Source organism: Gemmatimonadota bacterium (genome assembly GCA_009838645.1).
In the GTDB taxonomy this organism is placed as follows: domain Bacteria; phylum JAAXHH01; class JAAXHH01; order JAAXHH01; family JAAXHH01; genus JAAXHH01.
In genome coordinates this window covers 57,672-115,342 of sequence record VXRC01000038.1, presented here as the reverse complement: position 1 = coordinate 115,342, position 57,671 = coordinate 57,672, and the positions used below count along the sequence as shown (strand labels likewise).

Sequence of the window (57,671 nt, the reverse complement as noted above, 5' to 3'; positions counted from 1 at the left end):
CCGGGAAGGCACGAGATGCACTCGTCTCACTGTATTCAGCAGAACAAAGTAACGAATGGTTGCGGGTTTCAGTGGTTCACGAACAGAGCATTCGGTTCATAAGGTAGATCACGACAATCACGAAAAGCCACCACCAGAATGTGCGCCAGACGTTCCAAAGAACACTCACCAGTCGTACAAAGTTGTTTTCGTATTGTTCGGCCATGGAAATCACCACTGTTCTTCGTCCCGATCACAATCCCGTAACCGTCTCCTCGGCGAGCTGGTCGACGACGGCTTTCAGATCACCGGTTTCATCATAGGTTCTGAGTTGCCGGTCCGCACTGCTGCCCCGTTCGAGCATGACCCGGATGTACTCGATCTCTTCACGGACACCGAGTGGATCCACAACGTCGTCCACGATATCCAGCAGTTCCTCGATGAGGAATCTCAGGGGCACCTCCTCTTCCTTGCCGAAGTCGACCAGGCTTCCGTCCAGCCCGTCCTTGATCGCACGCCACTTGTTCTCGGCCACCAGGTCGCGCCGGTAGTACCGCCATGACTGGTTCTCGCGGCGCAGCCGGATCAACTTGGTCGCCACCGCCCTGACCAGGGCCACGATGGCCACCACTTCGTCGATTTCGGTGATGCAGTCGCAGATCCGGATCTCCAGGGTGGGGAAACGGGGATGGGGACGTACGTCCCACCAGATTTTCGTGGGCTCGTCCATGCAGCCGGTCTTGATCATCGTCTGGATGAAATGGTCGTATTCGTCGGCCGAATTGAACCGTTCGGGGATGCCGGTCCGGGGCAACTCGGAGAACACGATGCTCCGGTAGGATTTGAGCCCCGTGTTGTCTCCCATCCAGAAGGGGGATGAAGAAGAAAGGGCCAGGACGTGGGGCATGAAATAGCTGATCTGGTTCATGGTGTCGATGCGCAGTTCCCGGTCGGGTATGCCGACGTGGATGTGCATGCCGAAGATGAGCAGGCGGCGGGCGACGTACTGCAGGTCGGCAACCAGGCTGCGGTACCGGTCTTTCTCGGTGATCTCCTGCTCCTGCCATCGGGAAAAGGGATGGGTGCCGGCCGCCACGATCCGGTGGCCGCTCTTTTCCGCGATTTCGGACACCATGCTCCGAAGCCGGGCGATCTCCCTTCGGATTTCCTTGATGTCCCTGCAGACCTCGGTACCCATTTCCACCTGGGACTGAAGAAATTCCGGCTTGACCTGGTCGCGGAAGACCCGCTTTCCCTTTTCGAGGAACTCGGAGATGTAGGAGGTCAGTTCCCGCGAATCGGGGTCGATGATCTGGTATTCTTCTTCGACGCCGAGGGTCATTTCCTCGAGGTTCATGGTGTAAACTGCTCCAGGTAACCGGGTCCGGACGATAGACCGCCGATTGTCCTGTTAACTGCAACAGGTAGACTGCTACGGGTCGACTGCTACGCTTTTTCTGACACGCTTTTGCAGTTACGCGCGCGACTTCCGCGATCCGAACCAGACGCCCGCGGCCCCAATCAGCGGGTTGAGCCAGTTGAACCATGCCGGATGGATGGCACCCGCGGTCGCCTCCATCATCGACAGGTCGTCGGGACGCGGTCCTGCCGGCATCTCCACCGGCGTCAGGGCCCTCACCACCCCGAGCACGATGACGAGGCCGATCAGGATTATCGCAGCCCTGGCATCGTGCCCCACCCTGACGCAGACCAGGCCGGCGATGTACGCGCCCACGAAACCGAGCACGAGCGAGCCGAGCGACCAGCCGGTGGGTACTTCCCACGAACCCGGCTGGAAGGCACCTGAGGGGCCTACCGCCACCCACAGCAGCGAGAAGAGTACGAAGAGCACGGCGGCCATGACAACGTAGCCGACGACGGCTGCGAGGATGTTCCTGAGCATCATGTTCCTCCCTGTAAATGCGCATTATGCCCGTTGACCCGGATGGTCGACGGAGCTATGCGATCGTCACGCCTGATCCTTCTCCTCCATAATCTGAATCAAGTTGCCGCATGTATCGTCGAAGGCGGCGATTATAACGGTCCCGGCATCCGTTGGCGGCTGTACGAATCGCACACCCTTTGCCTCGAGGCGCTCGTGTTCGGCTGCGACGTCGTCGACCGCGAAGGCTGTCCAGGGGATTCCGTCGTCCACAAGGGCCTTCTTGAACGGACGCACCGCGGGATGGACATCAGGCTCGAGCGCCAGTTCCGTCCCATCCGGATCTTCCCCGGATACCACGGTGATCCAGGCGTGTTCTCCCAGGGGTATGTTGTGCTTCACCTGGAAGCCAAGTATCTCCGTGTAGAAGCGAAGCGCCTTCTGCTGGTCATCTACCGCGACACTGGTCAGTGTGATTCTCATTGCTCAATGCCCTCCTCAAGTGCGTGTGAAGTGTGCGCCCGGGGACTAGCCGGGATTCGAAACCACGGGCTGTCCCGCCTCGATGGACGCGTGCACGGCGTCGATGACCCGCATGTTGCCCAGGCTGTTCTCCGGTGGAATCCGGTGCGGCCGGCCGGATTCGAGGCAGTCGCACAGGTGCCGCAGCTGTTCGGTGAATTGGTAAACAGGCGCGAACCGGATGGTTCTTTCTTCCCCGCCGCTCTTCCTGATTTCCAGCGCAACCGGGCGATCTTCATTGTTCCACGCCATGTCCATCCGCATATAGCCCCGGGTACCGTATACTTCGAACTCCTGGGATCCGTGGCACCGGAACGAAAAGACGCACTGCGCGCTGATCTCTCCCGGGAATTCGAGCTGCGCGGTGACGTCCTCTGGCACCTGCGATCGCTGTCCGAAATGGCCGCGGGCATGGACGACGTACGGTTCGCTGCCCGTGATGAACCGGGCGTGGTGTATGCAGTAGCAGCCCAGGTCGTAAGTGGCGCCTCCGCGCTTGGCCTTGTTGAAACGCCAGTTGTAGTCCGGCCTCAGGTTACCGGGATCGACCGCCGCGGTAAAGGTGCTGCGGATCAATTTGACCTGACCGATCTCACCGGCTTCGATCAGCTCATTTGCCCTGAGATGGCACGGGTGGTGGCGGAACTTGAAGGCCTCGGCGAGCAGGACGCCGTGATCCCGCGCGGTATCGATCATGGCTTCGCACTCGGCCGCCGTCGAACTGATGGGTTTTTCGCAGAGAATCGCCCTGACGCGGCCGGTCCGAGCCGCCCGGATAGTGAGATCCGCGTGCGAATCACCCCAGGTACAGACGGAGAGGATGTCGATTTCCTCTTCCTGCAACATGCCTTCCAGATCCGTATAACGCCGGGAGACCCCGAAGGTCTCGCCGAAACGGTCCACCGCCTCCTCCGAGACATCGCAGATCGCGGCGAGTTCCGTTTCGGGCGCTTCCCGGGCCGCCCTGCCGTGACAATGCGCGATGCCACCCACGCCGACGATGCCTACCCTGAGGGCCATGGGGATCTCCCTTTCATTCAGGCCGAACGTCTCAAATCCAATACCTTCGCCGCCGGTCCCACCAGGAACAGCGCGTACAGCGGCGCGTTCACGATTTCGTAAAGCCGCAGTACCATTTCCGCCAGCGCCACCAGAAAAGCCACCCCGATGCGGCCGTTGCGCGAGGAGACTGACGTGGCGGGGTCCGTGACCATGAAGAAGGCCATGAGCTGGTACATGGGCCCGGTGATGGGCGCGACTTCGGACAGGAACGGGGTTCCGGTGATCATGGACCGCACGTAAGCGAGCGCGACGAAGGACACGGCGTAGGTGAAGGTAACGTGAAACCGCTTCGCCCGCCAGAGGATGACGGAACCCAGCACCCAGATAACGGCCATGGCCCAGAGATCGTTGCCCCACTGCTCGCTCAGGGCCGCCACGGTCCCGGGCGCCGCGAAGAGCACCACGCAGATGCCCAGGTTGGAAGGATTCCACAGGTGCCGGCCCTTGAAGCGGAGGACGTATTTCGACAGGATGGAAAGCAGGCTGGCAATGGCGTACGGCCAGAGGGAAAGCGATCTCAGCAGAATCCCGCAGCTGATCCCGGTGATGTACGCGCTGGCGGGGTTGAGCCACTTCCCCGTCAGCAGGCGGCCCAGGATCAACTCCGCCGCCAGGGCCGCGGCGATCGCCGTGAACAGTTGCGACAGGTCGTGGAGGAATCCCACGTAAAGCTGGCCGAAGACAAGGATCAGGGTGATCAGGCCGGAGGAAAGGTACCGTGGGTCGATCTGCCATCCCACCCCCTCCGGCGGTCCCAGCGGCGGTCCATCCGGCGATCCCGTCGGCGGTCCCGCGGTGGATCCGGACTCCGCGGCGTCGGTTGCGCGCATCATCCCTCCGGTTCGGTCACGGTGTGCAGCCGGTTTATTTCGGGATGTTCCAGCGTCTGTACCGTCCCGCTCGGCCAGCGTATCTCGACGCGTTTGATCTCCGTGGCGGCACCCAGGCCGAAGTGCCGTCTCCGCTGGCTCTGGGCGGCGAAACTCGCGCCCGCTGTCACGACCTGGAGCTGTTGCCGGCCGTCCCGGAATACACGGACCTCCGCGCCGATGGCGCTCGCGTTGCCGCGGGTGCCCTTCAGCTCGAAGGAAATCCACGCGTTTTCACCGTCGACCTCGTTCCGGTACAGGACCAGGGGGCCGTCCTGGTTGGCCACCACCACGTCGAGCACGCCCCGGTTGAAGAGGTCGGCAAGGGCGACTCCCCTGCCGTCGTACCGGTCGTTTACGCCGACGGATTCCGCTACGTCGTAGAAGCGCCCGGTGCCGTCGTTCAGGTACAGCCTGGACCGCTCGTATCCCGAAAGGCTCTGATCGCCCATGGGCGCCCAGTTCCGCACATCCTGGAAGATGTTGTTGTTTCCCATGGCGACCCGCGACATCTCATACCAGTAGTCCTCCTCCGGATCGGCCGAGACGAAGCCGTTGGTGACGAACAAGTCCACGAATCCGTCGTTGTTCAGGTCCCCGAACTGCGCGCCCCAGGCCCAGCCCGCGTCGGCGATCTCACCCTCCGCGATGTTGAGCATCCGGCCGTTTTCCGCCATCAGGTTGCGGCGGAGATTGTTCCCCTGGAACAGGTAGCCGCGCTTCGAGATATTCGTCACGTAGACGTCCGCGCGGCCGTCATTGTACAGGTCGCCGAAGGCCACGTTCATGCCGCTCTTGGAGGTCTCCTCCAGCGTGGTCCCGGCGGGCTGCTCGAAACGCTTCCCTTCGATATTGAGGAAGAGCACCTCGGGACCGTAATCGTTGGCCAGGTACAGATCGGGCCAGCCGTCGCCGTTCAGGTCCGCCGCGCCGACGGACATGGTCCACCGCGTGCAGTCCGCCCCGTAGGCTTCCGTCACGTCCTCGAAGCGTCCGTTTCCCCGGTTCAGGAAGAGATAGTTGTGGCCTCCGTTGTTCGCGTATTCGAAACTCTCCTGCATGATGCGCGTGGTCGTAACCTGCCATAGGTCATATACTTCCGAGAAATACCCGCCCACGTAGAGATCGATCTGGCCGTCCCGGTCAACGTCCGTCCACACCGCGCTGTTGGCATTCATCCACCGGTCGAGCCCGGCCGCGCCGGTCGCGTCCTCGAAGGTACCATCGCCCAGGTTCCGGTACAGGCACTGGCGGCCCCACATGTAGATGAAGACGTCCTCGTACCCGTCGTTGTCGTAATCCCCCCACACCGACCCCATGGATACGCCGCCGTCCCCGTTCACATCGGCCAGGCCGGCCTCTCCGGCAACTTCCGCGAAGCTGCCGTCGCCCTGGTTCCGGTACAGGGCGTTCGGCGTACCCTTCCTGCTGCTGGTCGCGTAAAGATCCTGCCACCCGTCATTGTCGAAATCCACGACCGAGACGGATGCCCCGAGAGCCGAGATATGGGGCATGATCGGGTCGAGCTGCGGATCGAGCTGCGGTTTTGCATGGAAGAAGTCGATGCCGGCCGCCGCCGTCGCGTCGGTCAACAGGAACCCGTAACGTCCCGGATTTGCCGCGTCTGTCTCGCGCCCGTCTGCCATGCGTACGTCTGTCTCGCGCGACAGCCATCGGTCGAGGAAGAAGGGAGCTAAGATCAATATGATGAAAAGCGCAGTAGCCGATGTCCGTATCGTACTGGAGGAGGCTGGTGACATGGCCTGAGGGACAAGATATTCAGCGGGTGGACAGATGGAAATGTCACGGGTTTTTCTGATTGTGTCGAATGCGATTTCAAGGTAGAAGCCCGGCGCGGGGCTGTCAAGATGCATTGACACGCGTGTCGGGAAGCGGTATAAACTCACCGACGGTCGCATCCGCAGGTCGTTTGAAGTTCCGCCAGCGAATCATACCCTACTGGAGTGATCAATGAAGACTTTCCATATGCGCGCTATCCTGGCGCTTTTTCTGACAGTCTGCCTGGGCGCCGTTCCGGCGCATATACACGGCCAGACCTCCCTGTTGGACAGGATCCAGGAACGGGGAGAGATCCGGGTCGGGACGACCGGCGACTACAAGCCATTCACCTATCTGAATCCGGAGACCGGTACCTACGAGGGCATGGACATCGACGCGGCGCATCTGCTCGGCGAAGCGCTGGGCGTCGGCGTCCGGTTCGTGCCCACGACCTGGAGCAACCTCTCCTACGACACCCTGAACGACCGGTTCGACCTGGCCATGGGCGGCATTACCCGGACGCTGAAGCGGCAGAAAGACCTGGCCCTCACCGATCCGTATGTAACCATCGGCAAGTCGCCGCTAATCCGGAAGGCCGACCGCGAGCGTTACAGGAGCCTTCAGGACATCGACCGGGCCGGCGTCCGGATCGGCGCCAACTACGGCGGGACCAACGAAGCCTACGTCCGTGCCAACATCGTGCAGGCCACGATCGTCATGTTCGAGAACAATCTGGACGTACAGCCGGCCGTGGCGGCGGGCGACGTGGACGTCATGTTCACGGACAACGTGGAAGCGGTGATCTACGCCAGGCAGAATTCCCTGCTATACGCCCTCGACCCGGACAGGCCACTGACCCGTGAGGACCTCGGCTACATGACCGTCCGCGGCGACCAGCCCTTCATCAACTTCCTGAACCTCTGGCTGTACCAGATGCGGCAGAAGGGTACGCTGGATGCGCTGAGGAGCAAGTGGATCGGGGACTATTGATATAGGATTTTTAATATAATTGTATTGCGATTTCGTCTTTCCCGCCCTATCTTAGATGCGGCCTTAATCACATCCTAAATCCTGAACAAGGAGCGAGTCTTTGGCCGGTGCCCCGGACTATAGCGACGATGTGTTTTTTGATGAAGTCGACCTGGACGCCCACAGCGCCAAGACCGTAGAATCCGAGGCCATCGAATTCTTCCCCACCGATTACCGCATCGGCCGGACCAAGTACATCTTCGTCACCGGCGGCGTCATGTCCGGCGTGGGCAAGGGCGTCTTCAGCGCTTCCCTCGGACACCTGCTCAAGCATTACGGATTCACGGTCTCCCAGATTAAGATCGACGGCTACCTGAACCAGGACGCCGGCACCATCAACCCCTACCGCCACGGTGAAGTGTTCGTGCTCGAGGACGGCACCGAATGCGACATGGACCTGGGTACCTACGAGCGCTTCCTCGACGATAACCTGAACCGGAACAACTACATCACGTCGGGCCGGGTATACCGCATCATCCTCGACAAGGAACGGAGGGGCGAGTATCTCGGCCGTGACGTGCAGGTCGTTCCCCACGTGACCGGCGAGATCAAGAACCTGATCCGGACAAAGGCCCACGAGGGCCCCTACGACATCCTGGTCGTCGAGATCGGCGGCACGGTCGGGGATATCGAGAACATCCATTTCATCGAAGCCGCCCGCGAGATGCTCTACGACGAGGGTCGGGACAACGTCATGTCGGTCCACGTCACGCAGGTGCCCTACAACGCGTCCGCCGGGGAATTGAAGACCAAGCCCACGCAGCACAGTGTCAAGGCGCTGCTTCAACTGGGCATCCAGCCCGATATCGTGGTGTGCCGCTCGGCCATACCCCTGAACAAGAGCGTCCGCCAGAAGATCAGCCTCTTCTGCAACATCGCCGAGGACCGCGTGGTCAGCAGTCCGGACACGGATTCCATCTACCGGGTGCCGGCCCTGCTCGACCGCCAGGAGACGGTGCAGATCGTCGCCGACAAGCTCAACGTCAACCTCCCGCAGCGTACCGACCAGCGTCCCGAGATGTTCGACATCTACCTGAAGTACCTGTCCGGCAGCCATCCCGAAGTACGCATCGCCATCACCGGCAAGTACACGGCGCTCCACGATTCCTACGTGAGCATTCTCAACGCCCTGGACCACAGCAAGGTCGCCGTGGGCGCGGAGATCGCCACCGAGTGGATAGACACGACGGATTTCTCGAGTGATCAGCCGCTGGACGAGGGCATGCTGGACGGTATTTCAGGGATCATCGTGCCCGGCGGCTTCGGCGAGCGGGGCGCCGAGGGCAAGATCCGGTTCATACAGTACGCCAGGGAGAACGGGTTGCCGTTCCTGGGCCTGTGCTACGGCTTCCAGCTGGCCGTGGTGGAGTTCGCGCGCAACGAGTGCGGCATGCTGGAAGCCGCCCACGCGGAATTCGACGCGGAAACGGAAACGCCGGTCATCTACCTGTTGCCCGACCAGCGGAAGCTCACCGGCATGGGGGCCACGATGCGGCTCGGAGGACACGAAGTGAAAGTGAAAGCCGGCACGGAAGCACACCGCTGCTACGGATCGGAAGCGGCCGTCGAACGGTTTCGCCACCGGTATGAGTTCAACAACCAGTACAGGGAACTCATCGAGCACAAGGGCATGGTGTTCTCCGGCATGACGCCCGACGAGGAGATCATGCAGATACTGGAAATCCCCACGCACCCCTTCTTCGTAGGCACCCAGTTCCACCCCGAGTTGACAAGCCGTCCTTACAGACCCCACCCCTTGTTCAGAGGCCTGGTCCAGGCAGCATTGACGTACGCGGAATCAGCGGAAGACCGGCAGGTGGCCATGGAGGCCGGTCAAGCGGAATAGCAGGAAGGTGGACGTGCGTCCGGTCTGGTGTGGCAGGTACCCGGAATCAGGCTCAGTTGGCCTGTTTCGTCAGCCTGGATTTGATGCGGGCGGCGGTCCGCCGGTGCATCACGCCGCGCTTGACGGCTTTGTCCAGCTTGGAATAGGCCTGTCCAAGGAGTCCTGGCGCCGCTTCGGCGTCAGCATTCTCGCGCAGGCGCTTGATGGCGGTTCGGAGGGCGGACTTGACCGTGGCGTTACGCCGTTGACGGACGCTTTCCTGGCGCAAACGCTTCTTGGATGAAACGAGGGTCGGCAACTGTTACTCCCTTTAAAATGCTGAATCGTCAAAACACCGCACGGCGTTTCGGCCGATGCGGCCTGTCGTGAAGCGACCTGTCTTCAGGCTCGCAGGGTCCGGTATGGAACCAGCATCAATTTACCTGGCGAGCCGCCGGAAGTCAAGGTTAAATTGACTTATGGCGTGGGCGTTGCCCGGCCCGCATGCGACGGGTGGCCCGCAGGCGGCCAGGCATGCCTGTGACACCCCGAATCCACGTAATGGATCACCCTTCTCATGGCTGTCGAACCGACGGAAATCGAAAAGAAGCTCAAGTCCCTCCCCGGCAAACCGGGCGTGTACCTGATGAAAGACGCCCGGTCGCGCATCATCTACGTGGGCAAGACCCGCGCGCTGCGGCAGCGGATCCGCTCGTATTTCCAGAAGACCCGTCTCACGGCGCCCAAGTCCGTCGCTCTGGCCAGCCGGATTCGTGACTTCGACTACGTAGCCACCGAATCGGAGGTCGACGCGCTGCTCCTGGAAGACCATCTCATCAAGGAGCACAAGCCGAAGTACAACGTGATGCTTCGCGACGACAAGTCCTTTCCCTTCATCATGGTGACCAACGAGGCTTTTCCTCGGGTCGTCGTTACGCGCAACGTCCGGCAGGACGGGGCCCGGTACTTCGGCCCCTACACCAACGTGAAGGCCATGCGAAGGACGATCGACCTGGTCCGGAAAGTCTTCCCGTTGCGCACCTGTCCCAGCGCGAAGGCGTGGCCATCCATGGACCGGCCCTGCCTCGACTACTACATCGACCGCTGTCCCGGACCGTGCAAGGGGCACATCGGCGAGGAGGGCTACGGCGAAATCATCGAGCAGGTGTGCCAGTTTCTCTCGGGCAGGACGAAGGACCTGCTGAATCGCCTGAAGGAACGCATGGCGAGGGCGTCGGAGCAACTGCAGTTCGAACTGGCGGGACGCATTCGCGACCAGATCGTCGCCATCGAGAAGACGACGATCCGTCAGCGGGCTTTTTCGAACAGGGAAGTGGACCGGGACATCATCGGGCTCGCAAGGAACGGAACCGACGTGTGCGGAGCGGTCCTGCAGGTCCGGGAGGGCAAGCTGCTGGGCAAGGAGCACTTCTTCCTGACGGCGCCGGAGGAGTCGACGGAACCGGAGACGCTGGGCGCCTTCCTGACCCAGTACTACCTCGCCGCGCAACTCTGGCCCGACGAGATCCTGCTGACCGGCGAACCGGACGGCATGGAGACGTTCCGGGAATGGATGGCCCGGCAGCGTGGATCCAAAGTCGAAGTCGTCGTGCCCCGCCGGGGCGACAAGGCCGCCATGGTCCGGCTTGCCACGCAGAACGCCGAACTGCAGTTGAACACCCACGCACTGAAACGGGCCGAAACCAGGGTCCGCCGCAGCATGCCCGCCTCGGTGGGATCCCTGCAGGAAGTCCTCGGTCTCGAGGCGCCGCCGAGACGCGTCGAGACCTTCGACATCTCCAATATCCAGGGTTCGGACCCGGTAGCCTCCTTGGTCTGCTTCGTGGACGGCCGTCCCCGCAAGTCGGACTACCGGAAGTTCAAGGTAAGGGACGTGATCGGTCCCAATGATTTCGCCATGATGCAGGAAGTAGTCGGCCGGCGGTACCGGCGGCTGATCGACGAGAACAAGCCCCTGCCGGACCTCGTGCTCATCGACGGCGGAAAGGGACAGCTATCCAGCGTACGGCAAGTCCTGAACGAACTGGGCCTGGTCGACCTGCCCGTCATCGGCCTGGCTAAGCGCCTGGAGGAGGTCTTCCGTCCGGGCCAGTCCGAACCGATCCTCGTACCCCGGTCCTCCCCGGCCCTGAAAATGCTCATGCAGGCCCGGGACGAAGCCCATCGTTTCGCCGTGACCTTTCACCGGCAGCAGCGGGGAAGGCGCATGATCCGGTCGGAACTGGACAACATACCCGGGGTGGGACCGAAACGGAAACAGCAGTTGATCCTGGCGCTCGGTTCCGTGGAGAACATCCGGAAGTGCTCCGAGGAGGAACTGAGGACGGTCCAGGGCGTGGGCAAAGACGCGGCGCGCAAGGTGTACCGGTATTTCCATCCCGAAGCATCCTGAACGGTCCGCGCCGGGCAGGTGGGAGCGGCCCGAGGCGGCGCGGAATCAGATTGCGCGGGTGCGCCGAATCAGATTGCGCCGGAGGAGGAAGCGCCTTAGTATGTCTGTAACCGTTCCCGGGTTTAAGTTTGAATAATCCCGGCGCGATTTTGAATACTTCAATGGGTTCGGATGGGCGGGATGGCAGCCGGATCGCAGCCCGTTCGCATTGATACAACGTCAGATTCCTTACGTCTTCGCATCGGGTTCCGGAGGATACATACGTGGGCAAGGTTCTCAGGTCATACGAGTTGCTGGAAGAACGGATGAAGGACATCTACTTCGATTTCTACCGGGAGACCTACCGGGAAGGCACGGCGCTCGACAACAAGACCAAGGAACTGATCGCCATAGCCGCGTCGCTGAGCGCCGGATGCCAGAACTGCCTGGAAGGACATCTCAAGAAGGCCATGAAGTACGGCGCCGAAGGTGCGGAGATCCGGGAAGCCGTGGCCATCGCCGTGGGCGTAGCGGCCGCCACGATCGTGGACCGCAGCGACCTGGCGAATTTCGAAATGAATTTCAACGAACTGCTCAAGAAAGCGGCCGGGGCCGAGAAGGCAGACAGCAAGGCCTGATATTCGAATTCCCGGAACCGGGTCGGATTCGACGATCAGGTTGCTCGGTCTACGGCCAGCCGGGAGTTCAAGATAACCAGGCACGGTCGGAGAGATAAAAATCAGCTGAAGGGGAGGTAAGTGTGAAAAGAATATATACAACGTTTTTATGTGCAATGTTTGCCGGGGCCTTCGTCCTGTCCAACGTACAGGCGCAGACCGCGGACCAGGGCGAGCAACCCCTGACCGACGACGAGCAGAAGATCGTTGTCTATATCATGAAGCAGGTCTCCGAATCCAAGGCCGGCAAGCCGAATTTCGGTCCGGAAACGGCCATGGCCGTATACAATGAGCTCGGGATCCAGGTCACCCCGAACATGGTTCCCCGCGTCCGGGCGGCCGTCGTGGCCGAGTTGAAGGCCATCGAGGCCCGGCTCATGCTGAAGGAAGGCAGCGCCGCGCCCGATTTCAACCTGCCGGTCCTGGGCGGCGGCGAGGCCAGTCTATCCGCCTTGAAAGGAAAGGTGGTCGTGGTGAACTTCTGGGCCACCTGGTGTCCGCCCTGCCTCGTGGAGATGCCGGTCCTGAACGGACTCTACGAAACATACGGGAAACAGGGTGTCGAGGTACTCGGACTTTCCCTCGACGAAGAGGGGCTTCCCATCACGAAACCTTTCGTCGAAAAGCTGAACGTATCCTATCCCATCGTGGAAGCGGACCGGAAGACCTACCAGGCGTACGGCAACGTGCTTACCATACCCCACACCTTCGTGATCGATCGCGAAGGCACCGTGTCGAAGCGTTTCGTCAACAACCAGACGAAAGACGCATTCGAGGCCGCGATCAAGGCCGCGCTGGCGAAGAAGTAAGCGATCCAGTGTCCGGGGGCCGACGGGCCAGCGTCCCCGGGCCGCCAGGCCAGGCGCCGGGGCTGACTACGGGACCGCCTACCGATCTCGGTCCGCCCTGTAGGTTTCAATCGCATCCATGTTCAGCGAGACGCCCAGCCCGGGCCGGTCGGTTACACGAATCCGACCGCCTTCGATCCTCTCCGGCGGTTCGATAAGCTCGTGTCTCCACGGCACCTCTCCCCAGGCGTATTCCAGGACCCGAAACCTCGGATGGGCGGCCATGGCCTGCACGCCCGCCGCGATGGTCAACGGCCCGAAGGGACCGTGCGGCGCGGTGGGAATCCCCCGGCCCTCCGCCATGGCGGCGACCTTCTTCAGTTCCCAAAGCCCACCCACGATCGTTACGTCCGGCATGATGACGTCCATCAGCCCCTGGTCCAGTACGGGCCAGAACCCCTCCCGGTACATCAGGCTCTCGCCTCCGGCCAGCGGCACGTCAATGTGATCTTTGATGGTCCGGTATCCCTCGTGGTCCTCGTCGGGCACGGGTTCCTCGTACCAGTACAGGTCCAGGTCCTTGAGCGCGTCGAAGACCTCGCATCCTCCCCGGGCGGTGAAGTGGCTGTGGCAGTCGATCAGCAGGGACACGTCCGGACCGATCGCGGCGCGCACCGCTTCCATGCAGGCGATGCCTGCCCGGGCATCCGAAGCCCGGTCGATACCGGCAGGCATCCCGTCGAAGGGCGCGAGCTTCACGGCGTCGAATCCGTCCGCGACCGCGGCGGCCGCGTTCCGGGCGAATCCCGCGGGCGTCCGGTCGGTGGTAGCCCGGTTGATGTTGGCGTAGAGGGGGATCTCATTGCGGCAGCGGCCTCCGATGAGGTCGGCCACCGGCACGCCCAGGACCTTCCCCTTGATGTCCCACAGGGCCTGGTCGAGGGCGCTCATCGCCATCACTTTCGACCGGTCGACGGGCGAAGGGAGGAGTTCGGCCAGGATGCGTTCGATGTCGCCGGGATCGCGTCCGGCCAGCACGGGTTCGGCCTGCCGCAGGAAGTCCACGCTCCCGGATCTTGCGCCGCCGGGATTCACCTCGCCGTAACCGGTGATCTCCTCGTCGGTGTGCACCGCCAGGAACGTCCAGTCTCCCCGGTGATTCACGTGAACGGCGTGGGTCTTCAGGGCGGTAATTTTCATGATCTAACGCTACATTCCGTCATTGATTGCGGCAACGCATTTGTTTATATATCGCCTTGGTCGGGGCGTTTGGCAATGCCTTGGCCGGGGCGGTGGCACCTGGTAGCCCGTGGCTCCGGCAGCGTATCTACGAAACACGAGAACATTTCCGGACAAGGGTCCGGCAACGGTCAAGGGATCGAATCGACGAAGGGAGTGGCATGAGTGCGCAACGTGTAGCAGTCATTACGGGAGCGGGTCGCGGCATGGGTGCGGCCATCGCGAGGAACCTGGCCGGCCAGGGGTGGGCCGTCTCGCTGCTGTCCCCTTCCGGTGCGGCGGAATCGCTCGCCGGTGAACTGGGCGGGATCGGCGTGACCGGTTCCGTCACGGACGAAGCCGACCTTCGGAAACTGGTCGATCTGACCATGGACGCCCACAGCCGCATCGACGGTGTCGTCAACAGCACGGGGCATCCGCCCAAGGGCGATCTCCTGGACATTCCGGACGAAGACTGGCACGAGGGACTGGACATCGTGTTCCTCAACGTGGTGCGCATGGCGCGCCTCGTCACCCCGATCATGGTGGGCCAGGGCGGTGGTTCCATCGTGAACATCTCGACCTACGCCGCTTTCGAACCGGAGCATTACTTCCCCGTGTCGACCGCTTTTCGGGCGGCCCTGGCGAGTTATACGAAGATCTACGCCGACAACCACGCCGGGGACAATATCCGAATGAACAACATCCTGCCGGGGTTCATCAACAGCCTCCCGGAATCGGAGGCCTTCCGGTCGCGCATACCCATGGGACGCTACGGCACCGTGGAAGAGATCGCGGAAACGGCCGCTTTCCTGCTGTCGCCCGGCTCCGGCTATATCACCGGGCAAAACCTGCGCGTCGACGGCGGCATCACCCGGTCGGTCTGAGGGGAGACTATGGAACAGGCCGACCTGGCGTTCTTTCGTCAGAACGGATTCATCAACCTCGGCAAGGTCCTCGTGGACGATGAGGTGGATCGTTTTCTGAATCTCTTCGACGAGGACCGCCGCAAGTACCCCTATTTCTGGCATCCCTACGGCCACCATCAGGAGGCGAATTACGACGCCCTTATCACCACGCCGGCCTTCGACGGACTGATCCGCCATCCCGCCATCTACGGCACCATCGAGGAACTGATGGGCGGTCCGCTGTGTTTCGGAGAAATCGGGCTGCGATCCATGGGACCGTACAAGGGCGAGTTCCACCAGCGCTGGCACCGCGACAAGGTCCACTGGCTCGACCATCCCCTTCGCATGGACTACATCCAGCTCATGGTCTATTTCACCGACGTGGATGAGGATTCCCACTGCTTCTCCATCTCGCCCGAAGGGGTCGATCAGCCTGTTTTGAAGGAGAGCAGCACGCAACTGGAACGGGGCGTCTACGACCTTCACGGACCCGCGGGCACCTGCGCCCTGTTCAACGTATCGGTGCTCCACACAGCCACGACGCGTCCCACGCGGGCCGTGCGGAAGACCGCGCAGATCTACTACGGCCACCGAGACCGGGACCCGCTGGCCAATGATTCGGGGATTCCCGCCACCCTCTGGCGGGACAGCGACGACCCGGAAACCCGGGCCTTCTACGGCGTCCTGAACGAACGCACAAAACTCTACTTGGCGGCTTTTGGGGGGTAGGCGGGAACGCGCCCTGGTTTCTTACCTGAATCGAGTCGCGTTTCTTACCGTTTTGGACTGTATTCCGAAAAAGTAGGATATGTTCGGAGGTTGCTCCAAAATGGTTAAGTTTTCCGGTCTTTCCTAAATTCAGGGTGATTCGTTCTACGCTTACTTCAGAACCACAAAAACCGATGCTACGCCGGTCCCTTCAGACGTACTCCAGTTTCCCTGACGACTTTATGCGCCGATAGTAGCAACCGGTCCGGTACTGTCCGTCGCTGTCCTTCGTGTGACAGGCTCCGCCGCCGCGGGGTGTCACGAGATAGACCACGGAATTCTGTTCGCAATTCACGCGGATTTCATCGATACCGAGGGCGTTTCCCGACGTGGCGCCCTTCACCCACAGTTCGTTCCGCGAAGTGCTCCAGAACGTGGCGATCCCGGTCTTCATGGATTCGTCCAGGGCCAGGCGGTTGATGTAGGCCAGAATCAACACTTCCTTCGTAGACGAATCCTGCACGACCACCGGTAAGACATCCTCTTTGATGCCTGCGATTCGCCCGAGCTTCGAGAAATCCAGAGATTCCTTCGAACCCTCTTCCAGGTGGTCGGATCCTGATAAACTCGCCATGATTTCTCCAAGTGTCTACAATGTATCTAAAATAGTGCGATCGTTAGAAGGCGGTGCAGGGATTGGTGGCCAGATCAAATGCGCCAGTGATCTTCTACAGCAGATGGTCGTCCGCCGCGTGGCGCGCGCCTACGCCCTTCTGCATGCGCAATAGCTGCTTCTGGCGGGGCGAAAGCCCTTCGAACCACTCGTCCCGGAAACCGTCGTGGGGATCGAGCTGGAAGAGGAGCATGGACTTGCGGTAGTGCCCGAAGAGCGCGTGCCGGTTGCGGTCGGTGGTGTTCGCGCCGCCTCCGTGCCAGCACTGTCCGTTGAAGATCAGCACGCTGCCCGCGGAAGCCACGGGCTGGTAGACGTGCCGCACCTCCATGCCCTTGGGTGGACCCACCCATCCGCTCTTGTGTGAACCGGGGACGATCCGCGTGCCGCCGATCGCCGCGTCGAAATCGTCCAGCATCCAGATGGTGTTCATCATCACGGGGGAAACCGGGTTCAGCATGTGCTGCGGGATGTCGCTGTGAAAGTCCTGGTAGCCGTCGCCCGGCCGCACGATGCGGGAACTCAGGCTGCCCAGTACCACGGTCTTGTCCAGCACACTTTCCAGGATCGGAAGGACGACGGGGTGGTCGATGACCTGGAGAAACACCGGATCCAGGGTGGGCAGGTTCCGCACCAGCAGCGATGTGCCCCCTCGGTTCTCGTAATCGGCCTCGCCGTGCGCCGCGGCTACGTGGGTCAACGCCTCGCGAAGCGTGCGCACCTGGGACACCGACAGCACATCGGGCAACAGGGTGAAGCCGAAGGTGTCGATTTCGGCGAGGGCCTGCTCGAAAGCATCCATCAATCGCTTCCGATGGTTCGCTTGAGATAGGACTTCAGCCGCTCCCAGGCGTCCAGCGCGGGTTCCTCGTTCTTCGGATCGCGCTCCACGTATAGCCAGAACCCGTGGTTGACGTCGTCGTAGATGTGCACGTCGTTCTCCACGCCGGCCTGGCGGAGCGCGGCGACGAAGCTTTCCACCTGTTCGGGCGAGGGGCCGCGGTCGAGTCCGGCGAAGGTGCCGTAGATCTCGTGGTGTATGGCGCTGAGCCGTTCGGGATCATCAAGCAGGCGCCCGTAGAAGATAGCGGTGGCGTCATGGTTCTCGCCGCCCAGGGCGTAACTCAGCGCGACCCCGCCGCCGTAGCACCAGCCCATGGCGCCGATCTTGCCGTTCACGTCCGGCCGCGATCTCAGGTAGGCCGCCGCCGCGTCCAGGTTGCGGATGATCTTGTCCATGTCGTCCAGCGTTTCCCGCACAAGCGCCATGTTCTCGTCGCGGTTGCTCCCCGTTCGGCCCGAATACAGATCGGCCGCCAGGGCGACGTAGCCCTCCGCGGCCAGCGCGTCGGCCACCTGCCTGACGCGGTCCACCAGGCCGTTCCATTCGTGGATCAGGATGACGGCGCCCCGGGGACCCGGCCCTTCCGGTTCGGCGAGATAGCCCCTGGTCGCCTGGTCTTCATCGAAATAGGCCAGGTCGCCGCCGCGGGGCGCGCCGGCCTCGCCGAGAATGGCGTCGGGGATCTCGCCTTCGGACGTCGGCGCATACGGTATCTGCTGTCCGTGGATCGCCAGTGCCGCAAAGGCAAGGATGACGAGCGCAGTGTACGCAACGGGCATTGAAAATCGCCTACTGGATGTTATACCTGCCATGATGTTTACCCCTATTTCAAACCGGGAGGCCCTGCTCCGAAGATACGGATCGAGAGCCCCGTGGGCATTTACTGTTTTCCATGAGCGACGGGTTTCAATATACTTATCAAAACGTAGCGAATCAATCGTGAAATCCTTTGTGATGTACTTCGTGAAGACCACCTTTCTTATCGCATGATGGCCCGCGGGAGAACCCATGAAAAACAAGCTGAAGGAGAAACTGCGCAACGGCGAAGTGACCTACGGCGTATCCGTCGGCACCCCCAGTAACGACATCGTGGAACTGGTGTCGAACCTGGCCTTCGACTGGATCTGGTTCGATGGCGAACACGGCCCGTTGAATGCCGAGATCCTTCATCCCATGATCCAGGCGACCCGGGGCCGGGACGTCACCCCGCTCGTCCGCGTGCCGTGGAACGACATGGTGCATATCAAGAAGGCGCTGGACATCGGGGCGGAAGGCCTGATTATTCCCTGGGTCAACAACCGCGAGCAGGCGGAGTACGCCGTCCGCGCAGCCAAGTATCCGCCCATGGGCATCCGCGGCATGGGCGCCCGCTTCCTGAATACCGCAGGCCTGGATCTGGCCGAATATCTCCGCACCGCCAACGAAGAAACCTTCATCATGGTCCAAATCGAGACCGTCGAAGCCGTGGAGCACCTTGACGACATACTCACCACGCCCGGCGTCGACGCTTTCCTGGTCGGGCCGAACGACCTCGCGGCGTCCCATGGCTACGTGGGTCAGCCGACGCACCCGGAGATGGAGAAGGTCGTCAAGGGGATCATGGACCGCGGGAAGGAACTCGGCGTGCCCGGCGGATACGCGTTCATCTCGATGGAGGCCAACCGGAAGCGGATTGCGGAGGGCTTCCAGTGGATCACCCTCGGAAGCGATATGGGGTTCCTGGCCCAGGCGGCCCGCGCGTCACTCGCCGAGGTCGGCAGGTAGCCCTTCGGATCGGACCGACGGCGAGGATCGGTCCGCCGGCGTGTCGGATCAGCCCCCGTTCCGGTCTTTCGAAAGCCGCCGTCGCAGGGCCATGGCGTGGGCTGACAGGCCTTCGGCCTCCGCAAGCCGGATCGCGGCCGGTCCCAACCGTTTCTCGGCCCGTTCGTTAACCGCGAACAGGCTGGTGATCTTCAGGAAATCGCGGACGCTCAAGGGAGAATGGAACCGGGCGCTGCCCCCGGTGGGCATGACGTGGCTGGGACCGGTGACATAGTCGCCCAGGGCTTCGGAGGAATGTTCGCCTACGAAGATCCCCCCTGCGTGCCGAACCCGGTCCACCAGCGGCCAGGGGTCCGCCACCAGCAGGCACAGGTGCTCCGGTGCGTAGGCATTGGCCAGTTCGACCGCCGCTGCAAGGCCCGATACAAGCACGATCCCTCCGTTCCGTGCCAAGGAGGAACGGATGGTGTCCGCCCTGTCCAGCTCGGCCAGTTGCTCCTCCACGGCCTGTTGCACCGCCAGGGCCAGCGTGGACGACGGCGTAATCAATATGGCGCTCGCCATCGCATCGTGCTCGGCCTGCGCCAGCAGGTCGGCCGCCGCGAGGTCCGGACGGGCCGTCTCGTCGGCGATGAGCAGGGTCTCAGTGGGGCCGGCGAGCTGGTCGATATCCACGATCCCGTATACCTGGCGCTTGGCCAGGGTCACGAAGACGTTCCCCGGACCCACGATCTTGTCGACGCGTGGAACCGTCCCGGTGCCATGGGCCATCGCCGCGATCGCCTGGGCGCCGCCGATGCGGTAGACCGTGTCCGCGCCCGCCACGGAAGCGGCGGCCAGCACAGCGGACGTTACCGCGCCGTCCCTCCCGGGCGGCGTGGCTACGACGACCTCCCGGACGCCGGCGACCCGTGCAGGGATCACGGCCATCAGCAACGAGGAAGGATAGACGGCCCCTCCGCCGGGTGCGTAGACGCCCACCCGGTCCAGCGGCCGGACGATCTGGCCGGTTCCGCCCTCTTCGTCCCAGTGCGTCCAGGACCCGGCCGGTTGCCGCGCGTGAAAAGTCCGTATGCGGCCGGCCGCGGTCTCCAGGGCATCGCGCAACCCGGAAGGCAGCGATGCCGCCGCGTCGTCGATCTCGCATTGCGGGACCTCAAAGAATTCCGGTACGCTTCCGTCCAGCAGCCGGGCGTATCTCCTGATCGCATCATCCCCGTTATCTCTGACGTCGTCGATGATGCGGGCTACGGCCTGTTCCGCCGTCAGGGGCTCGCCGAAAAGTTCGCTGTTCCGCGCTTCGATTTCCGGCGCGTGCATAGCCTCGTTCAGCGGACGACGCCGCAGGATGCTCGACCCGGCCTCTTCGGCGGACAATATCCGGATGTTCATCTTCCCCTCACTGGTCTGGTCATCGGGTGTTCCCCGTCGCGGGCCTCAGTGGCGCCAGAGCATCGAGTATGGGACCGCAACCGAATTTCACGCAGTCCGTCGCCGGGAGCCCGGTCTCCTCTTCGACCCTGTCCACTTCACGCCGGGCATCGTCCAGGGACATGCCGAAGCAGTTGAGCGATACGGCCACGACCCGGCAGGGGAACAGCGGCCGGGCGATATTCTCATGGGCGGTAATCATCTCCGCGTAGGACGGCACGGCCACGGGGAGGTTGCGCATCATGTCCCTCCCAGGCTGGTGGCACAGTACCAGGGCCTGCGGCGCCGCGCCGTGAAGCAGACCGAGCGATACGCCTGAATAGGAAGGATGCAGAATCGTGCCCTGCCCTTCGATGACCAGCAGTTCCCGGTGCTTGCGTTCCAGCACGAGTCTTTCCGCCGCGCCCGATATGTAGTCCGCCGCCACGGTATCCACTGCGATGCCCGATCCGGCGATCATGATGCCGGTCTGCCCGGTGGCCACGAACTCGGCGTCCCAGCCTGCCTCGCGGGCCGCGCGGTCGATTTCGATCGCGGCGATCTTCTTGCCGATGCTGGAGTCGGCGCCGACGGTCAATACACGTAGGTTGGGGAGGCCGTGGACCTGGTGCCGCCCCACGTCCAGATCGCCGGGCGGCTGCCGCACGTCCCACAGCCGCACGCCTTGCTGTTCAGCATGCCGGGCGAACCCCTCGTCTTCGTTGAGAAAAGTATGCAGCCCGTTTACCACCTCGAGCCCGTGCTCGATGGCCTCGTGGATGACTTCCCGCCAGGCATCGGGCAGAACACCCCCGGGCGTCGCGATGCCGATGACCAGCGAGGTCGGTTCGAAGGCCATCGCCTCTCTCAGCGTCGCCACGATCGGGATGCCCGTTCCCACCTCGAGCACGTCTTCGAGTTTCCTCCCGGCGTGCACGCTGTCGAGCACCGCCACGGTCTCGTCGGACTTGTAGCGGACCAGCGACGCGGCCGTCTTAGAGGAGAACGTGCCCAGTTGGCCCTCGGTGAGAATGACCATTCGTCTGGATTGCATAGTACTCGCCTGGATTGCGAATTACTCGCCTGGATTGCGAATTCTCGCCGAACCCCGGTTCATCGATACGACGCGGCCGGATTTCATGGATTCCGTTGCGGCGTCCAGCACCTTCATCAGGTCCAGCATTTCGCGGGGCTGGACGGCCAGTTCGGCGCCTTCGGCCAGCACGGCCGCGATATTCCGGTAGTAGTCGACCCAGCTGCCTTTCACCGGATCCAGAATCTTCTCCTCTACCGTCCCGTCCCGCTCCGCGGCCACCAGGACGCGGTCTTCGGGCGCCTCCACCGCGTCCTCGATCCTGCCCTTCTTCATCCAGTCCTCCTGGGGATCGAGTCCCGTCTTCACGAGGGATCCCCGAGTACCCAGCACGTACCAGTGGGGCTTGGATATATGCGACAGATTGCTGATTTCCATCCGGTATTCAGTACCCGTTCCGAAATACAGCGTGCAGGTGACATGATCTTCAATGTCCCCTTCCCACAGGCGTTTGTGGCCTTTGCAGTGGACTGCCTCGGGACGGCCGGCCATCAGCTGCAGCCCCTGGTCGACCAAGTGGGCGCCCCAGTCGTAAAGCAGCCCGCCGCTGTCCGCCCGGCTCGTTCGCCAACCCCTGGATGCCCGGAACCGGTGCACCGCCCTTTCGACCAGGAAGGGTTCGCCAAGCAGGCCATCCTCTATTGCCTTGCGCACGGTCAAATAGCCCCAGTCCCAGCGGCGGTTGTGGAAGACGCTCAGCATGACCCCGCGCCGCCGGCTGACCGCGATCATTTCCCCGGCTTCGGCGGCCGACATGCACATGACCTTGTCGACGACCACGTGTCTCCCGGCCTCCATGGCTTCGATGGCCAGGGAAGCGTGGGTATGGTGAGGCGTGGCCAGGATGATCAGCTGAATGCCGTCGTCCGCCAGAAGATCGGTCAGGGTCCTGTAAGTATCCACGGACCCGTCCCGACGCGCCTGCGCACGGCGTGCAGGGTCCCGGCTGGCCACGGCGGCGAGTTCCAACCCCTCGGTCCGCGAAACCAGGTAGGCGTGGAAAAGCCGTCCCGCCAGTCCGTAGCCCACGATGCCCGTTCGTATCATGACGATTCCCCACACGCTCGCCCCGCGTCCTCCGCCCCACCGGCTATGCGGGGGACAATATACGGGTTGGGCCGGATGCATGGCAAACGCGAATTGGGTGGGTTATAATGTCCGTGACATTCCACCGGCGGCGCACTAATTTGCCGTTTCAACCGTCTTAAACCCGCACCTTCCGATCTCATGCCGGGTAACCACCCGATCCCGAGGTCCATCATGGCAACATCGCGACCGAACGTGCTCTGCATCCTTACCGACGACCAGGGCGTCTGGGCGGCGGGCTGTTACGGCAACGGGGAAATCCGCACGCCGCACATCGACCGGATCGCGGAGACCGGGGTTCGCTTCGAACGGTTCTTCGTGGCCACGCCCGTCTGCTCCCCCAGCCGCGCGACGCTGCTGACCGGCCGGATCCCCTCCCAGCATGGCGTGCACGACTGGATCAGGGGAGGCAATGTCGGCGAGGACGCGGCTTCCTACCTCGAGGGAGAAACGGCGTATACCGATGTGCTCGCGGCCCACGGATGGCGATGCGGCCTCAGCGGCAAATGGCACCTGGGCAACAGCACCCTGCCCCAGCACGGGTTTTCCCACTGGTTCACCCACCAGTTCGGCGGCGGTCCCTACAATGATGCGCCTATGGTCCGGAACGGCGTCCCGGTCACCGAACCGGGGTATGTCACGAACGTCATTACCGACGATGCGCTGGCCTTCATAGACCGCCACGCCAACCAGGATGATCCGTTCTACCTGAGCGTCCACTACACCGCGCCGCACAGTCCGTGGACGGGGCATCCGCAGGATATTGTCGATTCCTACGATGACTGCCCTTTCGACTCCTGTCCCCAGGAACCCGTCCACCCGTGGGCAGGCGGCCTGACCCGCGAATGCATGGGTGACCGGGAAAGCCTGAAGGGCTACTTTGCGGCCGTCACGGCCATGGACCTCGACGTCGGCCGGTTGCTGGGCCGGCTCGAGCATCACGGCATACGCGAGGACACCCTGGTGGTCTTCCTGAGCGACAACGGTTTCAGCCTGGGACACCACGGGTTCTGGGGCAAGGGCAACGGAACCAGCCCGTTGAACATGTACGAGAACTCCATCCTGGTGCCCGCGCTCGTAAGTCAACCCGGGCGCCTGCCCGAAGGCGCCGTGCAGCCGGCGATGATCAGCGCCTATGATTTCATGCCCTCGCTGCTGTCCTACCTGGATTTGCCCGTGCCCTGGGACCGCAACCTGCCGGGGCGAAACGCCCTGGACGCCTGGATGTGCGGGGCGGCTTCGTCCGACGCCGGCCGGGACCACGTCGTGGTATTCGACGAATACGGCGGCACACGCATGATACGCACCGAAACGTGGAAGTACGTGCACCGGTATCCCGACGGACCCAACGAACTGTACGACCTGGAGAACGATCCCGACGAACGGTCGAATCTCGCGGACGATGCCGGTTACGCCGCCAGGCGCCGGTCGCTGCGCGGCGAGTTGGAGGGCTGGTTCGAACGCTATGCCGACCCGGATCGGGACGGCTGGTCCAGGCCGGTCTCCGGCGCCGGCCAGCTGCGACCCGTCGGCGGCGACTGGGATGCCGACTCGCCTGCTTTCGAACAACTGACATCGTGAAGGAGACCCCGATGGCTGCAAGCAAAATCGCCGTTACGCTCTATACGTTGCGCGACTTCGTGCAGACGCCGGCCGACATTGCGGACACCCTGAAGAAAGTCAAGTCCATCGGCTATGAACATATTCAGCTTTCGGCCCTCGGTCCCGTCGACCCCGCGGAGCTCGGCACCATGATCCGGGACGCCGGCCTGCGCGTCTGCGCCACGCACGTGCCCTTCGAACGGCTGCAGGACGAACCGAACAAAGTGATCGAGGAGCACCGCCTCTGGGGTTGCGAGCATATCGCCGTCGGGTCCATGCCGCGGTCCTACTGGGACGATCCGGACGGGTTCTCCCGGTTCGCGGCGGACGTGTCCGCCGTGGCGGTCAGGCTGAAGAAAGCCGGCATGTCCTTCAGCTACCACAATCACCATACGGAACTCGTGCGCGTGGGCGGCCGGACCGGGCTGGCCATTCTCATCGAGGACAGCGACCCCGCCCTGTGCTTCGAGATCGACACCTACTGGATCCAGTACGGCGGGGGCGATCCGATCCACTGGATCGAACGGGTAAGCAACCGGTGCCCGGTCATCCATTTCAAGGACCTGGGCGTATCGGGCAGGGAACAGGTGATGGCCGAGATCGGCGAGGGGAACATGAACTGGCCCGGTATCGTCGCCGCCTGCGAGACCGCCGGGGCCCAGTGGTACGTCGTCGAACAGGATACCTGTGCAGGCGATCCCTTCGACAGTATCGCCATCAGCTTCCGCAACATGACCGCCATGGGCCTCTAGACCTATCGGGCGTACAGGACGCGCGGTCCGTGAAACCGCACACCGCGCTTGAAAAGAGGAATACATGATCGATCTTTCAGGCAAGACAGCGTTGATCAGCGGTTCCTCCCGCGGAATCGGCAAAGGCATCGCACTGGAAATGGCGCGCGCCGGGGCGGACGTCGCCGTCAACTACTTCCGCCACCGGGACGACGGCGAGGCCGTCGCGGGCGAGATCCGGACCATGGGGCGGCGGGCCGTCGTCATCTGCGCGGACGCGTCGGACCGGTCCGCGGTGGACGAGATGGTGGAACAGACATCCGAGGAACTCGGCGGACCCGATATCGTCGTGGCCAATGCCTACTATTCCACGCGGGAGCCTTTTCTCGAGATGGACGTGGATGAACTGCGGAAAACCTACGATGTCAGCCTCTTCGGCGCCTTCCACGTGGCCCAGGCCGGCGCGCGGAAGATGGTGGCCGGAGGGAAGGGCGGCAGCATCCTCTTCATTAGTTCGGTCATGTCCTTACTGCCTTTCCCCACATCGCTCGCCTACTCTTCGGCCAAGGCCGGCATGAACCACATGGCGGCCATCATCGCCCTGGAGCTGCTGGAGCACCGCATCCGCGTAAACGTTATCGAACCCGGGTGGACCGACACGCCCGGCGAGCGGCAGTACTCCACCGAGCAGGAACTCGAGGAGGGCGGCAGGCGGCTACCCTGGGGCCGGCTGGGTACGATCGAGGACCTGGGCAAGGCCGCCACCTTCCTGTGTTCCGACGCGGCGGACTACATCACCGGGGAGGTCCTGCGCGTCGACGGGGGGTTCTGGCTCAAGCGCGGGACGGCCTCCATCCAGGAGTGACTTCCGGCGCGAGCAGGCGGGATCACTCGGGCCAAGCTCGCATAGGGCAGGGACAGCCCATGCCAGGCCGGGACAGCCCAGGCTCGGCCGGGCTTGACCAGGCATGACCAAGCTGACAACGAAACCCATATCCCTTAAAACAGCCGGCCTGGGTCTGGCCTTCGCCTGTTTCGTCGCCTTCTGGGGACAGCACGCCTCCGCGCAGCTGAACTACAACTATCTGACCTTCCCCCAGATGCCGCTGTGCCTGGTCGTTCCCTTCGTCTTCCTGGTCCTTCTTCCGAACGTACTGATTCGCGCCATAAACCGGGACGCCGCGCTCACGAGGCCGGAACTCCTGATCATCTTCGCCATGGGACTGATCGCGGCCATGGTGCCCGACTGGGGGATGGTCCGCTATCTCATCAGCGTCATCACCGCGCCGCACTACTTCGCCAGCCCGGAGAACCAGTGGGAGGCGCATTTCTTCGCCTACCTGCCGGAATGGACGGTCATTCCCAACGACAAGGGGCAGGTGTCCGATTTCTTCGCGGGACGGCCGTCCGGGATGCCGATTCCGTGGCGGGACTGGGTCATCCCGCTCTTCTGGTGGATGTCGGCCCTGGGCGCGCTGCTCTTCATCGGCGCCTGCCTGGTCGTGATGTTCCGGAAACAGTGGGTGGAACACGAGCGGCTTCAGTTTCCCATGGGCGAGGTGGTGCTCCGCCTTCTCGAGACCGATCAAGGCGCGTCCGGAAGGTGGCCGGCCCTCTTCGGCAACCGGCTGTTCCAGGTCGGCTTCGCGGCCAGCTTGGCCGTCATGACCTGGAACATCATCGGCTTCTGGGGCGTGCTACCCCACATCCCCCTTCCCGGTCCGGTATTCAACGTGGTCATCGACCCGGCCTACCCGCCCATCGCCATCCGGCTCGTGCCCTACGTGCTGTGTTTCGCCTTCTTCGTCAACGTCGAGATCCTCTTCAGCGTCTGGTTCTTCCAGGTGCTGGGCATCCTGGAAACCGGTCTGCTCAACCGTTTCGGCGTGGTTTCGCCGGCCGAGACGATCGTGCCCCGCGGCCTGGTGGCCATCCAGTTCTGCGGCGGACTGATCATGTTCGCCCTGATCAGCGTCTGGATGGCCCGGAAACACATCCGAAACGTCCTTCGAAAGTCCCTCGGCAGGGAAAGTGACCTGCGCGACGAGAACGAAATGTTCTCCTACCGCACGGCGGTCTTCGGCCTGGTACTGGGCGTGCTCTTCATGACCGCCTGGCTGCACGCCATCGGATTCTCCGTCCCCGTCGCCCTGCTTTTCCTGTTCCTCCTGCTGGTATTCTATTTCGGCATCGCGCGCATCCTCGCCGAAGCGGGCCTGATCAACCTCGATCTGCCGATCAACGCCCACGCCTTCACGGTGGGGATGGTGGGCTCGGCCAACCTGTCGGGGTCTACGCTGACCGGCCTCGGACTGACCAACACCTTCGCGCGGAACTGGCGGACCTTTACGATGGTGGGGCTTTCGCACGTCGCCTTCTGGCGGAACTATCTCGGGGAGAACCGCGGGCGGCTGTTCCTGCTCGTGATGCTCGCGTTCGTCAGCGGGACGGCGATCTCGATGGGATACGTCGTCTACTCAGGTTACGCGGAGGGGGCGGACAACCTGCATATCAATCTGAGGAACACGGGGAACCTGTTTTTCGACCTGGTGGTGAAGTGGATGAAGAACGCCACGCAGGTCACCGCCCTCGAAATCCTGTTTCTCACGGTCGGCATGGCCGTAAGCAGCCTGCTTGCCCTGGGCAGGTACCTCTTCTACTGGTGGCCGCTCAATCCCATCGGGTTCGCCATCGGGGCCTCGGCGCCCATACGGGGGCTTACCTTCACCCTCTTCGTCGCGTGGCTCGTCCAGGTCATCCTGCTCCGCATCGGCGGCGTCCGGCTGTACCGGAAAGCGCAACCGCTTTTCCTGGGTATCCTCGTCGGTTACGTGGCCGGGGTCCTGGCCGCCTATATCGTCGATACGATTTACTTTCCGGACACGCCGCACATCACCGAGATCTTCTAGCCCGCCCGGGACGGCCACTCCGGCAGGCCTACCAGTTGTGCACGTTGTGTCCCTGGCCCGGAAACCAGATGACATCGACGACCAGGGAGAGAGTCACGCCCGCCGCGTAACCCAGCAGCACGCCGATCACGGCCGGCTGCATCCTCCGGTACATTTCGAAGCCGCCCAGGCGCAGCAACAGCACCTTGATCAGCCAGATCGTGAAGATCGACGTGATTTCGAAGTTGATGATGTCCGCGTAGGCTACGACGTAGCCGATGGGATGGAAGGGCCAGCCCGGGAATCGGTACTGCATGAACAGGAGACCCGTGGTGATCCCGGCGCCCAGGAACAGGAAATAGATCTCCTCGTAGGACAGGGTGTAGGGATTGTTGAACCACGTGGCCAGCTGGTCGTAGAACCCTTCGGCCCGGAGCGGCGCGAAATCATGGGCGCCCGTCCCGGATGCCCCGGCGTAGATCGTATAGCCGTTCGTGACGATGAAGGTCAGTACCAGCACCGCGCCCACCGCGGCGAACAGGCCCTTCCTGGACCGCGTAAACCCTTCGGAGACCTTCAGGCTGTGTATCAGGGAAGAAAGTCCGATGCCCCGGTGGTTGTGGGAGATGGCGTGGGTGAGTCCCAGGGCCGTAAGATTCGAGGGCGAGAGGTTGGTCGAGCCGATGACGCCCACCGTCATTTCGTTCGAATTGACCGGAAGGTCGAGAAAGACCAGCCCGGTCTCGGCGACGATGCGGGTGACGCCGATATACAGTGCCAGGGTGATCGCGAGGAAGAGCACCGCTACGTCGACCGACATGCCCATGCGGTTCAACCAGAACAGCAGGTAGCACAAGCCGCCCGCCAGTCCAAGCAATGCCGTGCGGTAGGACAGCAATTCCATGGAATCGTCGAGTTCCGGCGCACGGCCCAGGGCTTTGCGCCAGACCGCCTTCAGGTGATGTCTCCCGATCCACAGGCCCCAGAGTACGAATACCCAGAATCCGCCGAAATGCTGGGTCTTTACGATGAACCCGGAGCCGCCCGCCATGCCGGACGCCGATACGCCCAACTGGTTGAGCAGGCTGATTTCCAGCAACGCGAGGAGGTGGAAGAACCATATGCTGAAGAGCACCTTGAGGTCGGCGAAGTAGGCGAAACACATCATGAAGATATTGAACTGCACCTGGGTCTCGGGAACGGACTGCGCCAGTTGGATCTGTGTTCGGAAGGGCGCGCCGACGGGTATGGCCGGCACGTAACCGAAATAAGCCAGACAGTTCCAGGCCAGCAGGGCGAAGGTGAGCCCGAATCCCACCTGAAAGTACCGGTTCGCCATAAACGCCGGCACCAGTCCTCCCCGGGTCGTCCCCGCGATCAGCATCGAGGGAATCTGGACCGCGGGGAAGGACAGCCGCTCGTGCTCGACCCACTGCCGGCGGAAGATCACCGAAATGCAGGCCATGACCAGGAACAGCGCCGCCAGCATGCACATCCACCAGAAGAGGGGAACGATCCAGTCGACCCACAGCAGGACACTCTGGCTGGCGCCTTCGTAGAACCCCGTCGCGGCCCCGAGGTCGTCCTGGACGACCAGCCAGCCCGGCAGATGGGGGAAGAAGGTGTCCGCCCAACGGTTCTCCGGCGTGGCGTAGTAGAACGGCGACGCCAGGATGCCGACGAAGTAGTCCACGAAGGCCTTGCCGGGTATCGTGGACGAGACCAGGCAGAAGACGAAGAGCACGGCCAGTTCACCCGCCGTGAACGCCCGTTCGGGCCGCCACCTGCGCAGGGGGATCTGAACGCAGAAGATCACGACGAGAAAGGAAACCAGCGCCGCGATCGAGAGATGGCTCAGGGTGAGCCTTGGGCCGTGCATGACGTAATTGGTATGGGGCGTCCAGATCGCGATGAACACGGCGAGCACGCTGCCCAGGATGAGCACCCTGGGGGTCAGGCCGTTCGCGGATTGGATGGAGGGTGAAACCTGGTTTGAATCGGTCGGCATCTGGGGACGTTGATTCCAAATCTGCGGGGTGAATCGGTACTCATGGCGTGCTGGCGCGGCTTCGCGAATACGGGTTTTAAATATATCCACGCACCGCCGGTTTCGGCTATTGTTTTATGCGGGCTTTCAAACGGGAATCTGCCGTCGAAAACTACCGGGATGGGTCTCGCGGCCATGGCATGCAGACCCGTTTTTTTCTATTGCCTTACGGCCGCTCATCATCTAATTTGCGCTAATGTGTTTTGTCTGTGAAATCCGGCCGATTCACGATCTGGTTTCAAGAGGATAACCTATGTCGACAACCGGTGTTACGCTGAAGACCAGCGGTTTCGGCCAGACGCGCCGCAGAGACGCCTGGTGGGCGCAGCAGTTGGTGACATTGGGCGTATTCTCCGCCTTCGTCGTCTACTCCACGTGGGCGGCCTTTCAGGGCGAGTTCTACGCCTGGGGGCCCTATCTTTCGCCCTTCTATTCGCCCGAAATCTTCGGCAGTTCGTCCCATGCCCTCTTCGGTCCCAGGCCCGATTGGTGGCCAGCCATGCTCCCGTTCTCACCGGCCTTCCTGATCCTCTGGGCGCCGGCCGGATTCCGCATCACCTGCTACTACTACCGGGGAGCGTACTACAAGGCCTTCTGGGCCGACCCGCCTTCCTGCAGTGTTTCCGAACCGAGAAAGAAATACCGGGGCGAACAGTCCTTTCCGCTCATACTCCAGAACATTCACCGGTACTTTCTCTACGCGGTGTTCATCATCTGGATCTTCCTGGCTCACGACGCCTGGAAGGCCCTGTGGTTCACGGACGCGGCGACCGGCGAGACTTCCTTCGGCATCGGGATCGGCACCCTGGTGTTGACCCTGAACGTTATCCTCCTGGGCGGCTACCAGTTCGGCTGCCACTCCCTGCGGCACCTGATCGGCGGCAACCTGGACCTGCTTTCGAAAGCGCCCGTGCGGCATGCGGGTTACCAGTGCGTTTCTTGCCTGAACAGAGGTCACATGAACTGGGCCTGGCTCAGTCTGGTCTGGGTCGCTTTCGCGGATGTGTACGTACGCCTGGTGGCCATGGGCGTGTGGACGGATTGGAGAATCCTTTAATGGCGGAATACCAGCGCCACGAACATGACGTGCTCGTGATCGGCGCCGGCGGCGCCGGCCTCCGGGCGGCCATCGAGGCCTCGGCCGCCGGAGTATCGGTGGGATTAGTGTGCAAGTCCCTGCTGGGCAAGGCCCATACGGTCATGGCCGAAGGCGGCGTGGCCGCTGCCCTGGCCAACGTGGACGACCGGGACGGCTGGAGCGTCCACTTCGCCGACACGATGCGGGGCGGCCAGTACCTGAGCAACTGGCGCATGGCCGAGCTGCACGCCCGCGAAGCGCCGGACCGCGTCCGGGAGTTGGAAGCCTGGGGCGCCCTGTTCGACCGGACGGCCGACGGCCGTATCCTGCAGCGCAACTTCGGCGGCCACAAGTACCCCCGCCTCGCCCACGTGGGCGACCGCACCGGCCTGGAAATGATCCGCACCCTCCAGGACTACGGGATCCACCAGGGCATGGAAGTGTACATGGAACACGCCATCGTGGCCCTGTTGAAGGACGGCGACCGGGTGGTGGGCGCTTTCGGCTACGACCGGGAGCGGGGACGTTTCCGGGTATTCCGCGCGAAAGCGGTTATCCTGGCCACGGGCGGCATCGGCCGGGCGTTCAAGATCACGAGCAACAGCTGGGAATATACCGGAGACGGCCACGGCCTGGCCTACGACGCCGGGGCCGCGCTGCTGGACATGGAGTTCGTGCAGTTCCACCCGACGGGCATGGTATGGCCGCCGAGCGTAAGAGGCATCCTGGTCACGGAGGGCGTCCGCGGCGAGGGCGGCGTCCTGACGAACAGCGAAGGCAACCGGTTCATGTTCGACGACATTCCCGATCTCTACAAGAACTCCACCGCGGATAACCCCGAAGAGGGCTGGATCTATACGCAGGGGGACAAGGAAGCCCGCCGGCCGCCCGAACTGCTGACGCGAGACCACGTGGCCCGGTGTATCGTGCGGGAAATCCGGGAAGGCCGAGGATCGCCCCACGACGGGGTCTACCTCGACATTTCGTGGATCAGGGAGAAGCTTTCCAACGCCGAAGAACATATCAAGCGCAAGCTGCCCAGCATGTACCACCAGTTCAAGCAGCTTGCCGACATCGACATCACGAAAGAGGCCATGGAAGTGGGCCCCACGACCCACTACGTGATGGGCGGCGTGCTCGTGGACGCCGACACGCAGATGTCGACCGTGCCCGGTCTATTCGCCGCAGGAGAATGCGCGGCGGGCCTGCACGGGGCCAACCGGCTGGGCGGCAATTCCCTTTCCGACCTGCTCGTATTCGGCCAGCGCGCCGGCAAGTACGCCGCGGAGTACGCACGGGAGAACGGCAACGGCGCGATCGATGACGGCCAGGTCGAAGCAGCCATTGGCGAGACCCTGGCGCCCTTCGACCGCGAGCAAAGCGGCGAGAACCCCTTCGAGATTCAATACGAACTGCAGGAACGGATGCAGGAACTTGTCGGCATCGTGCGCAACGAGGGCGACATGCAACGGGCGCTCGAGGTCGTCGACGATCTGCGTCAAAGGACCGGTAAAGTCTCCGTAGTCGGCAACCGCGAATACAACCCGGGCTGGCACACCGCGCTGGATCTGAAGTTCCTGCTGATCGTCTCGGAGGCGGTGGCCAGGGCCGCGCTGGAAAGGAAGGAGAGCCGCGGCGCGCACTTCCGGGAAGACTTCGAGGAAAAGGACGAAGCTTTCGGCAGCCTCAACATCACCCAACATAAAGGCGCCGGCGGCGAGATGGTGATCAACAGCGTTCCGGTCACACCGCTCCGGGAGGACCTGGCAGCGGTCATCGAGGAGAACAGATAATGGCGACGGCCAACTTCCGAATCTGGCGGGGCGATGGCGAGAGTGGCGGGTTCGAAGACTATTCCACCGAGATCGACGAGGGCATGGTCGTACTGGACGCGGTGCACCAGATCCAGGCGGAGTCGGCCCCCGACCTGGCGGTCCGGTGGAACTGCAAGGCCGGCAAGTGCGGGTCCTGTTCCGCCGAAGTCAACGGACATCCCAAGCTGATGTGCATGACGCGCATGAGCGACCTGCCCGATGACGAAACCATCACGATCGAGCCGATGAAGGCCTTCCCGACCATCCGCGACCTGGTGACGGATGTATCCTGGAACTTCGAGGCCAAGATGAAGATCAAGCCCTTCAGGCCCCGGAAGCCCGACGCCGAGGACGGCACCTGGCGCATGGATCAGGACGACATCGAGCGGGTGCAGGAGTTCCGCAAATGCATCGAGTGCTTTCTCTGCCAGGACGTCTGCCACGTGTTGCGGGAACACGACCTGCACGAGGAGTTCATCGGGCCGCGCCTCATGGTGCACAACGCCGCCCTGGAGATGCATCCCCTCGACACCGAGGACCGGCTCGGCGACCTCAAGGAGGACCAGGGCATCGGCTACTGCAACATCACCAAGTGCTGCACCCACGTCTGCCCCGAAGAAATCACCATCACGGACAACGCCATCATCCCCTTGAAGGAACGGGTCGTCGGCGAATTCTATGATCCGCTCAACCGGCTGCTGCGCATCTTCAAGTCGAAGGACAGCAACGAGCCGGCCTAGTATTACGCCTCGAAGAAACAAATGTGCAATTTCTCTGGTCTACTGGTCTACTCCGGATCGATCCTTTCCGCAAGTCGCAAGACCAGACATTCCAGGATTCCCTCCAGTCTTGCCATTCGTTCTCTAAGGTCAGCTTGCCCCTTTTCCAAGGCGACAAGACGGAGATTGATGTCTCGCTTCGACGCCAGGATTAGCCCGGCGAGGGCAACGCTTACCCCGGCAAGAGCAACACCTACACTGATTATCCCGATCAACTCGACGCTCATTTCAAATTCTCCCGGCGTTCAGGTATGTATTTTATACAGTCGTAACGATCACGACGCTCAGTCGTGGTTTCACGTCCGCATCTGAACAACTACATCAATTTCAATAGTCGCTGTCATTTGCGGGTTTCTCGTATGAAATAAACAGACCTGATGAGAGATTGGGATTCAGTCTGCGACACCCACCTAGGCCCATGCCCCCCGGGCCATCAGACCTCCGTCCACGTTCACGTATTCACCCGTGATGAAGGAAGCCCTGTCGCTCGCGAGGAAGAGCACCGCGTTGGCGATATCTTCCGGACTGCCCAGGCGGTTCACGGCGTGCCGGGAGGCCATATCCGTCCGTATTTCGTCCTCGTCGCCGCCGATCGAGTCGATGGCTTCCTGCAGGAGCGGCGTTTCGATGGTGCCCGGGTTGACCGCCACCACGCGGATGTTGTCCTCCGCGTAATCCAGGGCCAGTTGGCGCACCAGCGACAGGTCGCCCCCCTTGCTCGCCGCGTAGGCCGAGATGCCTTTGGCCGACTGCAGACCCTGCACGCTGGCCGTGTTGATGATTACGCCGCCTCCCCGCGCCTTCATGACGGGCACGCAGTACTTCACCATCAGGAACCGGCTTTTGAGGTTTACGTCGATGATCCGGTCCCACTGCTCCTCTGAGAGCTCATGGGCGGGAAGATAGCTCGTCGTGGGCTGGATCCCCACGTTGTTGCACAGGATGTCCACCCCGCCCCAGGAATCCGTGGCCGTTTCCACCAGGTACCGGCACACTTCGCTCGTGGATACGTCGGCGTACACGTAGCGGATATTGTCGTTTTCCGCGGCGATCTTCGCGCCGGCTTCATCGTCGATGTCGGCGCACAGGACATGGGCTCCCTCACCGGCGAAGGCGCGGACGATACCCCCTCCGATGCCTTTCGCGCCGCCAGTCACGATGACTACTTTCCCTTCGAATGCTCCTCCCGACTCATTTCCCATGATCTACCTCCATTCGTGATCCATACAACATCCCATACACTAGTTCAACCTTTCGGTTACGTAAAGTAACGCGCCTTTGCACGAGGTGACCAGTTTTAAAACGGCGTTTACGGCTGGTGTGAAGAATAAGTACTTGACGGGGTGTAATGTCACGGTAGTGTAACTGTCTGATTTGTAAACATGTAGTAAAGTACGTGTACTTATGGTACGAGTCCTCTCGAGTCGATGGAGGTGTGTAATTGTTGCGGATACCAGTTTCCCTACTATGTGCTATAATCCTGGCTTGCTCAGGCGATTCCAGTCCAATTGCCAACTCAGTTACCGTACCCCTGGAACGTACGGTGCAAACCTTACATCCCGTACTTGGCGTCCGTATCGCTGCCGAGGTTGATGACGGTTCCTATGTCAGAGATGATTACAATCCCCCCAGTTCAATCGAGGCTGATATCGTAAACCGACAGGGCGGGTTGTTCTCTCCCTACTCGCTCAATTGCTTCGATTCCGCTACCGAAACGGATATTGAACACATCGTTGCAGCCGCCGAGGCACATGCCAGCGGCATGTATGCCAGGACCGAGGAAGATCGCAGTGCCTTCGGCAAGGACCTGGACAACCTCACCCTGGCTGCGCCTAGCGTAAACAGAAACCAGAAATCCGACAAGGACCCGGCAGAATGGATGCCGGAGAACAACAGATGCTGGTATGTAGGCAAGTGGGTGGAAATCAAGAAGAAGTACAATCTGACCATGGACCAGGCCGAAGCAGACTCAATTGCTGCGGTCTATCAGGAATGCGATTCTTTCGAAATGACCGTGCCAGTCTGTGCCGCGGGTCTGGCCGAGTCTGGATACTATGATTTCAGATGGAGCAGGTGGGGCGACAGCAAGGAGGAAGTGCAGTCGACGGAACTCGACACCCTGACCTATAGCCAGGTAGATTCAACCCGGGAAACCGGATCGGTCACGGCATTGTTACAGTTCAGTGATGAGATATCCGACACGGTAACGGTTTCGTACTTGTTTTCGGACAACGCCCTCAGTTCAGGATCATATGCGTTTGCGACGGATGTGCCATCCAGCAGGTTGGATACCATTAAACCCGTTCTTGACGAACGTTACGGTGAAAGTGAAGAATCGGAAGGACATACCGTTTGGAAACGAAATGAACGCACCTGGGTGCATCTATATGCCGCGACACAAGACGACCCCATGCGTATTGTCTATGTAGAACGGTCAACAGGTAGCGATTCCGGCTATGACGATCTTCCATTGCGTGTCATTGTAACAGATAAATGAACCGTCTCCATATAACCCCCTTCACAATGGTCTCCGATTACAAGGAGACCTTTGTGCTTTGACATCCCCGCTACATCTCTCCCGGAAACACGCTTTAAAACTCACCGGATGGCAATCGGCCGGGCCGGCGAGCCCGTCGCGCCCTTGAAGCGGATGGGCGTGTGGATGAACAGGAACTCGTAGACACCGTCTCCTGAAAGTTCGTCGAAGTTCATGTTTTCGAGGTTCCACACGCCGTTCCGGGTGATGAGCTCCTGGTGGACCGGAAAGGCCTTGCCGATGTCCGGGTTGGGCACGACTTCGGTGGTCCACTGGTCCGAGCCGATCATGGAAGCCTGCTTCTCGACCACCCAGCGGGCCACGGCCATTCCGATACCCGGCGGGCTGGCGTTGTACGTACCGGGGTCGTTCCAGTGGCGGGCCCATCCGTACCGGAAGAAGTAGGCGTCGCCCGGCTCGAGACTGTCCATCGCTATGCCCTGTCGCTCCAGCGCGCCTTCCACGTCCTCCACGGTGACCTCGTAGCCGTGATCGAGGGATTCCACGCCCTTGTACGCGGCCACGTCGACGAGGATACCGCGGGTGATGAAGGGTCCCACGTGCTCGACGCCCAGCTTCAGCAGGCCGTAGGGCCCCTTGATCTCCTCATTAGTGAATCCGTTGTAGAACACGTCCTTCTCCGTTCCGTCGGCCATCGTGATCCGCTCGCCGATGTGGCCCGGTCCGTCGAACTGCGTGCCGACCTGGCCGATTTCGGCCACCAGGAACTCGTCGTAATAGATCAGGTTGTTCGTCCCCATAGGCTCGCCCGTGGGAGAACCGGGCAGCACCATGGAATAGGTCCGCTGGCCGAAGAGCGGCATGTCGGCGCTGTACACCTGGCCGATCTCGTAGATCTGGCCCGTCTTGACCAGGGTAAGGGCCTTCAGCACCTTCTCCGGCGTGATCCAGTTGGATCCGCCCGACTGGTCGTCCTTGCCCCAGATGGGATGGGGCCACCACGGACCTTCTTCCCGCGTCTGGGCGTTCGACTGGAAGAGGAAACCGACGGTCAGAAGGAAAACGATTACGAACTTCGCGGATTTCATTAAACTACCTCCTGAATGAGATTGACCGAATGACGTAGCGTAGATGAAACGCGACCTATGGCATGTATAACGGTTCCGTGATTCCAAAATCAGTCGTAATTGCTTTGAACATGCTCGCCGAGCAACCGCCGCTGGCGGGCCGTAGCCCGGGACAGGATGGCCGGGTCGAACTGGAATCGGTTCAGGTAGGGCGGAAACTTCTGCGTGATCATGCGCTGTGCGTAGTGGACCTGGAGCAGGTAGCGCATCCGGCCGCTCGTATTCGCCGTCCCGCGGTGCCAGACTTCGCAGCGGAAGAGGACGGCGTCGCCGGCCGAACACAGTATGCTCCGCGGTTCGACTCCGCGCCAGGTGGATTCGCCATTGGACGGACAGCGGCCCGCGCGGTGGCTGCCCGGAATGAACTGCGTGGGGCCAAGTTCCTCGTAGATATCGTTGAGATAGAAGTGGGCCGTGGTGATGTACACCGGCACATGGACACGGGGATCGTCCATGACGTCCTCCGGCAGCTCCAGCGGCTGCCAGTCCACGTGGACGCCCTGGTCCGGCCGGCCCGGGCCCGTCATCCACGCCGTCATGCCGATTACGTGACAGTCCGGTCCATGGGCGGCTTCGACCACGTCGATGACATCCGGGCGGTCCAGATAGGACAGAAACAGCGGGTCCCGGTTAAACACGTTGTTGATGGACTTGTTGAGAAAACCGTGGGAATCTGGGTTCGTGTGCCGGTCGAACTCTTCGGACCGCGCTTCCAGCCGGTCCATGGCATCGCGCAGTTCGACGACTTCATCATCTGCAAGCGCACTTGAAAAATAGACATAGCCGTCCTGGTCCAGGGCTTCAACCCGCTGTTCCAGCGTCTCCCTCGCGACCAATTCCAGTCTTTCCGGCACGTTCGAACTCCTCAGGCTTCTCAGGCACGCTCGAATTCAGGCAGTTCCGGCAGAAAGGCATATCCCCCGCCGGTTTTGTGCTCGCAGCAGAAGTGTGTCTTGCCGTTGGTGGCCACCAGGAACCGGGCGTTGATGACCGAATTGTACCGGGCCAGCTGCTCGAATACCGCTTCGGTTACCCGCACGTCCGGCGCCTTGCATTCGCCCATGAGCACCGGCCGTCCCTTCAGGTCGTGCATGATCACGTCGGCGCGAACGGCCGTTCCGGCGTACTGGAATCCCTTTTCCACGGCGGCAAAGCCCGCGGGAAAGCCCCGGTCCTCCACCAGGTACCGCACCAGGTGCTGCCGGACCCACTCCTCGGGCGTCAGTCGGACGAACCTGCGCCGGATCGGGTCGAAAATGATCCTGCGGCCCGCTTCATCCGAATCGATTTCGAATCCGTATTCCGGGAAATTGAGCCGTTCCATGATGAAGGCGGGCGGCGCCTAGTCGGGGCACTGTCCCGTTTCGATCCAGTCCACGAGCCGGATGGTATGTATGACGTCCCTAAGATCGCTGACGGGGATGGTCTGGTTGCGTACGGATTCCACGAAATGCTCGTGCATGGCGAGCGCACCCTCGTAACGGGGCGTATCTTCCGGGTCGTCGCCGTTGATCTCCCAGCCCTGCATTACGGTCTGCCGATCGTCCTCCCGGATGTCGATTTCCTCGGGCAGCTTCATGTAGCAGCCGATGCCCACGCCGTGCAGCTCCGCGCTCAGCACCCGGCCGCCGGAGGCCCGGTTTCCGAATACGACACCCGTGGCGCCGCTGGCGAAACGGACCAGCGCCGTGTAGTGATTCCAACTGACGGAATCGAACTTGTCACGGTAGCGGGTTACTTCGACGGGTTCGCTGCCCACCATGTACCGCAGCAGGTCAACCACGTGGGTCACGTCGTCCCACAGGGTCGTGGAGACCGCCGGCTTGTCGTAGAACAGCTTCTTGTTGAAGGTGGTCACGGCATGGGAGACCAGTCCCTTCGCGCGTACGCGGCGTATGGCCTCGCGGACCACCGTGGTGTAACGTCGTTGATAGCCCACCATGGCGTACACGTCGTGCTCCACGGCCGCGTCCAGCAACTGCCGCGTTTCATCGCTGTTCTTCCCGGGGGGTTTCTCGATGAAGATGTGCTTTCCGGCCTGAAGGCAGTCCAAGGCCGGCTGGAGCAACCACTTCTCGTGCATGACGCAGTAGACCACGTCCAGCTCCACTTCCGCCAGCATGGCTCGGTGGTCCGTATAGACATGAGGAAAGTCGTAGCGTTCGGTTACCTGTGCCAGGCGCGTCTCGTCCAGTTCGCACACGGCGGTCATCTCGACGTCCGGCAACCGGGCGACCGCCGGATAGTGCGCGCTCTGGGAACGGCCCCCGGCGCCTATAAAGCCTGCGCGCAGCATGGACTGCCTCCCTGGGGATGCCCGCCCTTTAAGTTGGGCTGGCTACGGGTTTCACTGTTGGCCGGACGGCGGCACGTACTGGTTCATGGCGCCGCGGCGATGATCGAATTCCGGATCGTGGCTCCACGTCCGTCCGTGACGCGCCATGGTGTCCCGGATCAGACGCCGCCGGTACAGGCTGGACAGGTTGGCCGACGCGATGGCATCCGGATCGAAGCGATCGAGGATCCGGTCGCGAAGCCGGGACTCCACCTGGCGGTGCGCGTCATTGCAGGAGAGATCATGCCATTCGCCCGGATCGTCGTCCAGGTCAAAAAGACGGGGCGCGTACCCGTGGATGTAATGGTACTTGTACCGTCCCTGCCGCGCCATGATGCAGGGCATGCCCACGGCCTCGTGGGCCTGGGCGAAGACCACGCGGTCCGCTTCGTCCGCGGAGGACGAGACCAGGCTTTTGCCGTCGTGGGGAAGCCGGTCCTCGACGCCCGCGAGGTCGCAGAAGGTCGGCAGCAGATCGATGAGGGACACGGGATGGGGACAGGTCGTCCCCGCCCGCCAGCCGTCCGGATAGCGAACGATGAGGGGCACCCGGCAGGACCACTCGTAGAAACACCGCTTCTGCACCATGCCGCGTTCGCACAGCATGTCGCCGTGGTCGCTGGCGAATACCACCACCGTGTTTTCCGCGAGGCCGGTCTCGTCCAGGGTATCCAGCAGGCCGCCGACCTTGTCGTCCATGTAGCTCACCAGCGCGAAATAGGCGCGGCGTAGCCGGTAGAGACCCTCTTCGTCCCGCAGGTCGTAACGGCCGGTACCGTGATAAGCGTTCAGGTTCCGGTCCATCATGGAATGGCGTTCATCCAGGTCGGCCGGGAACCCGGGCAGTTCGATTTCCGATCCTTCGAACCGGGCCCAGTAGGACTCGGGCGGCCAGAACGGTTCGTGGGGATGGTGATAGGACGCGCACAGCAGGAACGGTTCCTCTCCCCCGCCCGGCTTCCTGGACCGCAGGTACTCGACCGCGCGGAAGTGGGTTTCCTCGTCGTAGCTGAGGGCGTTGTGCCAGACGCCGATCCGGACGCCGTCGCCCGTGTACCCCGCCGCGTTGTAGGCCGGCCGGTCGGCCATCACCCGCTCGCAGTCCTCGCCGCCGGTCTCCTTCAGGCGGATCCACTCCGGCTTGACCCAGTCGAAATCCGAGGAATAGATGTCGGTAGTCAGCCGCATCCTGAACCCGTGCAGCTGGTCCGGTCCGATGAAGTGCATCTTGCCGGACAGCACGGTATCGTAACCGGCACGGGCCAGGTAGTGGGCAAATGTCGGCTGGTCGGCGGCCAGCAATGCGCCGTTGTCCCATGCGCCGATTTCCGATGCATGCCTTCCCGTCATCAGGCAGGCCCGACCGGGCGCGCAGAGGGGGAAAGGAGTGTAGGCGGCATCGTAACGCACCCCGGTTTCCACCATGCGGTCCAGGTTGGGGGTCCGTACGACGGGATGGCCATAAGCCCCGGTCAAAGCGGCGACCATCTGGTCGGACAGGATCAGGAGGATGTTGGGCTGGTCGGCCATGATACTCCTGGCGTCCGCGAAACGGGTTGCCTGACAGGCGTTTACCGCCTCAGCCAGGCGCTTGCCGCTGCCGGCCCTGCCGCTGCCGGCGGCCCTTATCGCTGCCGGCGGCCCTTATCGCTGCCGGCGGCCCTTATCGCTGCCGGCGGCCTCCACGCCGTGCGGGCGGGGCGGCCTCGAACCGGATGTTTTGGGTCATCGCGGCGAGCGGAATCGCGGACATCAACGCGGCGCATGCGCCCATCGGACCGCCGACCATCAGGTACAGACCGAAATCACGCAGGGGACCGTCCGTGACGAGGGCCAGCGGAGCGGCGAACAACAGCACGGCCAGGCCGGCCAGCACCAGAAAGGGCATGGCCTGCACCATGCCGGTACGCACGGAATGGCTGACCGGATCCCGCCGCGCGGATTCAATCCGGCTCCTGACCAGGCTGTAACCCAGGAAAGCCAGGACCACCGCCAGGGCCCCCACGGACGTCAGCGTCAAGATTCCCGGCACCGTAATCCGATCTGCCAGGCTAAGGGTTATCCCCGCCGTGACGAACATGGTGTAAAGGGCACAGCCCATGGCCGCCACGGCGAATCGAGCGCCTATGCGGAGCGACAGGTAGAGGGTGATGATCATGATACCGAGCATGGCCCCGTTCCATTCCGCCAGCCAGCCGATCGAACGGGAAAAGGGGAGCAGCATCCGTACGATGCTGCCGACCGCCATTACGCCGAGGGCCAGCGCGATGCTTTTGCCCGGCCGGTCGTCGATCCGCGCGCCGACGATGACCAGTACAATCAGCATGGTCACAAAAAGGCCGAAGAGCAGGTCGCCGGAAAGCAGCAGCGCCATCACGCCGTCGTCGACGGCATGTTCGGCCTTCGTCGTCGGCGCGGCAATCCCCGCCGCGGCCAGTATGACGGCGAAGGTGTAAACGCCCCCCGGCCGGTCGATCAGTTTTCTGTACAGTGCGGCGAGTCCATTTTCCATCATACGCTCAACTTTCTGATCTGCCAGTCCGCCACCAGGGAGGACAGCAGCATGTTCGTCCAGCACATGCAGGTGAGCAGGCTGCCGGCCGCGCCGGAGAACAGCACGAGGCCGAAATTGACGACGGCGTCGGTGCCGACTACGACCAGGCTCACCGATACGAGCAGCAGCATGACATGGGTCCAGACCAGGACAGGCCTGATCTTCTCGAGCGAGGCCATGACGTCCTGGCGGACCGAAGATTCCGTCCCGGATTCCGCCCGGAGGTATTCGAAGATCCAGAGATGCACGGAGGAGAAGACAAGCACCGCTCCGAGTAAACCCACCGCGCCGGCAAGCGTGAAATATGGCGCAATCCCGGCGATGTTCCACAGCCTCAGTACCGCTCCGGTCATGATCAGAAAGTGCAGCATCCCCATAACGAAAAGCAGGCCGGCGGCCCGGTACCGGATAACGAACAATGCGCAGAGCAATCCGAGACCGATCGCGCCGGCGCCGGCCGCGCTGTCCGCGGCCCCTTCACCCAGCGGTGAGGGCGCATCCGCCGGCTGATCCAGGAGCGCCACGTCCAGGGGCGGCGACTCGGATTCCAGGATGACCGCAAGGGCGCGGGCCTCTTCCAGCGAGTCTCCGCCAGGTACTTCTATCCGTCCGTCGGGTATTCTGCCCTGTATACTCAACTTCACGTACACCTGGTCATTCATCTTGATGGCAACACGGTTTCCCGCGTTGGCGCTGGACAGGTTGGCCAGACTCTCCCTGCCCTCGTCCTGCAGGAACAGGCGTACCGCGTACGCGCCCCGGTTCACCGTTACCGAAGCGTCGCTGACCACGGCCGACGCCACCGGCTGCACGTTGAGGTCGATATCCTGATTGATGAAGTAGAGCGGATGGAACAGCCTGCCTCCGCGTTCCACCGGGACGGAAGCCCATGCGAAGGAGCCGGCGGGCGGATTGGCCAGGTTGAAGGCCCTAATGCCGGCCTGTACCGTTGAATCGGCCAGTATGGCCTGTACGGCATCCAGGTTGTCTTCCCGGACCGCGATGTCCCCGATCCCTTCCTCCACCGTAATGCTTGCAAGCAACGCGCTGAATTCGCCCGGCCCGGTCGATGCCGATCCCCCGGATCCGGCCGATTCCGGTCCTACCGTTATCGCCGATTCCTGGCCGCCATTTCCGGCGGACGTGGCCGCGGCGGACGAGGTCCGCTCACGAAGGGCATCGTCAATACGTTGCCGCAAGGCCTGTACTTCCGCGCCGTCCTTGAACAAATGCAGTGTGATCTCGCCCGATTCCCGGATTATCCTGCTTATGAGACCGGTGTCCGCGCTCAGGGGAACGACGATTTCGAACGTGTCGTTCTCCCGCGCGGTAATGACCGGTTCGGAGATCCCGAAGGCGTTAAGGCGCCGCCGCCAGTTCTCGACCAGGCCTTCCACCGCCCGGGTCCTGCCCCGTTCCGTGAACCGGGAAAGGTCCGTGCTTACAGCTAGCCGATAACCGCCGGCCAGGTCGATGCCCGGTACCGTGGACTGGCTGTAAAGCGCTTTCCTTTCTTCGGGCGCAAGCGCTTCGATGGACTCGGGAGACGAAAACCACAGCCTGATGGTCGGGGAGACCAGGACCGCGCCTAGCAGGGTGACGGCGAGAAACACCAGAAATGAAATGCGCTTGAGAATGGTACTGTTCCTTTCGGGACCGCTTCCGAGTGCGGCACGGTTGGCCACGTTACCAGTCTGCCTGGGACCTCGGCGCGTGGCGGATGATGCCGACCAGGTCGCGGACGGCTTGCTCGAACCCGATGGTCATCGCCCGCACGGCCACGGCGTAGCCTACCACCACTTCCTCCACCTCGGCGATACCCGCCAGATCCGCCGCCGTCCGGTAATCGACGCCCCGTCCCAGGGTAACGCCCATGTTCAAACGTGACGCGGTCCTGGCCGTACCGGCGATTTCCTGGAACATCCGGCCCTTCTCTTCGGGGTCGGCGGCCTGTACGAACCGGCTTGCGTCAAGGTGGACGTAGTCTGCCTTGAATTCGGCGCATTGCCGGACGTGCGAAGCGGTGGGCGTGATCAATATGCTCGTCAGGATCCCTTTTTCCTGCAGGGCCTTCAGCATGCGTTCCACCGGCCGTTCCAGGGAATCGCCTTCGGGCCATGAGGAATCGGACCAGTCGTTTCTCAGGCCGGCGTGCCCGTAACCCTCGGGAACAAGGGTAACCATATCGGGCGAAATCGTCAAGATACTACGCAGTACTTCCAGGTCCGGCGGTGCGATCAGGTTAAGGTGCGTGTGCACGAGTTGCCTGATGATTTCATATTCCCCGCCCAGGTAGAGCGAATCGGCGGCAGCCCACGAAATCGTTACGGCGTCCGCGCCGCTCACCTGGGACATCATTACCGCAGTCATGGGATCGGGTTCCCCCCGTTTCGCGATATTCCGAAGGGCGGCGACCTGGTCTACGCATACACTCAGTTTTACCATGGGTGATCTCCGGTGTCAGTTGTCCACGAGGTCGGAAACCCGTACGAACTCGATCCCTCTGATTTCAAGATACCTCATCCGGTCCATCAGCACCTGAAGGGTATGGGACCTGGCATCGGCGATGACGACGGCGCGGGTGTCGTCCAGGGCGGTAAGCGACGCGCGGTCCAGGTTCATGGATATGATTACGGGATTGTACAAGGGATCGAGCACACCCCAGGCCCGAAGCCGGCCGCTTCCCCCGACCCGATCCTCCGGACCGCCTGGTCCGCCCGGTCCGCTTGAACCTCCCGGTCCGCCCGGGTTGTCCAGGTAGTACAGGTTCCGTTTGCCCAGTTCGTCCAGCACGGGGGCCAGCACCTCGGCTTCATTTTCCATGCGGCCGGCTGGATACCGAAGGACGCCCTGAGCCCCGGGTAGCGTGGAAAGGGCGTCTTCCACGACGCGGCGGTTGGTCAGCTCCGAGTGCGTGGGCGACACGGATCTCCTGCGCGGCAGACCGGCGGCGTCAGACGCCGGTTGAACGGGTAGCAGCGCCATAACCTCGTGATCGCCGCGCGTGAGTTCGGCAGCCAATTCGTTTGCGCCGTCAGCCCAGGGAAACAGGGCGAAATTGAGAGGCCGGGTGAATTCGGAGAGTTCCTCGACCATGCCTCGCTGATCTTCGTCCGTATAAGCGATCACGACGGCAAGACGACCCGTTTTACGGCGAACAGCCGGGTCGCGGGTTATATCGAGGCGATGGGTTACGTCGCCATCGAAGGTGATTTCGAGCAGCAACGCCCCGGTCCTGGTCCGTTCCTCCGCACGGGAGACCTTTCCGCCCGCCCGGACGACCGCCCTGGCGATCTCGAGATTGCATTGGGTAAGCGAATAGGTATCCGAAACGATGATCCTTCGTTCCATGGACCTCCAACGGCCCGTGGCCGTCGCGGTGCGCGGCACGGTGTCCCGTATCCTGTCCGGTGTGACCTGCAGATTCATGAACGCACCGTACAGGGCCGCTTCCATCGCGTGAAACGCCTGCTGGTCCGTTTTCCAGGCGGACGTCCGTTGGAGTTCGGGCACGGCAACCGGGATGGGCCGGTCCAGCAGCCAGTCCACGACCTTCCTGGCCTGGTTTTCATACAGCATGATCCACACGGCGAGGACCAGCAGCACGACAGCAGCCGTTCCGAGGCCGGCGTACAGGATGTACGACCGGCGCTGGCTTTTTCTGCTCGCCATCCTCGTTCTGGCCGAATGTGAAAAGCGGAAGCGCATATTGCGGTCCGTCAGCAATCGTCCTGGTGGTGGTCCCGGAATACCCGAAGCGCATCGGCAAGCACCGCGAACTCGTTCAGGTCCATGGTTTCACCGCGTCGTTTCAGGTCGATGCCGGTATGATCCGAGAGATAGCCGGCGGAACCGGGAACCAGGCGATTCATCGCGTGGTGCAGCATCTTGCGCCGATGTTGAAAGGCCGCCTTGATCACGTCGTTCAACAGGTCGGCGTCCCCGACCGTAACCGGCGGCCGCTCATGGGGCGTCAACCGGAGGACGACCGAATCCACCGCCGGACGGGGAACGAACCGGTCGCCGCCCACCCGGAACAACGATTCCACGGCGTAGTGGTACGCCATGATGGCGGTGATCGCGCCGTAGGCTTTCGTACCCGGCCGCGCCGTCAGGCGTCCGCCCACTTCATGCTGAACCATGATGACCGCGCACCTGATCTTTCCGCGATGGGCAATCAACCGGTCAAGCACGGGACCCGTAATCCCGTAGGGCAGATTGGCCACGAGTACGAACCCGGGCTCGCCATACTTCCCCATCAGGTCGGCCAGGTCCAGATCGAGCACGTCTCCGATCACGATGGTCATGTGATCGTATCGGCCGTAGGCTTCCTGGAGGACGCCTGCCAGCCTGGAATCGACTTCCACGGCGGTCACACCGCCGGCCAGTGTGATAAGGTGGCGGGTCAACGCGCCGGCCCCCGGACCAATTTCAAGTACGGCCGTATCCTTCGTTACGCCCGCCGATTCGATGATGCGGCGGGCGATGGACGTATCGTTCAGGAAGTGCTGACCCTTCGACCTGGATGGGCGAAAATCCGATCGGCGCAGGCTGGCCAGCAGGTCTTCAGGAGGATCGAGCACCGTACTCAATGGATTCGAAACACCTTGTTCGCGTTCTGGGTTGTGGTCCGTGCCAGTTCATCCACGGTAACGGCCCGGTGACGGGCGACCGCTTCGGCCGTGTTTACGAGGTATGATGGTTCGTTCCGGCGTCCGCGGTGGGGTACGGGCGCGAGATAGGGTGCGTCCGTTTCGACAAGGATGCATTCCGCTGGCAATCCGGAGACCACCGTGCCCACCGTCGAGTTCTTGAACGTCGCGATGCCGCCGAACCCCAGGAAACATCCCATGGAAACAGCTCTTTCGGCCATGGCGACGTCCCCGGTAAAGCAGTGCAGGATCGCGGTCGTTTCCTCGCCGGGAAACTCGCCCAGCATGGTCATGACCTCGGCGTGGGCGTCCCGGTCGTGCACGATAACCGGCAGTCCCGTGCTTCCGCCCCACTCCATGTGTCTTCTGAACGACGTCTCCTGCAGCGGGTAGGTGGACCGGTCGTAATGCAGGTCGATGCCGGTTTCGCCCACGGCGATGACGGTCGGATGCTTCAGCAGTTTCTCGATTTCCCGGTAGTCCTCTTCACGGGCTTCGTGGACGTGGCACGGGTGGATGCCCGCGGCGGCATACACGGAATCCCGGTCTTCGGCGAGCGCCACCGCGGCCCTGCTGCTCTCCAGATCATACCCCACGGCGACCATGCGTTCCACGCCCGCGTCCAGGGCCCGCTGGATCACGTCGGCGCGGTCGTCGTCGAATGCTTCGTCCGTGAGATGGGTATGCGTATCGAACAGCAAGGCAGCGATTGGGTGCAGGTTATTGAATGACGTACGTTCCGTGTGGCCGGCAGGCCGGATTTCAGGTAACCGATGAACCGGATCGGACGCGGACGTCCGGACCGAGGAGGATGGGAGCGCCGTCGTCGTCTTCGGCCGCGAGCAGCATGCCCCTCGATTCCATGCCGCGGATTTTCGCGGGCTCCAGGTTCGCCACCACCACGATCTGCCGGCCGACCAGTTTCTCCGGCGTATACCCGGGGGCAATCCCGGACACGATCTGCCGCTCCTCCGCGCCGATGCACAGCTGCAGTCTGAGCAACCGGTCCGTTCCGGGTACCGGTTCCGCCGCCACGATGTCTGCGATGCGCAAATCGATCTGGCGGAAATCGTCGATCGATACGAGTTCGGTCCGAACCGACCCGGCGGGTTCCGCTTCCACGGATTTCGTTCCGCCGGGTTCCGCTTCCACGGATTTCGTTCCGCCGGGTTCCGCTTCCACGGATTTCAAGGCATCGGACCGGCCCAGCCTTCCGATCTGCTCGTCGATCGTATCGTCGTCGATCTTGTGGAACAGGATTTCGATTTCGCCGATGGGTCGGCCGGACAACGACGCATCGATCTCGATTTCGTCCCACATCTGCGCATCGACGCGTCCTTCCAGGCCCGCCATCTTCCACAGCCGCTCCGCGCTGAACGGCAGGATGGGAGACATGACCACGGCGAGGACCCTCACCGTCTGCATGCACACGTGGAGCGTGGCGGCGCAACGTGCGAGGTCGGTCTTGCGCGTGTTCCAGGGCGCCTGGTCGTTGAAGTACCGGTTGCACTGGTTTCCCAGGGCGATCAGCTCCCGTACGGCACCCCGCACCTGGAACGACTCGAAACATGCGCCCACACGGTCCGGAGCGCCGGCCACGGCCTGAAGCATCTCCCGGTCCTCCGGCGAAAACGTCCCCGGTTCCGGGATCACTCCGTCGAAATACCGGTTGATGAAGGTCAGCGTCCGGTTTACGAAATTTCCGAAGATATCGGCCAGTTCGTTGTTGTTGCGCGCCTGGAAGTCCTTCCACGTAAAGTCGGAGTCCTTGGTCTCGGGCGAAATCGACGCCAGGCAGTAACGCATCGGATCGGGCGGGAAGTCATCCAGGTACTCGTCCAGCCAGACCGCCCAGTTCCGGCTCGTGGACAGCTTTTGGCCCTCGATGTTGAGAAACTCGTTGGCAGGGATCTCCGAAGGCAGGACGAAATCCCCGTGCTCCATAATCATGGCCGGCCAGAGGATCGCGTGGAAGACGATGTTGTCCTTGCCGAGGAAATTGACGAGCTTGCAGTCCGGGTTCAGCCAGTAGTCCTTCCACCGATCGGGGTCGCCCTGCGCCACCGCCCATTCCCGGGTGGACGACACGTAGCCCAGCGTGTTCTCGAACCAGACGTACATGACCTTGCCCACCGCTTCCTCGATCGGCAGCTTTACGCCCCAATCCAGGTCCCGGGAGATGGGCCGGTCGGACAGCCCCTCGTTGAACCAGCCCTGGCAGTAATTGCGCACGTTGACCTTCCAGTGCGTTTTCGTATCGATCCAAGTCTGCAGCCGGGCGGACATGCGGGCGAGCTTGAAATACCAGTGGTTGGCCGGTCTTACCTCGAGGGATCCCTTGCAGACATCGCTGTGGGGATCGATAAGCTGCGTGGCGTCCAGAATGGTGCCGCAGGCCTCGCATTGATCTCCCCTGGCCCGGCCCGAGCCGCAGTGGGGGCAGGTGCCCTCCACGTAGCGGTCGGGCAGAAAACGGTTGTTTGCCGGACAGTAGATCTGGTCGACCTCGCGCACGTCGAAACAGCCCTTCTCATCCAGGCGGCGGAAATAGTCCCGGGCCGTTTCGTGATGGATCGGGCGGGAGGTCTGGGAGAAATTGTCGTAGACGATGCCGAAGTCTTCGAGCGCACCCCGGATAACGGGATAGTACTTGTCCACCAGTTCCTTGGGCGTGATCCCCTGCTTCTCGGCCGCCAGGGTGATGGCCACGCCGTGGTCGTCCGATCCGCTGACGTGCACGACGTCCCGGCCCTTCAGCCGCTGGTAGCGTACGTAGATGTTGCCGGGCAGATGGACACCAGCGATATGACCGATATGCAGCTTGCCGTTCGCGTAGGGCAACGCGTCTGTAACGAGAATTTTCTCTGCCACGACCACCTCTCGGACGCGGGTGGATCAATCCTGTGGGACCCGGTTTTGTTCCAGCATCAGGATAGGGTGTGGAAGGGGGTTTGTCAACGGATCAATCTGAGGCGGGCGGGGCATGGGACGATGTTTCATCGGATAGTCTCTCGCGGGATGGCGTCCGGGTGGAAGACGCCTGCCGGGGACCTGCGTATCTACGGTTCATTCTGAGTCTGAGGACGAGCACGAGGAGGGCCAGTTGGACGTGGGCGTTGCGCGCGATGTCCCGCCTGGCTTCCTCGATGGCGGCGATCCCCTTTTCGATTTCTTCCACGTTCATCGCGGATGCCCGTTCCCGCAGCGGCGCCGTGCGGTCCGTGTTCGAGAGCGTCGGGGACCCGCTTGTCGAGGAGAGGACGAACATGTCGCGGTACAGGGACAGCAGATGGTCGAGTATCTTCTCCACGACCGGTTCTTCGCGGTGAGACGCGGTGAGGGATTCCACCTGCTCGAACAGGCTCAGCGGTGTCCCGTCGTATATACATTCAAGCAAGGCGAAGGCGTCATCACGGATCTTCGAACCCCGATCCGAACTGGCCGCCAGCGCTTCGGCAAGGCGGCCTTCGGACCTGCGTGCGAGTTCCCCGGCTGCTTCCGGGGATACGGCGTACCACTCGATCAACGCCGATTTCACCTCGTCCTCCCGCAGGCGCGAAAGAAAAACGGGTTGGCAACGGGACACGATGGTCGGCAGCAGCCTCCCGGACCGGGACGCGGTCAGAATGAGCATCAGGGATCCCGGCGGCTCTTCGAGCGTCTTGAGCAGTGCGTTCGAGGCCGCGGCGTTCATCCGGTCCGCCGAGACGATGACCGCCACCTTCCTCCGTCCTTCGTAGGGCTTGGCCGATGCCTCCCTGCGCAGCGACCGGACATCCTCCACGGAGAGCATGTCGTTCATTCCGAAGGGCGGGGCGCCGTAGGGGTCTTCGGCCAGCCGGACGGCCAGGCCCTGCCTGCGCTCCTCCCGGGCGTTCGCGCGGCCGGACGAGCCCTCGCCGCGACTGGACGAACCCTCGCCCCGGCCTGAAGACCGATCCGGGGGCGGAGCGGAGGATGACGGAACCAGGATGTGCAGGTCGGGGTGTTGGAGCGCGCGAATCCGCCGGCAATGGCGGCATGGGCCGCGCGGACTATGCTGATCTTGCCGGCCAGGCTGACCAGGCTGGCCAAGCTGACCAGGCTGGCCGCAGGGCTCCCCGGGACCGTATTCGCAGTTGACCGCGCAGGCGAGCTCAATGGCCAGTGCCTCGGCGCCCACGCCGGGCGGCCCGGAGAACAGGTACCCGTGGGCCAGGCGGTCCTGCTTAACGGCCTCCATGAGCCGTTGCCGCTGCTTCTCGTGACCAATAACGCGATCGAAAGCCATATCGGGGACCGTTCATCAGGCGGGGCGGACCACGTAGTGGACCCTGTTGGATCGCTCCGACGCTTCCTGGAAACTGAAGCCGTCGAATGCGCCGAGAACGCGATAGCCCGATTGCCGGCAGATCTCCGCCAGCCGGGCCACGGGATAGATCCGCTGCTCGTGGCGTTCCCGGGTGGAAAACCGCTTCCCGCAGCGGTGGAAGGTTAACTGGAATTCATTGACCTGCACGCGCGACCCGGGGACATACTCGCAGCGACGGATATAGGAGTAATCCCCTTTGCTTTCCTGGTCGACCTGTTTATGGAAGTACCTGCGCGAGTTGATTTCCGTGCAGATGTCGAACACGAAAAGGCCGCCGGTGTTCAGCACCCCGCGCAACCCATTCATCATGGCGGCGATGTCCGCTTCATCCATGATATAGTTGATGCTGTCGTACAGGCACAATACCGCGTCATAGCTGCCCGAAACGTGCATATCTACCATGTCGCCGGCCTGAAACGCGATGGACCGGCGGCCGTCCAGGGCTTTTTGCCTGGCGACGGCGATCATGCCTTCCGACCGGTCCATGCCCGTCATCCGGTATCCGCGGTCATCGAGGATACACGCCATGACGCCGGTACCGCAGGCCAGTTCAAGGATGTCCTTCGGCGTCGCCCCGAACCGTTCGAATATCGACTGGATGTAGTCGGCCCACCGATCGTAGTCCACGTGTCGCATCACGTGATCGTATATCGGGGCCAACTGGTTGTAGGGAAGCTCCGGATCAGCCGGGTGGGTTTTCCTGTGGCGCATGCTCAAGGGATTTCGCGTCCGGGCGGGCGGTCATCAACGAGCTTCGAAGCCTGAAACGTTATCAATCAGGCGCTCGTCGCTGAGGACGTGATACATGGATTGCGCCCGGTCTTTCGAGACGTTTCCTTCCGGGACGTTCAACACTTCGAATTCCAGCCTTCTGTCGGGCCAGGCCACGACGACGATGTCCCTTGCCGCGACCTGGTGGCCGGGTTTCGCGGACCTTCCGGAAATGGTAACCATACCCCGGTCGCAGGCCTTCTTGGCGGCGTCCCGCTGTTTGATGATGCGGGACCGTTTCAGAAAGAGATCTACTCTCATCTCACGGGATGTCGCAGGTTGGTCACGCGTTAGACGCGCGTTCGCGGATCTCGGTTCAGGGCAGGTCGTTCAGGGCAGGACGTCCAGGCCGCGCTCGTCAATGTACAACTCGCGGCGAAGATCCTTGAGCCACCGTTCCCTCTCCTCACTCCACTTGGCGAATTTGGCCAGATTCGTGATTTCCTGAAAGTGGTCGTCCAGGGTGAACTTGTCGCCCCCGGTCCTGTCGTTCAGCCGCATGATGTGATAGGAGACGGCGCCCTGGTCCACCACCTTGATGGGTTCGGTCATCTCGTCGATGGAGACGGCATTGAGGGCGGCCTGGTACTGGGGCAGCAACTGGTCGAGCATGAACTCCCCGATGTGGCCGCCTTCGGAAGCGGAGGCCAGGTCTTCCGAGTACTTCGCCGCGGCATCGGAAAAAGTCTCGTCGCCGTCGAGTATCCGCTGCCGCAGCAAGGAAATCGTCTCCTGCGCCCGGTGATCGTCCTCATCCGTCTTCGGGATCTGGACCAATATGTGCCGCACGCGGATCCGGTCGTCCCTCCGTTCCTCCAGCTTGATGATATGCAGGCCCACGTCCGTCTGCACCGTGTGGCTGACGCCGCCCGTCTCCAGGGCGAAAGCCGCCTCTTCGAAATCGGCCATGAACGTGCCGCGGGTGAAGAATCCCAGGTCTCCGCCGTTTTTGGCGCTGTTCAGGTCTTCCGAATACCGCCGCGCCATCTCGCCGAAATCCTCGCCGTCGGCTATGCGGCGCCGAATCTCGTCAATCCGCGCGTTCATGGCGGCCACGACTTCCGGGTCCGGGCGTGAGGTGATCATGATATGGCTCAGGTCGAGTTGGACGGGGTTCGACGGTATGCTGTCGTAGTGCGTCTCATAGTACCGGGCCACTTCCAGGCCGGTAACGCGGACTTCACCGAAGCGGTCTTCCTCGAGCCTGCGCTGCAGCAGCTCCTCCTCCTTCTGGCGCCGGAGCAGCCGGTTCCAGTCCCGCATGGTCATGCCCGAATTCGCCACCAGTTGTTCCAGGGCTTCTTCGGAACCGAGCCGTTCCGTGTACTGGTCGATGATCTGGCGCACCGCGCCGTTTACCTGTTCAGCGGGTACCCGCACGCTGTCCCTGCGCGCGTACGCGAGCACAACGCGCGTATCGACCATGTCCTTCAACAACTGGTTCGGGAGGTCTTCCGGCTCCTGCTCCGTCTCCTGCATGCGGTACATCTTCACCGCTTCGACGACGTCGGAGTAGAGGATGATCTCGTTGTCCACGACGGCGACGACGTAGTCCACCAGTTGCTGGCCCTGGACGGGGCGTCCCGCCAGGACCAAGGCCAGTAACAGCAGCAACGGGATATGCCGGGTGATTGATCGCAAGGTCATGCTCCTCCTGTGCCGGTCTGCGGCGCTCTTTCGGCGGCGCCCTTACTGCGACGCTCTTTCCGCGGCGCCCTTACTGCGGCGCCCTGTCTGCGGCGCCCTGTCTACGGCCCGCCGGGTTCCGGCCGCATCAGGTTCCCGTCATGGATTTCCACGTCGGCCGTCTGCCGCAGCGCATCGACGTACCGCCTGACCAGTTCGCGGCGCTTGTCCCGCAGTACCCGGTTGACGATCTCGCCGCGGACCTCGTCCAGCGGCGGCAGCGCGCCGGCTTCGCGACGCTCCGCGACCCTGAATATAAACGAACCGTTTTCAGAAAGGACAGGCCGCGAAACCTGGCCGGCACTCAGGGAAAAGACGATTTCCTGCACCGAAACGTCGCTGATATCCGCCCTTTTCAGAAATCCCAGGTCCCCGCCATCGACCGAAGACGCGTGTATGGACCGCGTCCGCGCCAGTTCCTCGAAGGTAGCGCTCCGGCGCGACAACTGGTTACGGACCTGCCGGGCCGTGGTCACGTCCGGTAGAACGATCACCGAGACCCTGAGTTCCGGTTCGAGGTAAACGAATTCCTGCCGATTGGCCTCGAAATAGGCCTCGACCTCTTCGTCGGATACCACGATCGCCGAATCGGCGGCCATGTGTTCCAGCACGACGTTGGCCAGGTGCTCCCGGCGCATCCGGTCCAGGTCCCGGACCGTCTTGTCGTCGCCGTCCAGATTCAGCCGCAGGGCTTCCTGGTAGAGCAACTCGGTCCGGATCCAGTCGGACACCCGGTCCTTTCTCATCTGGGGCGTAGCGGCGAACAACGCCGTGGCATCCAGTTCGGCATTCAGTTCATCGACCGTCAGCGTGGACTGGTTCACCCTCGCGACAACCGAATCGGGGTCTTCCGGAATCGAGCTGCACTGGCACTGTGTCAAGACAAGCGCCACGTTCAGCATAACGGTACAACAGACCGCGGATTTCATGCTGATCTTCATACTCCAGCGGGCAGGTCAAACTTCGGCAACCGGGCAAGTATCATTAACCAATTACAGGAGTTTGAGCAACAGGTTTTTGGCCAGATCGACCCGTTCGGCTTCCGTTTCGCCGGTCAGTCCGGCCCTGATCCGGAAACCGTCTCCGTGGGGGAATTCGATGTCCAGCGCGGGATCGTCCGTCACGCTGGCGATTCGGTCCCGCGAAGGATAGAGACCGTTCCGGTAGGCCACGGTCATCTCGCTCCCGCGTATCCTGAGTTGCTGCAATCCGATCCTCGCCGCAATCTGCCGGATGGAAACCAGGTCGAAGAGGACGCGCACCGGATCGGGCAACCGGCCGAACCGGTCCTGCATCTCCTCACGCAGCGAGGCGACCTCCTGCTCGTCTTCCACGCGGGAAAGACGCTGGTAAAAGCCGACCTTGAGTTTCCGGTCCGCGATATAGTCATCGGGAATGAAGGCAGCTACCTGCAGTTCGACTTCGGCTTCTGGCGTCTCTTCCCGCGTCACGCCCTTGAGGTCCTGCATCGCCTCTTTCAACAGACGGCAGTACAGATCGAAACCGATGGAGGAGATGAACCCGTGCTGCTCCGTGCCCAGCAGGTTGCCGGCACCCCTGATCTCCAGGTCCCGCATGGCGATGTGGAATCCCGACCCGAGCGCGGTATACTCGGCGATCACGGCCAGCCGCTTGCGGGCGTCGGGGGTCACCGTGCCGGCGGCGGGAATCATCAGGTAGGCGTAGGCCCGGTGATTGGACCGCCCCACGCGACCACGGAGCTGATACAGCTGGGCCAGGCCGAACCGGTCCGCGCGGTTCACCAGGATGGTATTCACGCTGGGGATGTCCAGCCCGGACTCGATGATCATGGTGGACACCAGGCAGTCGTATTTACGGTCCAGAAAATCGATCATTACATTTTCGAGTTCCCGTTCCTGCATCTGCCCGTGGCCCACGACGAAAGACACCTGGGGCAGGAGGCGCCGGAGAAACTCGGCGACCGCCTCGATGGACTGAACCCGGTTGTGGACGAAGAAGACCTGTCCGCCGCGGTCCACCTCCCGCATGATCGCCTCGCAGATCACCTCCTCGTTGAAACGCACCACCTCGGTGTGCACCGGCAGCCGGTCCCTGGGCGGGGTGGTGATGAGGGACATGTCGCGGGCGGAGACCAGCGACATGTGGAGCGTCCGCGGGATGGGCGTAGCGGTCATGGTCATGACGTCCACGGAGGTCTTCAGCTGCTTGAGCCGTTCCTTGTGGACCACGCCGAACCGCTGTTCTTCATCGACCACGAGCAGGCCCATGTCGCTGAAGTCGATGTCGCCGGAAATGAGACGATGGGTGCCGATGACGATATCCACTTCGCCCTTCCCGAGCCCCGCGACAACGGCCTTCTGCTCCCTTGGCGGTACGAACCGGCTCAGCATGCGGATGTTCACCGGGTAGTCCGCGAGCCGTTCGGTGAAGGTGGTCAGGTGCTGTTGCGCCAGGATGGTGGTCGGCGCCAGCACCGCGACCTGTTTCCCGTCCTGAACCGCCTTGAACGCGGCGCGGATCGCCACTTCGGTCTTCCCGTAGCCCACGTCGCCGCAGATCAGCCGGTCCATGGGCACCGCCTTCTCCATATCCGACTTCACGTCCGTGGAAGCCTGCTCCTGGTCCGGCGTATCCACGTAGATGAAGGAGTCTTCCATTTCCCGCTGCCAGGGGGTGTCGGCCGAGAAGGCGAACCCGGGGCTGGCCTGCCGGGCCGCATAGAGCTTGACCAGGTCTTCGGCGATGACCCGGACCGCCTTGCGCGTGCGCTTCTTGGCCTGTTCCCAGGCTCTCCCGCCCAGTTTCGACAGCGTGGGCGCCTCGCCGTCGGAGCCGATGTACTTCTGGACCCGGTGCAGCTGCTCGATGGGGATGAAAACCCGGTCGTCTCCAGCGTAGACCAGGGTCAGGCAGTCCCTCTCCCGGTTATCCACGGAAATGCGTTTCAACCCGACGTACCGGCCGATGCCGTGGTCGATATGGACGACGAAGTCCCCCTCTTTGAGGCTGGTGAAGTCCTCGATCACCACGCCTTCCTTGAAGACCTTGCGGCGGCGTCTCCGGTACCGGTTGAAGATCTCCGCGTCGGTCAGCACGACGAGCGGCAGGTCCGGGAGAATGAACCCGGCGTGCATCGGCCCGACCGCCATCTCGATCTCCGGGGCGTCCGGGCCCAGGATCTCGCGCAGCCGCTCCGCCTGTCCTTCATTGTCGCAGACCACCACGACCCGGGCGTTGTCCGCCTTCCAATCCTTTAGCCGTGACTTCAGTACGTCCATCGCCCCCTGGTACACGCCGGAGGCCTCGGCGCCGACCGCGAGCCACCCATCGGCCGCCCGCGTGCCGCGCACCATGTCCATCGTGCCGTAATAGGCCGACTCCTCCATTACGCCGGACCAGCGCAGGATCGCTTCTTCCGGACCGGGAACCAGGTCGTGCGCCGCGGTTCTTCGCAGGTGGGTGTCTTCGTACTCCGCCTCGAATGACTCGGCCTCGCGGGCCAGTTCATCGGGTTCGCAGCGGACGATCAGCGTACGGTCCGGCAGGTAGTTCATGATGGTGGCGGCGGAGGGATGGAAGTAGGGAAGGTAGCGTTCACTGCCTTCGAACAGCCCGCCGTCCTCGATATGAGCCACCAGTTCGGACGCGTCGAGCGATAACGATGCTCCAGCCCGCATTACCCTTTGTATCACATCGTCGCGCATTTCCGGATCGTCGATCATTTCCCGGTTCGGGAGCACCGTCATCTCGCCGATGTTCCGCGAAGACCGCTGGGTGTAGATATCGAACAGGCGGATCGATTCCACTTCGTCGCCGAAGAACTCGATTCTGCACGGCTGTTCCATCCCGTGCGGATAGACGTCGACGATACCTCCCCGCACACTGAAGTGGCCCGGCGCCTGCACCATGTCCGTCCGCTCGTAACCGAGCCGGTTGCACCGCGCGGTAAGATCGTTCAATGGGATGGTGGCGCCCGCTACGACCTGGAGGACGGCGGCGGCGAGCACGGACGGCGGCATGGTGCGCTGCATGACGGCCCGGACCGTCGCGACGACGAACAGCGGCCGGTTGTTCATCAGGGCGTGCAGCGCGCCCAGGCGCCTTCCCGACAGGTCCCCCGGCGGCGATACCTGGTCGTAGGGCAACACCTCCCAGGGAGGAAACAACGCCACGTCATCGGGGTCCAGCAGGCTGGAGACGTCCTCGTACATCTCCTCGGCGGCGTCCGTGTCCTCCACGATGACCAGCGTCGCGCCGCCCCGTTTCCGG

52 protein-coding genes (2 of these 52 cut by a window edge) are annotated in these 57,671 nt (G+C 62.5%); 16 read left to right on the top strand and 36 right to left on the bottom strand.

Annotation, left to right across the window (positions count from 1 at the left end; genetic code table 11):
• The 7 genes from F4Y38_10925 to F4Y38_10895 all read right to left on the bottom strand — a co-directional run.
• Window positions 1-12 carry the 5' end (the start) of a sulfatase-like hydrolase/transferase gene (locus tag F4Y38_10925; GenBank protein MXY49789.1) on the bottom strand. Its footprint begins 1,599 nt before the window's first position, so the window shows 12 of its 1,611 coding nt (coding positions 1-12); it begins with the start codon at window positions 10-12; its stop codon lies off the left edge, out of view.
• 220 nt (window positions 13-232) lie between these two features.
• Window positions 233-1,336: a carboxylate-amine ligase gene (locus tag F4Y38_10920; GenBank protein MXY49788.1), complete on the bottom strand. Its 1,104-nt coding sequence runs from the start codon at window positions 1,334-1,336 to the stop codon at window positions 233-235.
• Window positions 1,337-1,453: 117 nt separating this feature from the next.
• Window positions 1,454-1,885 carry a hypothetical protein gene (locus F4Y38_10915; GenBank protein MXY49787.1) on the bottom strand — a complete coding sequence of 144 codons (432 nt, stop codon included), beginning with the start codon at window positions 1,883-1,885 and terminating at the stop codon, window positions 1,454-1,456.
• A 63-nt stretch (window positions 1,886-1,948) separates the two neighbouring features.
• Entirely contained in the window at window positions 1,949-2,344 is a 396-nt protein-coding gene (locus F4Y38_10910; protein ID MXY49786.1) for a VOC family protein, read from the bottom strand.
• 45 nt (window positions 2,345-2,389) lie between these two features.
• The gene (locus F4Y38_10905) at window positions 2,390-3,079 is read right to left on the bottom strand and encodes a Gfo/Idh/MocA family oxidoreductase (protein MXY49785.1); all 690 of its coding nucleotides are present in this window, start codon (window positions 3,077-3,079) and stop codon (window positions 2,390-2,392) included.
• Window positions 3,080-3,420: 341 nt separating this feature from the next.
• Entirely contained in the window at window positions 3,421-4,275 is an 855-nt protein-coding gene (locus tag F4Y38_10900) for a hypothetical protein (GenBank protein MXY49784.1), read from the bottom strand.
• On the bottom strand, window positions 4,275-6,233 hold the full coding sequence (locus F4Y38_10895; protein ID MXY49783.1) for a CRTAC1 family protein: 1,959 nt from the start codon (window positions 6,231-6,233) through the stop codon (window positions 4,275-4,277). The genes F4Y38_10900 and F4Y38_10895 overlap by 1 nt, the downstream gene beginning before the upstream one ends.
• Before the next feature lie 52 nt (window positions 6,234-6,285).
• Here F4Y38_10895 and F4Y38_10890 point away from each other — a divergent pair, with 52 nt between their 5' ends.
• On the top strand, window positions 6,286-7,083 hold the full coding sequence (locus F4Y38_10890; GenBank protein MXY49782.1) for a transporter substrate-binding domain-containing protein: 798 nt from the start codon (window positions 6,286-6,288) through the stop codon (window positions 7,081-7,083).
• A 256-nt stretch (window positions 7,084-7,339) separates the two neighbouring features.
• Window positions 7,340-8,968: a CTP synthase gene (locus F4Y38_10885; protein MXY49781.1), complete on the top strand. Its 1,629-nt coding sequence runs from the start codon at window positions 7,340-7,342 to the stop codon at window positions 8,966-8,968.
• A gap of 52 nt (window positions 8,969-9,020) precedes the next feature.
• Here F4Y38_10885 and rpsT read toward each other — a convergent pair whose 3' ends face one another.
• Window positions 9,021-9,266, bottom strand: coding sequence for a 30S ribosomal protein S20 (gene rpsT, locus F4Y38_10880; GenBank protein MXY49780.1), 246 nt, complete (start codon window positions 9,264-9,266; stop codon window positions 9,021-9,023).
• Between the two features lie 258 nt (window positions 9,267-9,524).
• Here rpsT and uvrC point away from each other — a divergent pair, with 258 nt between their 5' ends.
• From uvrC to F4Y38_10865, 3 genes are all read left to right on the top strand, one after another.
• Window positions 9,525-11,360, top strand: coding sequence for an excinuclease ABC subunit UvrC (gene uvrC / locus F4Y38_10875; protein ID MXY49779.1), 1,836 nt, complete (start codon window positions 9,525-9,527; stop codon window positions 11,358-11,360).
• Between the two features lie 263 nt (window positions 11,361-11,623).
• Entirely contained in the window at window positions 11,624-11,977 is a 354-nt protein-coding gene (locus F4Y38_10870; GenBank protein MXY49778.1) for a carboxymuconolactone decarboxylase family protein, read from the top strand.
• Window positions 11,978-12,099: 122 nt separating this feature from the next.
• Window positions 12,100-12,825 (top strand): TlpA family protein disulfide reductase, encoded by a 726-nt coding sequence (locus F4Y38_10865; GenBank protein ID MXY49777.1) that lies wholly within the window; start codon window positions 12,100-12,102, stop codon window positions 12,823-12,825.
• Window positions 12,826-12,903: 78 nt separating this feature from the next.
• Here the strand turns inward: F4Y38_10865 and F4Y38_10860 are convergent, their stop codons facing one another.
• The gene (locus F4Y38_10860; protein ID MXY49776.1) at window positions 12,904-14,004 is read right to left on the bottom strand and encodes a mandelate racemase/muconate lactonizing enzyme family protein; all 1,101 of its coding nucleotides are present in this window, start codon (window positions 14,002-14,004) and stop codon (window positions 12,904-12,906) included.
• Between the two features lie 200 nt (window positions 14,005-14,204).
• Here F4Y38_10860 and F4Y38_10855 point away from each other — a divergent pair, with 200 nt between their 5' ends.
• Both F4Y38_10855 and F4Y38_10850 read left to right on the top strand, forming a co-directional pair.
• Complete coding sequence (locus F4Y38_10855) at window positions 14,205-14,909, top strand: SDR family oxidoreductase (GenBank protein MXY49775.1); 705 nt, start codon at window positions 14,205-14,207, stop codon at window positions 14,907-14,909.
• Between the two features lie 9 nt (window positions 14,910-14,918).
• Window positions 14,919-15,659, top strand: a complete 741-nt coding sequence (locus tag F4Y38_10850; protein MXY49774.1) for a phytanoyl-CoA dioxygenase family protein — start codon at window positions 14,919-14,921, stop codon at window positions 15,657-15,659.
• A gap of 190 nt (window positions 15,660-15,849) precedes the next feature.
• Here F4Y38_10850 and F4Y38_10845 read toward each other — a convergent pair whose 3' ends face one another.
• The 3 genes from F4Y38_10845 to F4Y38_10835 all read right to left on the bottom strand — a co-directional run bounded on the left by F4Y38_10845 (window position 15,850) and on the right by F4Y38_10835 (window position 18,165).
• Window positions 15,850-16,272 (bottom strand): phosphoribosyl-AMP cyclohydrolase, encoded by a 423-nt coding sequence (locus tag F4Y38_10845; protein ID MXY49773.1) that lies wholly within the window; start codon window positions 16,270-16,272, stop codon window positions 15,850-15,852.
• Between the two features lie 94 nt (window positions 16,273-16,366).
• Window positions 16,367-17,113 (bottom strand): phytanoyl-CoA dioxygenase family protein, encoded by a 747-nt coding sequence (locus F4Y38_10840; GenBank protein MXY49772.1) that lies wholly within the window; start codon window positions 17,111-17,113, stop codon window positions 16,367-16,369.
• Window positions 17,113-18,165 (bottom strand): dienelactone hydrolase family protein, encoded by a 1,053-nt coding sequence (locus tag F4Y38_10835; GenBank protein ID MXY49771.1) that lies wholly within the window; start codon window positions 18,163-18,165, stop codon window positions 17,113-17,115. The genes F4Y38_10840 and F4Y38_10835 overlap by 1 nt, the downstream gene beginning before the upstream one ends.
• On the opposite strand from F4Y38_10835, the gene F4Y38_10830 reads away from it, so the two are divergent.
• Entirely contained in the window at window positions 18,164-18,919 is a 756-nt protein-coding gene (locus F4Y38_10830; protein ID MXY49770.1) for a hypothetical protein, read from the top strand. The genes F4Y38_10835 and F4Y38_10830 overlap by 2 nt on opposite strands.
• A 48-nt stretch (window positions 18,920-18,967) precedes the next feature.
• Here the strand turns inward: F4Y38_10830 and hisD are convergent, their stop codons facing one another.
• Genes hisD through F4Y38_10815 form a run of 3 tightly spaced genes read right to left on the bottom strand, consistent with a single transcriptional unit; the run spans window position 18,968 to window position 22,550 of the window.
• The gene (gene hisD / locus F4Y38_10825; protein MXY49769.1) at window positions 18,968-20,305 is read right to left on the bottom strand and encodes a histidinol dehydrogenase; all 1,338 of its coding nucleotides are present in this window, start codon (window positions 20,303-20,305) and stop codon (window positions 18,968-18,970) included.
• Between the two features lie 25 nt (window positions 20,306-20,330).
• Window positions 20,331-21,383 carry a DUF1611 domain-containing protein gene (locus F4Y38_10820; protein ID MXY49768.1) on the bottom strand — a complete coding sequence of 351 codons (1,053 nt, stop codon included), beginning with the start codon at window positions 21,381-21,383 and terminating at the stop codon, window positions 20,331-20,333.
• 21 nt (window positions 21,384-21,404) lie between these two features.
• Entirely contained in the window at window positions 21,405-22,550 is a 1,146-nt protein-coding gene (locus tag F4Y38_10815; protein MXY49767.1) for a dehydrogenase, read from the bottom strand.
• A gap of 132 nt (window positions 22,551-22,682) precedes the next feature.
• Between F4Y38_10815 and F4Y38_10810 the strand changes: the two genes are divergently transcribed.
• The 4 genes from F4Y38_10810 (at window position 22,683) to F4Y38_10795 (ending at window position 27,750) form a co-directional block, all read left to right on the top strand.
• Window positions 22,683-24,089 (top strand): sulfatase-like hydrolase/transferase, encoded by a 1,407-nt coding sequence (locus tag F4Y38_10810; GenBank protein MXY49766.1) that lies wholly within the window; start codon window positions 22,683-22,685, stop codon window positions 24,087-24,089.
• Between the two features lie 11 nt (window positions 24,090-24,100).
• The gene (locus tag F4Y38_10805; protein MXY49765.1) at window positions 24,101-24,862 is read left to right on the top strand and encodes a sugar phosphate isomerase/epimerase; all 762 of its coding nucleotides are present in this window, start codon (window positions 24,101-24,103) and stop codon (window positions 24,860-24,862) included.
• 64 nt (window positions 24,863-24,926) lie between these two features.
• Window positions 24,927-25,706, top strand: coding sequence for an SDR family oxidoreductase (locus tag F4Y38_10800; protein MXY49764.1), 780 nt, complete (start codon window positions 24,927-24,929; stop codon window positions 25,704-25,706).
• A gap of 103 nt (window positions 25,707-25,809) precedes the next feature.
• On the top strand, window positions 25,810-27,750 hold the full coding sequence (locus tag F4Y38_10795; GenBank protein ID MXY49763.1) for a hypothetical protein: 1,941 nt from the start codon (window positions 25,810-25,812) through the stop codon (window positions 27,748-27,750).
• A 28-nt stretch (window positions 27,751-27,778) separates the two neighbouring features.
• Here F4Y38_10795 and F4Y38_10790 read toward each other — a convergent pair whose 3' ends face one another.
• Window positions 27,779-29,737 carry a hypothetical protein gene (locus tag F4Y38_10790; GenBank protein MXY49762.1) on the bottom strand — a complete coding sequence of 653 codons (1,959 nt, stop codon included), beginning with the start codon at window positions 29,735-29,737 and terminating at the stop codon, window positions 27,779-27,781.
• A gap of 292 nt (window positions 29,738-30,029) precedes the next feature.
• On the opposite strand from F4Y38_10790, the gene F4Y38_10785 reads away from it, so the two are divergent.
• The 3 genes from F4Y38_10785 to F4Y38_10775 are packed head-to-tail and all read left to right on the top strand — an operon-like array spanning window position 30,030 to window position 33,408.
• Window positions 30,030-30,833 (top strand): succinate dehydrogenase, encoded by an 804-nt coding sequence (locus tag F4Y38_10785; protein MXY49761.1) that lies wholly within the window; start codon window positions 30,030-30,032, stop codon window positions 30,831-30,833.
• Window positions 30,833-32,647 carry a fumarate reductase/succinate dehydrogenase flavoprotein subunit gene (locus F4Y38_10780; protein MXY49760.1) on the top strand — a complete coding sequence of 605 codons (1,815 nt, stop codon included), beginning with the start codon at window positions 30,833-30,835 and terminating at the stop codon, window positions 32,645-32,647. Before F4Y38_10785 ends, F4Y38_10780 begins: the two co-directional genes overlap by 1 nt.
• Window positions 32,647-33,408 (top strand): succinate dehydrogenase/fumarate reductase iron-sulfur subunit, encoded by a 762-nt coding sequence (locus F4Y38_10775; protein MXY49759.1) that lies wholly within the window; start codon window positions 32,647-32,649, stop codon window positions 33,406-33,408. The genes F4Y38_10780 and F4Y38_10775 overlap by 1 nt, the downstream gene beginning before the upstream one ends.
• A gap of 47 nt (window positions 33,409-33,455) precedes the next feature.
• On the opposite strand, the gene F4Y38_10770 is transcribed toward F4Y38_10775, so the two are convergent.
• Together F4Y38_10770 and F4Y38_10765 are read right to left on the bottom strand one after the other, a co-directional pair.
• On the bottom strand, window positions 33,456-33,674 hold the full coding sequence (locus tag F4Y38_10770; protein MXY49758.1) for a hypothetical protein: 219 nt from the start codon (window positions 33,672-33,674) through the stop codon (window positions 33,456-33,458).
• A 183-nt stretch (window positions 33,675-33,857) separates the two neighbouring features.
• Complete coding sequence (locus F4Y38_10765; GenBank protein MXY49757.1) at window positions 33,858-34,649, bottom strand: SDR family oxidoreductase; 792 nt, start codon at window positions 34,647-34,649, stop codon at window positions 33,858-33,860.
• Window positions 34,650-34,888: 239 nt separating this feature from the next.
• Between F4Y38_10765 and F4Y38_10760 the strand changes: the two genes are divergently transcribed.
• Window positions 34,889-35,944: an HNH endonuclease gene (locus F4Y38_10760; GenBank protein MXY49756.1), complete on the top strand. Its 1,056-nt coding sequence runs from the start codon at window positions 34,889-34,891 to the stop codon at window positions 35,942-35,944.
• 101 nt (window positions 35,945-36,045) lie between these two features.
• Here the strand turns inward: F4Y38_10760 and F4Y38_10755 are convergent, their stop codons facing one another.
• The 18 genes from F4Y38_10755 to mfd form a co-directional block, all read right to left on the bottom strand.
• Window positions 36,046-37,032, bottom strand: a complete 987-nt coding sequence (locus tag F4Y38_10755) for a cyclase family protein (protein ID MXY49755.1) — start codon at window positions 37,030-37,032, stop codon at window positions 36,046-36,048.
• Between the two features lie 89 nt (window positions 37,033-37,121).
• Complete coding sequence (locus F4Y38_10750; protein ID MXY49754.1) at window positions 37,122-37,913, bottom strand: phytanoyl-CoA dioxygenase family protein; 792 nt, start codon at window positions 37,911-37,913, stop codon at window positions 37,122-37,124.
• Window positions 37,914-37,945: 32 nt separating this feature from the next.
• A complete protein-coding gene (locus F4Y38_10745; GenBank protein ID MXY49753.1) occupies window positions 37,946-38,395 on the bottom strand; it encodes a type I restriction enzyme HsdR N-terminal domain-containing protein in 450 nt (149 codons plus the stop codon).
• An 18-nt stretch (window positions 38,396-38,413) separates the two neighbouring features.
• Complete coding sequence (locus tag F4Y38_10740) at window positions 38,414-39,367, bottom strand: Gfo/Idh/MocA family oxidoreductase (protein ID MXY49752.1); 954 nt, start codon at window positions 39,365-39,367, stop codon at window positions 38,414-38,416.
• 51 nt (window positions 39,368-39,418) lie between these two features.
• Window positions 39,419-40,936 (bottom strand): sulfatase-like hydrolase/transferase, encoded by a 1,518-nt coding sequence (locus F4Y38_10735; protein ID MXY49751.1) that lies wholly within the window; start codon window positions 40,934-40,936, stop codon window positions 39,419-39,421.
• 133 nt (window positions 40,937-41,069) lie between these two features.
• Window positions 41,070-41,921, bottom strand: coding sequence for a hypothetical protein (locus F4Y38_10730; protein ID MXY49750.1), 852 nt, complete (start codon window positions 41,919-41,921; stop codon window positions 41,070-41,072).
• Window positions 41,918-43,645: a hypothetical protein gene (locus F4Y38_10725; protein MXY49749.1), complete on the bottom strand. Its 1,728-nt coding sequence runs from the start codon at window positions 43,643-43,645 to the stop codon at window positions 41,918-41,920. Before F4Y38_10725 ends, F4Y38_10730 begins: the two co-directional genes overlap by 4 nt.
• Before the next feature lies 1 nt (window position 43,646).
• The gene (locus F4Y38_10720) at window positions 43,647-44,405 is read right to left on the bottom strand and encodes a hypothetical protein (GenBank protein MXY49748.1); all 759 of its coding nucleotides are present in this window, start codon (window positions 44,403-44,405) and stop codon (window positions 43,647-43,649) included.
• Between the two features lie 15 nt (window positions 44,406-44,420).
• Window positions 44,421-45,668 (bottom strand): hypothetical protein, encoded by a 1,248-nt coding sequence (locus F4Y38_10715; GenBank protein MXY49747.1) that lies wholly within the window; start codon window positions 45,666-45,668, stop codon window positions 44,421-44,423.
• Window positions 45,669-45,679: 11 nt separating this feature from the next.
• On the bottom strand, window positions 45,680-46,552 hold the full coding sequence (gene rsmA / locus F4Y38_10710) for a ribosomal RNA small subunit methyltransferase A (protein MXY49746.1): 873 nt from the start codon (window positions 46,550-46,552) through the stop codon (window positions 45,680-45,682).
• Window positions 46,549-47,559, bottom strand: coding sequence for a TatD family deoxyribonuclease (locus F4Y38_10705; protein MXY49745.1), 1,011 nt, complete (start codon window positions 47,557-47,559; stop codon window positions 46,549-46,551). Before F4Y38_10705 ends, rsmA begins: the two co-directional genes overlap by 4 nt.
• Window positions 47,375-49,489 carry a methionine--tRNA ligase gene (metG, locus tag F4Y38_10700; GenBank protein ID MXY49744.1) on the bottom strand — a complete coding sequence of 705 codons (2,115 nt, stop codon included), beginning with the start codon at window positions 49,487-49,489 and terminating at the stop codon, window positions 47,375-47,377. The genes F4Y38_10705 and metG overlap by 185 nt, the downstream gene beginning before the upstream one ends.
• An 85-nt stretch (window positions 49,490-49,574) precedes the next feature.
• Window positions 49,575-50,882, bottom strand: a complete 1,308-nt coding sequence (locus F4Y38_10695) for a hypothetical protein (protein MXY49743.1) — start codon at window positions 50,880-50,882, stop codon at window positions 49,575-49,577.
• 15 nt (window positions 50,883-50,897) lie between these two features.
• Window positions 50,898-51,674, bottom strand: coding sequence for a class I SAM-dependent methyltransferase (locus F4Y38_10690; protein ID MXY49742.1), 777 nt, complete (start codon window positions 51,672-51,674; stop codon window positions 50,898-50,900).
• 33 nt (window positions 51,675-51,707) lie between these two features.
• Complete coding sequence (locus F4Y38_10685; protein ID MXY49741.1) at window positions 51,708-51,995, bottom strand: RNA-binding S4 domain-containing protein; 288 nt, start codon at window positions 51,993-51,995, stop codon at window positions 51,708-51,710.
• Between the two features lie 69 nt (window positions 51,996-52,064).
• Window positions 52,065-53,381 carry a hypothetical protein gene (locus F4Y38_10680; protein MXY49740.1) on the bottom strand — a complete coding sequence of 439 codons (1,317 nt, stop codon included), beginning with the start codon at window positions 53,379-53,381 and terminating at the stop codon, window positions 52,065-52,067.
• 101 nt (window positions 53,382-53,482) lie between these two features.
• Complete coding sequence (locus F4Y38_10675; protein ID MXY49739.1) at window positions 53,483-54,361, bottom strand: hypothetical protein; 879 nt, start codon at window positions 54,359-54,361, stop codon at window positions 53,483-53,485.
• Window positions 54,362-54,412: 51 nt separating this feature from the next.
• On the bottom strand, window positions 54,413-57,671 hold the 3' portion of the coding sequence (gene mfd / locus F4Y38_10670) for a transcription-repair coupling factor (protein ID MXY49738.1). 143 nt of this gene lie beyond the right edge of the window; 3,259 of the gene's 3,402 nt are visible here — the last part of the coding sequence; its start codon lies off the right edge, out of view; the stop codon is at window positions 54,413-54,415.

Excerpts from the sequence above, each read along its gene's own strand:
- F4Y38_10920 (MXY49788.1), bottom strand. The coding sequence starts at position 1,336 with ATGAACCTCGAGGAAATGACCCTCGGCGTCGAAGAAGAATACCAGATC.
- F4Y38_10910 (MXY49786.1), bottom strand. The coding sequence starts at position 2,344 with ATGAGAATCACACTGACCAGTGTCGCGGTAGATGACCAGCAGAAGGCG.
- F4Y38_10780 (MXY49760.1), top strand. The coding sequence starts at position 30,833 with ATGGCGGAATACCAGCGCCACGAACATGACGTGCTCGTGATCGGCGCC.
- F4Y38_10850 (MXY49774.1), top strand. The coding sequence starts at position 14,919 with ATGGAACAGGCCGACCTGGCGTTCTTTCGTCAGAACGGATTCATCAAC.
- F4Y38_10680 (MXY49740.1), bottom strand. The coding sequence starts at position 53,381 with ATGACCTTGCGATCAATCACCCGGCATATCCCGTTGCTGCTGTTACTG.
- F4Y38_10815 (MXY49767.1), bottom strand. The coding sequence starts at position 22,550 with ATGCATCCGGCCCAACCCGTATATTGTCCCCCGCATAGCCGGTGGGGC.
- uvrC (MXY49779.1), top strand. The coding sequence starts at position 9,525 with ATGGCTGTCGAACCGACGGAAATCGAAAAGAAGCTCAAGTCCCTCCCC.
- F4Y38_10770 (MXY49758.1), bottom strand. The coding sequence starts at position 33,674 with ATGAGCGTCGAGTTGATCGGGATAATCAGTGTAGGTGTTGCTCTTGCC.
- F4Y38_10830 (MXY49770.1), top strand. The coding sequence starts at position 18,164 with ATGAAAAACAAGCTGAAGGAGAAACTGCGCAACGGCGAAGTGACCTAC.
- F4Y38_10900 (MXY49784.1), bottom strand. The coding sequence starts at position 4,275 with ATGCGCGCAACCGACGCCGCGGAGTCCGGATCCACCGCGGGACCGCCG.
- F4Y38_10765 (MXY49757.1), bottom strand. The coding sequence starts at position 34,649 with ATGGGAAATGAGTCGGGAGGAGCATTCGAAGGGAAAGTAGTCATCGTG.
- F4Y38_10885 (MXY49781.1), top strand. The coding sequence starts at position 7,340 with ATGTCCGGCGTGGGCAAGGGCGTCTTCAGCGCTTCCCTCGGACACCTG.
- F4Y38_10785 (MXY49761.1), top strand. The coding sequence starts at position 30,030 with ATGTCGACAACCGGTGTTACGCTGAAGACCAGCGGTTTCGGCCAGACG.
- F4Y38_10800 (MXY49764.1), top strand. The coding sequence starts at position 24,927 with ATGATCGATCTTTCAGGCAAGACAGCGTTGATCAGCGGTTCCTCCCGC.
- F4Y38_10890 (MXY49782.1), top strand. The coding sequence starts at position 6,286 with ATGAAGACTTTCCATATGCGCGCTATCCTGGCGCTTTTTCTGACAGTC.
- F4Y38_10745 (MXY49753.1), bottom strand. The coding sequence starts at position 38,395 with ATGGAACGGCTCAATTTCCCGGAATACGGATTCGAAATCGATTCGGAT.
- F4Y38_10845 (MXY49773.1), bottom strand. The coding sequence starts at position 16,272 with ATGGCGAGTTTATCAGGATCCGACCACCTGGAAGAGGGTTCGAAGGAA.
- F4Y38_10915 (MXY49787.1), bottom strand. The coding sequence starts at position 1,885 with ATGATGCTCAGGAACATCCTCGCAGCCGTCGTCGGCTACGTTGTCATG.
- F4Y38_10675 (MXY49739.1), bottom strand. The coding sequence starts at position 54,361 with ATGAAGATCAGCATGAAATCCGCGGTCTGTTGTACCGTTATGCTGAAC.
- F4Y38_10835 (MXY49771.1), bottom strand. The coding sequence starts at position 18,165 with ATGGGTTCTCCCGCGGGCCATCATGCGATAAGAAAGGTGGTCTTCACG.
- F4Y38_10740 (MXY49752.1), bottom strand. The coding sequence starts at position 39,367 with ATGCTGCGCGCAGGCTTTATAGGCGCCGGGGGCCGTTCCCAGAGCGCG.
- F4Y38_10720 (MXY49748.1), bottom strand. The coding sequence starts at position 44,405 with ATGGTAAAACTGAGTGTATGCGTAGACCAGGTCGCCGCCCTTCGGAAT.
- F4Y38_10735 (MXY49751.1), bottom strand. The coding sequence starts at position 40,936 with ATGGCCGACCAGCCCAACATCCTCCTGATCCTGTCCGACCAGATGGTC.
- F4Y38_10810 (MXY49766.1), top strand. The coding sequence starts at position 22,683 with ATGGCAACATCGCGACCGAACGTGCTCTGCATCCTTACCGACGACCAG.
- F4Y38_10820 (MXY49768.1), bottom strand. The coding sequence starts at position 21,383 with ATGCAATCCAGACGAATGGTCATTCTCACCGAGGGCCAACTGGGCACG.
- F4Y38_10895 (MXY49783.1), bottom strand. The coding sequence starts at position 6,233 with ATGCGACCGTCGGTGAGTTTATACCGCTTCCCGACACGCGTGTCAATG.
- F4Y38_10860 (MXY49776.1), bottom strand. The coding sequence starts at position 14,004 with ATGAAAATTACCGCCCTGAAGACCCACGCCGTTCACGTGAATCACCGG.
- F4Y38_10695 (MXY49743.1), bottom strand. The coding sequence starts at position 50,882 with ATGGCTTTCGATCGCGTTATTGGTCACGAGAAGCAGCGGCAACGGCTC.
- F4Y38_10805 (MXY49765.1), top strand. The coding sequence starts at position 24,101 with ATGGCTGCAAGCAAAATCGCCGTTACGCTCTATACGTTGCGCGACTTC.
- F4Y38_10755 (MXY49755.1), bottom strand. The coding sequence starts at position 37,032 with ATGAAATCCGCGAAGTTCGTAATCGTTTTCCTTCTGACCGTCGGTTTC.
- F4Y38_10715 (MXY49747.1), bottom strand. The coding sequence starts at position 45,668 with ATGCGCTTCCGCTTTTCACATTCGGCCAGAACGAGGATGGCGAGCAGA.
- F4Y38_10905 (MXY49785.1), bottom strand. The coding sequence starts at position 3,079 with ATGATCGATACCGCGCGGGATCACGGCGTCCTGCTCGCCGAGGCCTTC.
- F4Y38_10775 (MXY49759.1), top strand. The coding sequence starts at position 32,647 with ATGGCGACGGCCAACTTCCGAATCTGGCGGGGCGATGGCGAGAGTGGC.
- F4Y38_10790 (MXY49762.1), bottom strand. The coding sequence starts at position 29,737 with ATGCCGACCGATTCAAACCAGGTTTCACCCTCCATCCAATCCGCGAAC.
- F4Y38_10730 (MXY49750.1), bottom strand. The coding sequence starts at position 41,921 with ATGATGGAAAATGGACTCGCCGCACTGTACAGAAAACTGATCGACCGG.
- F4Y38_10855 (MXY49775.1), top strand. The coding sequence starts at position 14,205 with ATGAGTGCGCAACGTGTAGCAGTCATTACGGGAGCGGGTCGCGGCATG.
- F4Y38_10690 (MXY49742.1), bottom strand. The coding sequence starts at position 51,674 with ATGCGCCACAGGAAAACCCACCCGGCTGATCCGGAGCTTCCCTACAAC.
- F4Y38_10795 (MXY49763.1), top strand. The coding sequence starts at position 25,810 with ATGACCAAGCTGACAACGAAACCCATATCCCTTAAAACAGCCGGCCTG.
- F4Y38_10685 (MXY49741.1), bottom strand. The coding sequence starts at position 51,995 with ATGAGAGTAGATCTCTTTCTGAAACGGTCCCGCATCATCAAACAGCGG.
- F4Y38_10840 (MXY49772.1), bottom strand. The coding sequence starts at position 17,113 with ATGGATGCTTTCGAGCAGGCCCTCGCCGAAATCGACACCTTCGGCTTC.